This is a genomic window from Streptomyces sp. NPDC039424, assembly GCF_055639495.1.
Genome location: NZ_JBVKAI010000003.1, coordinates 487,724 through 542,643 on the forward strand (window position 1 = coordinate 487,724; position 54,920 = coordinate 542,643).

At 70.4% G+C, this 54,920-nt stretch carries 55 protein-coding genes and 1 tRNA gene (1 of these 56 cut by a window edge); 35 read left to right on the plus strand and 21 right to left on the minus strand.

Going from position 1 to position 54,920, the window contains the following annotated elements; translation table 11 throughout:
• Positions 1–67: 67 nt before the first annotated feature.
• Genes pgl through tkt form a run of 5 tightly spaced genes read right to left on the minus strand, consistent with a single transcriptional unit; the run spans position 68 to position 6,708 of the window.
• The gene (gene pgl / locus ACZ7L0_RS10455; RefSeq protein ID WP_471242025.1) at positions 68–850 is read right to left on the minus strand and encodes a 6-phosphogluconolactonase; all 783 of its coding nucleotides are present in this window, start codon (positions 848–850) and stop codon (positions 68–70) included.
• A complete protein-coding gene (gene opcA / locus ACZ7L0_RS10460; protein ID WP_471242026.1) occupies positions 847–1,932 on the minus strand; it encodes a glucose-6-phosphate dehydrogenase assembly protein OpcA in 1,086 nt (361 codons plus the stop codon). The genes pgl and opcA overlap by 4 nt, the downstream gene beginning before the upstream one ends.
• On the minus strand, positions 1,929–3,467 hold the full coding sequence (zwf, locus tag ACZ7L0_RS10465; RefSeq protein WP_471242027.1) for a glucose-6-phosphate dehydrogenase: 1,539 nt from the start codon (positions 3,465–3,467) through the stop codon (positions 1,929–1,931). The genes opcA and zwf overlap by 4 nt, the downstream gene beginning before the upstream one ends.
• A gap of 1 nt (position 3,468) precedes the next feature.
• Positions 3,469–4,587 carry a transaldolase gene (tal, locus tag ACZ7L0_RS10470; protein ID WP_471242028.1) on the minus strand — a complete coding sequence of 373 codons (1,119 nt, stop codon included), beginning with the start codon at positions 4,585–4,587 and terminating at the stop codon, positions 3,469–3,471.
• Between the two features lie 33 nt (positions 4,588–4,620).
• A complete protein-coding gene (tkt, locus tag ACZ7L0_RS10475) occupies positions 4,621–6,708 on the minus strand; it encodes a transketolase (RefSeq protein ID WP_471242029.1) in 2,088 nt (695 codons plus the stop codon).
• Positions 6,709–7,098: 390 nt separating this feature from the next.
• Here tkt and ACZ7L0_RS10480 point away from each other — a divergent pair, with 390 nt between their 5' ends.
• The 4 genes from ACZ7L0_RS10480 to ACZ7L0_RS10495 all read left to right on the plus strand — a co-directional run bounded on the left by ACZ7L0_RS10480 (position 7,099) and on the right by ACZ7L0_RS10495 (position 10,426).
• Positions 7,099–8,052 (plus strand): heme o synthase, encoded by a 954-nt coding sequence (locus ACZ7L0_RS10480; RefSeq protein WP_471242030.1) that lies wholly within the window; start codon positions 7,099–7,101, stop codon positions 8,050–8,052.
• Between the two features lie 111 nt (positions 8,053–8,163).
• On the plus strand, positions 8,164–8,496 hold the full coding sequence (locus tag ACZ7L0_RS10485; protein ID WP_471242031.1) for a hypothetical protein: 333 nt from the start codon (positions 8,164–8,166) through the stop codon (positions 8,494–8,496).
• 57 nt (positions 8,497–8,553) lie between these two features.
• Positions 8,554–9,660, plus strand: coding sequence for an amidohydrolase family protein (locus tag ACZ7L0_RS10490; protein WP_471242032.1), 1,107 nt, complete (start codon positions 8,554–8,556; stop codon positions 9,658–9,660).
• 28 nt (positions 9,661–9,688) lie between these two features.
• Entirely contained in the window at positions 9,689–10,426 is a 738-nt protein-coding gene (locus ACZ7L0_RS10495; protein WP_471242033.1) for a nucleotidyltransferase domain-containing protein, read from the plus strand.
• A gap of 1 nt (position 10,427) precedes the next feature.
• Here the strand turns inward: ACZ7L0_RS10495 and ACZ7L0_RS10500 are convergent, their stop codons facing one another.
• The 4 genes from ACZ7L0_RS10500 to ACZ7L0_RS10515 are packed head-to-tail and all read right to left on the minus strand — an operon-like array spanning position 10,428 to position 14,019.
• The gene (locus tag ACZ7L0_RS10500) at positions 10,428–11,429 is read right to left on the minus strand and encodes a COX15/CtaA family protein (RefSeq protein ID WP_471242034.1); all 1,002 of its coding nucleotides are present in this window, start codon (positions 11,427–11,429) and stop codon (positions 10,428–10,430) included.
• Between the two features lie 55 nt (positions 11,430–11,484).
• Entirely contained in the window at positions 11,485–12,240 is a 756-nt protein-coding gene (locus tag ACZ7L0_RS10505; RefSeq protein ID WP_471242209.1) for an ABC transporter permease, read from the minus strand.
• An 11-nt stretch (positions 12,241–12,251) separates the two neighbouring features.
• Entirely contained in the window at positions 12,252–13,175 is a 924-nt protein-coding gene (locus ACZ7L0_RS10510; RefSeq protein WP_471242035.1) for an ABC transporter ATP-binding protein, read from the minus strand.
• A 31-nt stretch (positions 13,176–13,206) separates the two neighbouring features.
• On the minus strand, positions 13,207–14,019 hold the full coding sequence (locus ACZ7L0_RS10515) for an AAC(3) family N-acetyltransferase (protein ID WP_471242036.1): 813 nt from the start codon (positions 14,017–14,019) through the stop codon (positions 13,207–13,209).
• 161 nt (positions 14,020–14,180) lie between these two features.
• On the opposite strand from ACZ7L0_RS10515, the gene ACZ7L0_RS10520 reads away from it, so the two are divergent.
• From ACZ7L0_RS10520 to ACZ7L0_RS10555, 8 genes are read left to right on the plus strand one after another with little or no spacing between them, the layout of a single operon-like run.
• Entirely contained in the window at positions 14,181–14,924 is a 744-nt protein-coding gene (locus ACZ7L0_RS10520) for a helix-turn-helix transcriptional regulator (RefSeq protein ID WP_471242037.1), read from the plus strand.
• The gene (sufB, locus tag ACZ7L0_RS10525; RefSeq protein ID WP_225828092.1) at positions 14,921–16,342 is read left to right on the plus strand and encodes a Fe-S cluster assembly protein SufB; all 1,422 of its coding nucleotides are present in this window, start codon (positions 14,921–14,923) and stop codon (positions 16,340–16,342) included. The genes ACZ7L0_RS10520 and sufB overlap by 4 nt, the downstream gene beginning before the upstream one ends.
• Positions 16,343–16,396: 54 nt before the next feature.
• Positions 16,397–17,581, plus strand: coding sequence for a Fe-S cluster assembly protein SufD (sufD, locus tag ACZ7L0_RS10530; RefSeq protein WP_471242038.1), 1,185 nt, complete (start codon positions 16,397–16,399; stop codon positions 17,579–17,581).
• Positions 17,578–17,901: a non-heme iron oxygenase ferredoxin subunit gene (locus ACZ7L0_RS10535; RefSeq protein WP_471242039.1), complete on the plus strand. Its 324-nt coding sequence runs from the start codon at positions 17,578–17,580 to the stop codon at positions 17,899–17,901. The genes sufD and ACZ7L0_RS10535 overlap by 4 nt, the downstream gene beginning before the upstream one ends.
• Positions 17,902–17,908: 7 nt before the next feature.
• A complete protein-coding gene (sufC, locus tag ACZ7L0_RS10540; RefSeq protein ID WP_471242040.1) occupies positions 17,909–18,673 on the plus strand; it encodes a Fe-S cluster assembly ATPase SufC in 765 nt (254 codons plus the stop codon).
• Positions 18,670–19,926: a cysteine desulfurase gene (locus ACZ7L0_RS10545; RefSeq protein WP_471242041.1), complete on the plus strand. Its 1,257-nt coding sequence runs from the start codon at positions 18,670–18,672 to the stop codon at positions 19,924–19,926. The genes sufC and ACZ7L0_RS10545 overlap by 4 nt, the downstream gene beginning before the upstream one ends.
• A gap of 16 nt (positions 19,927–19,942) precedes the next feature.
• Positions 19,943–20,410 (plus strand): Fe-S cluster assembly sulfur transfer protein SufU, encoded by a 468-nt coding sequence (gene sufU, locus ACZ7L0_RS10550; protein ID WP_471242042.1) that lies wholly within the window; start codon positions 19,943–19,945, stop codon positions 20,408–20,410.
• On the plus strand, positions 20,407–20,739 hold the full coding sequence (locus ACZ7L0_RS10555) for a metal-sulfur cluster assembly factor (protein ID WP_469013763.1): 333 nt from the start codon (positions 20,407–20,409) through the stop codon (positions 20,737–20,739). Before sufU ends, ACZ7L0_RS10555 begins: the two co-directional genes overlap by 4 nt.
• An 86-nt stretch (positions 20,740–20,825) precedes the next feature.
• Here the strand turns inward: ACZ7L0_RS10555 and ACZ7L0_RS10560 are convergent, their stop codons facing one another.
• On the minus strand, positions 20,826–21,695 hold the full coding sequence (locus tag ACZ7L0_RS10560; RefSeq protein WP_471242043.1) for an AbfB domain-containing protein: 870 nt from the start codon (positions 21,693–21,695) through the stop codon (positions 20,826–20,828).
• Positions 21,696–22,171: 476 nt separating this feature from the next.
• Between ACZ7L0_RS10560 and dapD the strand changes: the two genes are divergently transcribed.
• The 4 genes from dapD (at position 22,172) to ACZ7L0_RS10580 (ending at position 26,041) form a co-directional block, all read left to right on the plus strand.
• A complete protein-coding gene (gene dapD, locus ACZ7L0_RS10565) occupies positions 22,172–23,161 on the plus strand; it encodes a 2,3,4,5-tetrahydropyridine-2,6-dicarboxylate N-succinyltransferase (protein ID WP_471242044.1) in 990 nt (329 codons plus the stop codon).
• Between the two features lie 340 nt (positions 23,162–23,501).
• Positions 23,502–24,461 (plus strand): hypothetical protein, encoded by a 960-nt coding sequence (locus ACZ7L0_RS10570; RefSeq protein ID WP_471242045.1) that lies wholly within the window; start codon positions 23,502–23,504, stop codon positions 24,459–24,461.
• 27 nt (positions 24,462–24,488) lie between these two features.
• Positions 24,489–25,019 carry a hypothetical protein gene (locus tag ACZ7L0_RS10575; RefSeq protein ID WP_471242046.1) on the plus strand — a complete coding sequence of 177 codons (531 nt, stop codon included), beginning with the start codon at positions 24,489–24,491 and terminating at the stop codon, positions 25,017–25,019.
• A gap of 461 nt (positions 25,020–25,480) precedes the next feature.
• A complete protein-coding gene (locus ACZ7L0_RS10580) occupies positions 25,481–26,041 on the plus strand; it encodes an HD domain-containing protein (RefSeq protein ID WP_471242047.1) in 561 nt (186 codons plus the stop codon).
• Here ACZ7L0_RS10580 and ACZ7L0_RS10585 read toward each other — a convergent pair.
• Positions 26,029–26,499 carry an NUDIX hydrolase gene (locus ACZ7L0_RS10585; protein WP_471242048.1) on the minus strand — a complete coding sequence of 157 codons (471 nt, stop codon included), beginning with the start codon at positions 26,497–26,499 and terminating at the stop codon, positions 26,029–26,031. The two genes, ACZ7L0_RS10580 and ACZ7L0_RS10585, sit on opposite strands and share 13 nt — an antisense overlap.
• Positions 26,500–26,590: 91 nt before the next feature.
• Positions 26,591–27,322, minus strand: a complete 732-nt coding sequence (locus ACZ7L0_RS10590) for an XRE family transcriptional regulator (protein WP_471242049.1) — start codon at positions 27,320–27,322, stop codon at positions 26,591–26,593.
• Between the two features lie 158 nt (positions 27,323–27,480).
• Between ACZ7L0_RS10590 and ACZ7L0_RS10595 the strand changes: the two genes are divergently transcribed.
• From ACZ7L0_RS10595 to ACZ7L0_RS10645, 11 genes are all read left to right on the plus strand, one after another.
• Complete coding sequence (locus ACZ7L0_RS10595) at positions 27,481–27,837, plus strand: SCO3933 family regulatory protein (RefSeq protein ID WP_471242050.1); 357 nt, start codon at positions 27,481–27,483, stop codon at positions 27,835–27,837.
• 2 nt (positions 27,838–27,839) lie between these two features.
• Positions 27,840–29,198 (plus strand): FtsK/SpoIIIE domain-containing protein, encoded by a 1,359-nt coding sequence (locus ACZ7L0_RS10600; RefSeq protein WP_471242051.1) that lies wholly within the window; start codon positions 27,840–27,842, stop codon positions 29,196–29,198.
• Between the two features lie 83 nt (positions 29,199–29,281).
• Positions 29,282–29,488, plus strand: coding sequence for a hypothetical protein (locus ACZ7L0_RS10605; protein ID WP_390736150.1), 207 nt, complete (start codon positions 29,282–29,284; stop codon positions 29,486–29,488).
• Positions 29,488–30,159: a DUF2637 domain-containing protein gene (locus tag ACZ7L0_RS10610; RefSeq protein ID WP_471242052.1), complete on the plus strand. Its 672-nt coding sequence runs from the start codon at positions 29,488–29,490 to the stop codon at positions 30,157–30,159. Before ACZ7L0_RS10605 ends, ACZ7L0_RS10610 begins: the two co-directional genes overlap by 1 nt.
• A 13-nt stretch (positions 30,160–30,172) precedes the next feature.
• Positions 30,173–30,352 (plus strand): hypothetical protein, encoded by a 180-nt coding sequence (locus tag ACZ7L0_RS10615; RefSeq protein ID WP_471242053.1) that lies wholly within the window; start codon positions 30,173–30,175, stop codon positions 30,350–30,352.
• A gap of 4 nt (positions 30,353–30,356) precedes the next feature.
• Entirely contained in the window at positions 30,357–30,548 is a 192-nt protein-coding gene (locus ACZ7L0_RS10620; protein ID WP_390736152.1) for a mobile element transfer protein, read from the plus strand.
• 11 nt (positions 30,549–30,559) lie between these two features.
• On the plus strand, positions 30,560–30,715 hold the full coding sequence (locus ACZ7L0_RS10625) for a hypothetical protein (RefSeq protein WP_389140846.1): 156 nt from the start codon (positions 30,560–30,562) through the stop codon (positions 30,713–30,715).
• A 24-nt stretch (positions 30,716–30,739) separates the two neighbouring features.
• Complete coding sequence (locus ACZ7L0_RS10630; protein ID WP_471242054.1) at positions 30,740–31,054, plus strand: SpdD-like protein; 315 nt, start codon at positions 30,740–30,742, stop codon at positions 31,052–31,054.
• Positions 31,055–31,335: 281 nt separating this feature from the next.
• Complete coding sequence (repSA, locus tag ACZ7L0_RS10635) at positions 31,336–32,721, plus strand: replication initiator protein RepSA (protein ID WP_471242055.1); 1,386 nt, start codon at positions 31,336–31,338, stop codon at positions 32,719–32,721.
• 2 nt (positions 32,722–32,723) lie between these two features.
• The gene (locus ACZ7L0_RS10640; protein WP_471242056.1) at positions 32,724–32,930 is read left to right on the plus strand and encodes a helix-turn-helix transcriptional regulator; all 207 of its coding nucleotides are present in this window, start codon (positions 32,724–32,726) and stop codon (positions 32,928–32,930) included.
• Positions 32,930–34,171, plus strand: coding sequence for a tyrosine-type recombinase/integrase (locus tag ACZ7L0_RS10645; protein WP_471242057.1), 1,242 nt, complete (start codon positions 32,930–32,932; stop codon positions 34,169–34,171). Before ACZ7L0_RS10640 ends, ACZ7L0_RS10645 begins: the two co-directional genes overlap by 1 nt.
• Before the next feature lie 88 nt (positions 34,172–34,259).
• Here the strand turns inward: ACZ7L0_RS10645 and ACZ7L0_RS10650 are convergent, their stop codons facing one another.
• Positions 34,260–34,763 carry a hypothetical protein gene (locus tag ACZ7L0_RS10650; RefSeq protein WP_471242058.1) on the minus strand — a complete coding sequence of 168 codons (504 nt, stop codon included), beginning with the start codon at positions 34,761–34,763 and terminating at the stop codon, positions 34,260–34,262.
• Between the two features lie 141 nt (positions 34,764–34,904).
• On the opposite strand from ACZ7L0_RS10650, the gene ACZ7L0_RS10655 reads away from it, so the two are divergent.
• Together ACZ7L0_RS10655 and ACZ7L0_RS10660 are read left to right on the plus strand one after the other, a co-directional pair.
• Positions 34,905–35,462, plus strand: coding sequence for a SigE family RNA polymerase sigma factor (locus ACZ7L0_RS10655; RefSeq protein ID WP_471242059.1), 558 nt, complete (start codon positions 34,905–34,907; stop codon positions 35,460–35,462).
• Entirely contained in the window at positions 35,459–36,670 is a 1,212-nt protein-coding gene (locus ACZ7L0_RS10660) for a WD40 repeat domain-containing protein (RefSeq protein ID WP_471242060.1), read from the plus strand. The genes ACZ7L0_RS10655 and ACZ7L0_RS10660 overlap by 4 nt, the downstream gene beginning before the upstream one ends.
• On the opposite strand, the gene dapA is transcribed toward ACZ7L0_RS10660, so the two are convergent.
• Positions 36,657–37,553 carry a 4-hydroxy-tetrahydrodipicolinate synthase gene (gene dapA / locus ACZ7L0_RS10665; RefSeq protein ID WP_471242061.1) on the minus strand — a complete coding sequence of 299 codons (897 nt, stop codon included), beginning with the start codon at positions 37,551–37,553 and terminating at the stop codon, positions 36,657–36,659. The two genes, ACZ7L0_RS10660 and dapA, sit on opposite strands and share 14 nt — an antisense overlap.
• 199 nt (positions 37,554–37,752) lie before the next feature.
• On the opposite strand from dapA, the gene ACZ7L0_RS10670 reads away from it, so the two are divergent.
• On the plus strand, positions 37,753–38,172 hold the full coding sequence (locus tag ACZ7L0_RS10670; RefSeq protein ID WP_471242062.1) for a phage holin family protein: 420 nt from the start codon (positions 37,753–37,755) through the stop codon (positions 38,170–38,172).
• A complete protein-coding gene (locus tag ACZ7L0_RS10675) occupies positions 38,169–38,666 on the plus strand; it encodes a DUF3618 domain-containing protein (RefSeq protein ID WP_471242063.1) in 498 nt (165 codons plus the stop codon). The genes ACZ7L0_RS10670 and ACZ7L0_RS10675 overlap by 4 nt, the downstream gene beginning before the upstream one ends.
• A 75-nt stretch (positions 38,667–38,741) precedes the next feature.
• Here the strand turns inward: ACZ7L0_RS10675 and ACZ7L0_RS10680 are convergent, their stop codons facing one another.
• Positions 38,742–40,568: an endonuclease/exonuclease/phosphatase family protein gene (locus tag ACZ7L0_RS10680; protein ID WP_471242064.1), complete on the minus strand. Its 1,827-nt coding sequence runs from the start codon at positions 40,566–40,568 to the stop codon at positions 38,742–38,744.
• A 260-nt stretch (positions 40,569–40,828) separates the two neighbouring features.
• On the opposite strand from ACZ7L0_RS10680, the gene ACZ7L0_RS10685 reads away from it, so the two are divergent.
• The 4 genes from ACZ7L0_RS10685 to ACZ7L0_RS10700 all read left to right on the plus strand — a co-directional run bounded on the left by ACZ7L0_RS10685 (position 40,829) and on the right by ACZ7L0_RS10700 (position 46,072).
• Positions 40,829–42,265 (plus strand): hypothetical protein, encoded by a 1,437-nt coding sequence (locus tag ACZ7L0_RS10685; protein WP_471242065.1) that lies wholly within the window; start codon positions 40,829–40,831, stop codon positions 42,263–42,265.
• Between the two features lie 278 nt (positions 42,266–42,543).
• On the plus strand, positions 42,544–43,986 hold the full coding sequence (locus ACZ7L0_RS10690; protein WP_471242066.1) for an alkaline phosphatase PhoX: 1,443 nt from the start codon (positions 42,544–42,546) through the stop codon (positions 43,984–43,986).
• Between the two features lie 58 nt (positions 43,987–44,044).
• Positions 44,045–44,114, plus strand: a tRNA-Met gene (locus tag ACZ7L0_RS10695).
• A 359-nt stretch (positions 44,115–44,473) separates the two neighbouring features.
• The gene (locus tag ACZ7L0_RS10700; RefSeq protein ID WP_471242067.1) at positions 44,474–46,072 is read left to right on the plus strand and encodes a TROVE domain-containing protein; all 1,599 of its coding nucleotides are present in this window, start codon (positions 44,474–44,476) and stop codon (positions 46,070–46,072) included.
• A gap of 57 nt (positions 46,073–46,129) precedes the next feature.
• Here the strand turns inward: ACZ7L0_RS10700 and ACZ7L0_RS10705 are convergent, their stop codons facing one another.
• The 6 genes from ACZ7L0_RS10705 to ACZ7L0_RS10730 form a co-directional block, all read right to left on the minus strand.
• On the minus strand, positions 46,130–47,524 hold the full coding sequence (locus ACZ7L0_RS10705; RefSeq protein WP_471242068.1) for a TIR domain-containing protein: 1,395 nt from the start codon (positions 47,522–47,524) through the stop codon (positions 46,130–46,132).
• The gene (gene fxsT / locus ACZ7L0_RS10710) at positions 47,521–51,075 is read right to left on the minus strand and encodes an FxSxx-COOH system tetratricopeptide repeat protein (RefSeq protein ID WP_471242069.1); all 3,555 of its coding nucleotides are present in this window, start codon (positions 51,073–51,075) and stop codon (positions 47,521–47,523) included. Before fxsT ends, ACZ7L0_RS10705 begins: the two co-directional genes overlap by 4 nt.
• A 105-nt stretch (positions 51,076–51,180) precedes the next feature.
• Complete coding sequence (locus tag ACZ7L0_RS10715; RefSeq protein ID WP_471242070.1) at positions 51,181–52,362, minus strand: TerD family protein; 1,182 nt, start codon at positions 52,360–52,362, stop codon at positions 51,181–51,183.
• Positions 52,363–52,518: 156 nt separating this feature from the next.
• A complete protein-coding gene (locus ACZ7L0_RS10720) occupies positions 52,519–53,508 on the minus strand; it encodes a zinc-dependent alcohol dehydrogenase family protein (protein ID WP_471242071.1) in 990 nt (329 codons plus the stop codon).
• Positions 53,505–54,371, minus strand: a complete 867-nt coding sequence (locus tag ACZ7L0_RS10725; protein WP_471242072.1) for a carbohydrate ABC transporter permease — start codon at positions 54,369–54,371, stop codon at positions 53,505–53,507. The genes ACZ7L0_RS10720 and ACZ7L0_RS10725 overlap by 4 nt, the downstream gene beginning before the upstream one ends.
• Positions 54,368–54,920, minus strand: partial view of a carbohydrate ABC transporter permease gene (locus ACZ7L0_RS10730; protein ID WP_471242073.1) — the 3' portion only. Its footprint extends 395 nt past the window's final position; the window shows 553 of its 948 coding nt (coding positions 396–948); the start codon falls outside the window, past its right edge; its stop codon occupies positions 54,368–54,370. Before ACZ7L0_RS10730 ends, ACZ7L0_RS10725 begins: the two co-directional genes overlap by 4 nt.

Here is a 54,920-nt window from a genome sequence, read left to right on the forward strand (position 1 = left end):
GGGAGAGGGGGTGGGGAGTGCCGCGGGAACCCCCCCCCCCGCCCCTCGCTCCTTCAGTTCCCTCGGCTCACGGCGAGGCCGGTGGATACAGCGACCGGGGCAGTTGGGAGGCCGCCGCCGCGTCCAGCAGCCACAGGGTCCGGGACCGGCCGCGGGCACCCGCCGCCGGGGCCTGGATCTCGCCCGCGCCCGAGAGGGCGATCGCGACGGCCTGTGCCTTGTCCTCGCCGGCCGCCAGGAGCCAGACCTCGCGGGCCGCCCGGATCGCGGGCAGCGTCAGGGTGACCCGGGTCGGGGGCGGCTTGGGGGCGCCGTGCACGCCGACCACCGTGCGCTCGGTCTCCCGCACGGCCGGCAGCTCGGGGAAGAGCGAGGCCACATGGGTGTCCGGGCCGACGCCCAGCAGCAGGACGTCGAAGGAGGGGACATCACCGTGGTTCTCGGGCCCCGCGGCCTTCGCCAGCTCCGCCGCGTACGCCTCCGCCGCCGCGTCCACGTCGGTGCCGTAAGGGCCGTCCGAGGCGGGCATGGCGTGCACCCGGGCCGGGTCCAGCGGCACCGAGGCGAGCAGCGCCTCGCGGGCCTGGGTGATGTTGCGTTCCGGATCGCCCTCGGGGAGGAAACGCTCGTCGCCCCACCACAGGTCGAGCCGGCCCCAGTCGATGGCGTCCCGGGCGGGGGCCGAGGCCAGCGCGGCGAGCAGGCCGTTGCCGTTGCGGCCGCCGGTGAGCACCACCGACGCGGAGCCGCGCGAGGACTGCGCGTCCACGATCTTGGTGATCAGCCGGGCCGCCGCGGCCTGCGCCATCAGCTCCTTGTCGCGGTGCACGACCAGTTGCGGAGTGCTCACTTCGCCGCCGCCTTCTTCACCGGTGCCTGCGCCGTCGCTTCCTTCGCGGGAGCTTTCGCAGCGGCTTCGACAGGAGTCCTGACGGCGACCGCCTCTCCTTTGGGCGCCGCGTCCGGCGTCGGAGCGGCGGCCGGAGCCCGGTCGCCGCCGCCGTTGGAGGCGGCCAGCCGCTCCACCCCGTACCGCAGGGCCGACGCGTAGGTGTCGTCCGGGTCGAGCCGCCGCAGCTCCTCCGCGATCAGCTCGGCCGTGTCACGCCGCTTCAGCGCCACCGCGCGGTCCGGCTGGCCCTCGATGGACAGGGTGGCCAGCGAACCGTCCGCCCGGTCCAGCGCTATCGGGCCGTGGCTTGTGTCCATACGGACCGCCGTGAGCCCCGGGCCGGACGAGAGGGAGCGCTTGACGGGGACGTCCAGCCGGTCCGCGAGCCACATCGCCAGCAGCTCACAGCTCGGGTTGAACTCCTCGCCCTCCACCTCGACGGCCCTGACCTCGCACACGACCTGGTCCAGGGCCGCCGCCAGCATCGAGCGCCAGGGCGTGATCCGGGTCCAGGACAGGTCCGTGTCGCCGGGGGTGTAGGCGTCGGCGCGGGCGGACAGCTCCCGTACCGGCTGCTCGGCGGCGTAGGTGTCGGTGACCCGGCGCTGGGCGAGCGCGCCCAGCGGGTCCTTGGCCGGGTCGAGCGGCGCGTTGACCGGCCACCACACGACCACCGGGGCGTCCGGCAGCAGCAGCGGCAGCACCACGGAGTCGGCGTGGTCGGCCACCTCGCCGTACAGCCGCAGCACCACCGTCTCGCCGGTGCCCGCGTCCGCGCCCACCCGCACCTCGGCGTCCAGCCGGGACTGCGTGCGGTCGCGGGGCGAGCGGGAGACGCGCTTGATGACCACCAGCGTGCGCGAGGGATGCTCGCGCGAGGCGTCGTTGGCGGCCTTCAGCGCGTCGTAGGCGTTCTCCTCGTCGGTGACGATGACCAGGGTGAGCACCATGCCCACGGCGGGCGTGCCGATGGCCCGGCGGCCCTGCACCAGCGCCTTGTTGATCTTGCTGGCCGTGGTGTCCGTGAGGTCTATCTTCATGGCCGGCGCCAGCTCCGTCCGTCTCGTGCGAGCATCTCGTCGGCCTCCGCGGGACCCCACGTACCCGACGGGTACTGCGCGGGCCTGCCGTTCTTGTCCCAGTACTCCTCGATCGGGTCGAGGATCTTCCAGGACAGCTCGACCTCCTCGGTGCGCGGGAAGAGGTTGGCGTCACCCAGCAGCACGTCCAGGATCAGCCGCTCGTACGCCTCCGGGCTGGACTCGGTGAAGGACTCGCCGTAGGCGAAGTCCATCGACACGTCCCGGATCTCCATCGAGGTGCCCGGCACCTTGGAGCCGAAGCGCACCGTGATGCCCTCGTCGGGCTGGACGCGGATGACGACCGCGTTCGAGCCCAGCTCCTCCGTCGCCGTGTGGTCGAAGGGGGAGTGCGGGGCCCGCTGGAAGACGACCGCGATCTCCGTGACCCGGCGGCCCAGACGCTTGCCGGTGCGCAGATAGAAGGGGACGCCCGCCCAGCGGCGGTTGTCGACCTCCAGTTTGATCGCGGCGTAGGTGTCGGTCTTCGACTTGGCGTTGATGCCGTCCTCTTCGAGGTAGCCGATGACCTTCTCGCCGCCCTGCCAGCCCGACGCGTACTGTCCGCGCACGGTGGCGTTGCCCAGGTCCTTCGGCAGGCGTACCGCGCCGAGCACCTTGGTCTTCTCCGCGGCCAGCGCGTCCGCGTCGAAGGAGGCGGGCTCCTCCATGGCCGTGAGGGCCATGAGCTGGAGCAGATGGTTCTGGATGACGTCGCGGGCGGCGCCGATGCCGTCGTAGTAGCCGGCCCGGCCGCCGATACCGATGTCCTCGGCCATGGTGATCTGCACGTGGTCCACGAAGGACCGGTTCCAGATCGGCTCGAACATGGTGTTGGCGAAGCGCAGCGCCAGGATGTTCTGGACGGTCTCCTTGCCGAGGTAGTGGTCGATCCGGAACACCTGGTCCGGCTCGAACACCTCGTGCACGATCGCGTTGAGCTCCTCGGCCGACCTGAGGTCGTGGCCGAACGGCTTCTCGATGACCGCGCGCCGCCAGGAACCGCCCTCCTGGTCGGCCAGCCCGTGCTTCTTCAGCTGCTGGATCACCACGGGGAAGGACTTCGGCGGCACCGACAGATAGAAGGCGAAGTTGCCGCCCGTGCCCTGCGCCTTGTCGAGCTCCTCGATCGTGGCGCGCAGCCGGTCGAAGGCGTCGTCGTCGTCGAAGGTGCCCTGGACGAAACGCATCCCCTGGATGAGCTGCTGCCAGACCTCCTCGCGGAAGGGGGTCCGGGAGTGCTCCTTGACGGCGTCGTGGACCTCGGCGGCGAAGTCCTCGTGCGCCCACTCGCGGCGGGCGAAGCCGACCAGCGAGAAGCCCGGCGGCAGCAGACCCCGGTTGGCGAGGTCGTACACGGCCGGCATCAGCTTCTTGCGGGACAGGTCTCCGGTGACGCCGAAGATGACCAGGCCCGACGGCCCCGCGATACGCGGGAGCCGTCGGTCCGCGGGGTCACGAAGCGGGTTCGCTCCGGAACCGGAAGAGGGGGACAATTCAGCCCTCCGTGGGAGCGAGGCGCTGAAGCTCCGCCTCGGTCGACTTGAGCAGGTCGTTCCAGGACGCCTCGAACTTCTCGACGCCCTCGTCCTCCAGGACCTGGACCACGTCGTCGTACGCGATCCCGAGCTTCTCGACCGCGTCGAGGTCGGCGCGGGCCTGCTCGTAGGTGCCGGCGACGGCGTTGCCGGTGATCTCGCCGTGGTCCTCGGTGGCCTCCAGCGTGGCCTCCGGCATGGTGTTCACCGTGTTCGGCGCCACCAGCTCGGTGACGTACATGGTGTCCTGGTACGCCGGGTCCTTCACGCCGGTCGACGCCCACAGCGGACGCTGCTTGTTGGCGCCCGCGCTCTCCAGCGCGCTCCAGCGGTCGGAGGAGAAGACCTCCTCGTACGCCTGGTAGGCGAGCCGCGCGTTGGCGATGGCGGCCTTGCCGCGCAGCGCCTTGGCCTCGTCGGTGCCCAGCGCGTCGAGCCGCTTGTCGATCTCGGTGTCCACGCGGGACACGAAGAAGGACGCCACGGAGTGGATCTTGGAGAGGTCCAGGCCGCGCTCCTTGGCCTTCTCCAGGCCGGAGAGGTACGCGTCCATGACGGCCCGGTAGCGCTCCAGGGAGAAGATCAGCGTGACGTTGACGCTGATGCCGTGGCCGATCGTCTCGGTGATCGCCGGGATGCCCGCCCTGGTGGCCGGGATCTTGATCAGCGTGTTCGGGCGGTCGACCAGCCACGCCAGCTGCTTGGCCTCGGCGACCGTCGCCTTCTCGTTGTGCGCCAGCCGCGGGTCCACCTCGATGGAGACCCGGCCGTCCTGGCCGCCGGTGGCGTCGAAGACGGGGCGCAGGATGTCGGCGGCGTCGCGGACGTCCGCCGTGGTGATCATGCGGATGGCCTCTTCGACGGTGACCTTGCGGGCGGCGAGGTCCGACAGCTGCTGGTCGTAGCCGTCGCCCTGGGAGATCGCCTTCTGGAAGATCGTCGGGTTGGTGGTGACGCCCACGACGTGCTGCTGGTCGATCAGCTCGGCGAGGTTGCCGGACGTGATCCGCTTGCGCGACAGGTCGTCCAGCCAGATCGCGACGCCTTCTTCGGTGAGGCGCTTGAGTGCGTCTGTCATGGAATTACATCTCCTACGTGTCGTATATGGGCGTCAGCGCTGGGCGGCGGCGATGGATTCCCGGGCCTTGGCGGCCACGTTCTCGGCAGTGAAGCCGAACTCGCGGAAGAGGACCTTGCCGTCGGCGGAAGCACCGAAGTGCTCCAGGGAAACGATGCGGCCGGCGTCTCCGACGTACTTGTGCCAGGTGAGACCGATGCCGGCCTCCACCGCGACACGTGCCTTCAGCGACGGGGGCAGGACGCTGTCCCGGTACCCCTGGTCCTGCTGCTCGAACCACTCCACGGACGGCATCGAGACGACCCGGGTGGGGATCCCGTCGGCCTGCAGCTGCTCGCGGGCCTCGACGGCGACGTGCACCTCGGAGCCGGTGGCGATCAGGGCGACCTGCGCCTCGCCGCCGTCGGCCTCGAACAGGACGTAACCGCCGCGCGCGGCATCCTCGTTGGGCTCGTACACCGGTACGCCCTGGCGGGTGAGCGCCAGTCCGTGCGGCTGGCCCTTGCCGAACTCCTTCGTCCAGCGCTTGAGGATCTCGCGCCAGGCGATGGCGGTCTCGTTGGCGTCGGCCGGGCGGACCACGTTCAGGCCCGGGATGGCGCGCAGCGAGGCCAGGTGTTCGACCGGCTGGTGGGTGGGTCCGTCCTCGCCGAGGCCGATGGAGTCGTGCGTCCACACGTACGTCACCGGCAGGTGCATCAGGGCCGACAGGCGCACCGCGTTGCGCATGTAGTCGGAGAACACCAGGAAGGTGCCGCCGTAGACGCGGGTGTTGCCGTGCAGCGTGATGCCGTTCATCTCCGCGGCCATGGAGTGCTCGCGGATGCCGAAGTGGATGGTCCGGCCGTACGGGTTCGCCTCCGGCAGGGGGTTGCCCTCGGGGAGGAACGAGCTGTCCTTGTCGATCGTGGTGTTGTTCGACCCGGCGAGGTCGGCGGAGCCGCCCCACAGCTCGGGGATGACCGCGCCGAGCGCCTGCAGCACCTTGCCGGAGGCGGCGCGGGTGGCGACGCCCTTGCCGGGCTCGAAGACCGGGAGCTTCTCCTCCCAGCCGGTGGGCAGCTCGCCCGCGGCGATGCGGTCGAACTCGGCGGCGCGCTCGGCGTTGTTCTCACGCCACAGCTGGAACGACTTCTCCCACGCCGCCTTGGACTCGCGGCCCCGGTCGAGGGCCTGGCGGGTGTGGGCCAGCACCTCGTCGGCGACCTCGAAGCTCTGCTCCGGGTCGAAGCCGAGGACGCGCTTGGTGGCCGCGACCTCGTCGTCGCCGAGCGCCGAGCCGTGCGCGGCCTCGGTGTTCTGCGCGTTCGGGGCGGGCCAGGCGATGATGGAGCGCATCGCGATGAAGGACGGCCGGTCCGTGACCTGCTTCGCGGCCTCGATGGCGTTGTAGATGGCGTGCGGGTCGAGGTCGCCGTCCGGCTTCGGGGCGATCCGCTGCACATGCCAGCCGTAGGCCTCGTACCGCTTGGCGGTGTCCTCGGAGACGGCCGTCTCGGTGTCGCCCTCGATCGAGATGTGGTTGTCGTCCCACAGCAGGATCAGGTTGCCGAGCTTCTGGTGGCCGGCCAGCGAGGACGCCTCGGCGGAGATGCCCTCCTGGAGGCAGCCGTCACCGGCGATGCAGTAGATGAAGTGATCGAAGGGGGACTCACCCTGCGGGGCGTCCGGGTCGAACAGGCCACGCTCGTAGCGGGCGGCCATCGCCATGCCCACCGCGTTGGCGACGCCCTGGCCCAGCGGGCCGGTCGTCGTCTCCACGCCCTTGGTGTGGCCGTACTCCGGGTGGCCCGGGGTCTTCGAGCCCCAGGTGCGGAAGGACTGCAGGTCGTCCAGCTCCAGGCCGAAGCCGGCCAGGTAGAGCTGCGTGTAGAGAGTCAGGGACGAGTGGCCGGCGGACAGCACGAAGCGGTCGCGCGCCACCCAGTCGGGGTCGGCGGGGTCGTGCCGCATCACCTTCTGGAAGAGGGTGTAGGCGGCCGGCGCCAGGCTCATGGCCGTACCCGGATGGCCGTTGCCGACCTTCTGTACGGCGTCGGCGGCCAGGACGCGGGCGGTGTCGACGGCCCGCTGGTCCAATTCGGTCCACTCGAGGTCTGTGGTGGTCGGCTTGGTGCTCACCCTGAGTCAGGGCTCCTCTCCACATGATCGAATACCGGTCTTCTGGGCGCGCGCCCACCGGTTGCCGGTGCACTGGGTGCCCACCGGCCGCTGTCGAGCCTACCCCTGTAGGTACGTGCGTTTTTTCGAGCCATTCCAGACTGCCGGGCCTCTTCGGGATCCGCCTCCCGACTGGCCGGAATCGCATTCGGCACATGAATACGGAGCCGCTCATCTGACCGCTCAATCGAGCTTGGTGACTCCTCGGACGGGCGGCTCATCAACACGAGTCGACCCCCGCGAATGTCCGGGTCTGGGCAACGTCTAAAGTGGCGTGGTACGCGCGAGCCCCCACCGTCAGTCCACAGGGACTGTTCCCACGGACCGGCTCGCTGGGAGTCTCTGTCAGGGGTGTGCGTGACGGCCGTCGAATCCCGTCCAGCGGGGGTGCTCGGTGCGAGCGAGAGCCCGAGCCACCGGCCGTTCGGGGCCCGTGTCAAAGCTTTCGTGGCGCTGACCAAGCCGCGGATCATCGAGCTGCTGCTCATCACCACCGTTCCGGTGATGTTCCTGGCGCAGCAGGGGGTGCCGGACCTGGGTCTGGTGCTGCTGACCTGCGTCGGCGGCTACCTGTCCGCGGGCGGCGCCAACGCGCTGAACATGTACATCGACCGTGACATCGACGCGTTGATGGACCGCACCTCGCAGCGGCCGCTGGTCACCGGGATGGTCAGCCCGCGCGAGTGCCTCGCCTTCGGCATCGCGCTGGCGGTCGCCTCGACGCTGCTGTTCGGGCTCGCCGTCAACTGGCTGTCGGCCTGGCTGTCGCTCGGAGCGCTCCTCTTCTACGTCGTCGTCTACACGATGATCCTCAAGCGGCGCACCTCGCAGAACATCGTGTGGGGCGGCATCGCCGGCTGTATGCCGGTGCTGATCGGCTGGTCCTCCGTCACGAACTCCATGTCCTGGGCGCCGGTCATCCTCTTCCTCGTCATGTTCTTCTGGACGCCGCCGCACTACTGGCCGCTGTCCATGAAGGTCAGGGAGGACTACGCGCGCGTGGGCGTGCCGATGCTGCCGGTCGTCGCCTCCAACAAGGTCGTCGCCAAGCAGATCGTGCTCTACAGCTGGGTCATGGTCGTGGTCTCGCTGATGCTGACCCCGCTCGGCTACACGGGCTGGTTCTACACGGCGGTCGCGCTGGTCGCAGGCGGGTTCTGGCTGTGGGAGGCGCACGCGCTGCAGAACCGGGCCAAGGCCGAGGTGACGGGCGCGAAGCTCAAGGAGATGCGCCTGTTCCACTGGTCCATCACCTATGTGTCGATCCTGTTCGTGGCGGTCGCGGTGGACCCCTTCCTCCGCTAGCCCCGGTTTTCCCGGTTGGTCCCCTCGTACGCGGGTACGGGCGGGGTGCGTGGTCAAGGCCACGCACCCCGCCCGTCGCCGTTTGAACTACTCGTCGGTAGCATCCTGGCCATGGCAGACACGCAGCAGGTTGACCCGAAGGCCGAGCGCAAGGTCGCGCGGCTCGCCCGGCAGATCGACGCCTTCTCCGAGGCGCACGGCGGAGCCGAGGGCCAGGTGGCCCACATCGGCGAGCGCGGCGCCCGCATCGTGCTCGTCGGCGAGGACGGCGGCTGGGGCGACCTGGTGGCGCCCAGCCAGACCATCGCCGAACAGGCGGTGGCGAAGGCCGGCATCACCGTCCACGAGACCTTCGACGGGGAGTTCGCGGCCAAGGTGAAGACCGGCCCGTACGAATGGACGCGGATGGCCGGAATCCAGGTGGGCGGCCCGAGCAACACCTGACACCGGGTTCACCCGTTAGGACCTTGGAAGGGCGAGGTCCAGCGACGGGGAGTCCGGATGATCGAAACGCCGTCCCTGGTGGACCAGTACTGCCACGGCGTCCTGCGCACGGAGCTGGGCCTCGGCACGTTCGAGGCCCGGCTGGCCCGCACCGAGGGTCCGCCCGCCCCCGGCACCACGCTCTTCGACACGCAGACCGGTTTCGCCGTACGCCGCTGGTGCCCGCCGCTGCTCGGCCTGGAGCCGCACTGTTCTCCCGCGCGGTATCTGGCCCGGCGCCGTGAACTGGGCGTGGCGGAAGTGGGCCGCCGCCTGCTGCGCGGCAGCGGGATCACGACGTACCTGGTCGACACCGGACTGCCCGGCGACCTGACGGGCCCCGCCGAGATGGCGTCGGCGGGCGAGGCCGACGCCCGCGAGATCGTCCGCCTGGAACTCCTCGCCGAACAGGTCGCCGACACCTCCGGCACCGTCGAGTCGTTTCTCGCCAATCTCGCCGAGTCGGTGCACGGTGCCGCCGCGCACGCCGCCGCCTTCACCTCGGTCGCCGGCTTACGGCACGGACTGGCGCTGGCGCCCGAGCCGCCCGGACCGGGGGAGGTGCGGGGCGCGGCCGGCCGCTGGCTGGCCGGGCGGGCGGTCGGCGGAGAGCTGAGCGACCCGGTCCTGCTGCGGCACTTGCTGTGGATCGCGGTCGCCTCGGGCCGGCCGCTCCAGCTGCACGCCGGGCTCGGCGAACCGGGCGCGCGCCCCGACCGCACCGACCCGGTCCTGTTGACCGACTTCGTGCGGGCCACGGCGGGTCTCGGCACCGACCTGGTCCTGCTGCACGGCTACCCGTACCACCGCCACGCCGCCCACCTCGCCGGGGCCTTCGCGCACGTCCACACCGACTCGGGTGCCGCCCTGGTGCGCACCGGGGCCCGCGCCGCGACGATCCTCGCCGAGGTCCTGGAGCTGGCCCCCTTCGGCAAGGTCCTCTTCTCCAGCGGCGCCCATGGCCTGCCCGAGCTCCACGTCGTCGCGGCCCGTCTGTTCTCCGAGGCCCTCGGCCGGGTGCTGGGCACCTGGGTCGCCGAGGGGGCCTGGTCACTGGGGGACGCGCAACGGGTGGCCGGAATGATCGCCGCGGGCAACGCGCGCAGGGTGTACGGCCTGGACTGAGCCGTGGAGAGCCGCGGAGACTGGGCGGATGCCGACCGACGTCCTGCTCGATCGCTTCCTCGATGCCCTGACGGCTCTGGACCCCGTGGCCGTCTGGGCGCACGGTTCGCTCGCCGGGGGCGACTACCAGGAAGGCCGCAGCGACCTCGACCTGATCGCGGTGCTGCCGGGCCCGGTCCGGCTGGACACCGTACGCAAGACCGTCGTGCTGCACCGCCGTCTGCGCGCCGAGCCGCTCGCGGTCCGCCTGCACTGCAGCTATCTGACGCCGGACACGCTGGCCGACCCCGGGCGCTCGCACCTGACCTGGGCGCACGACCGTGTGACGCGGCGACCGGTCACCCCCGTCACCCGGCGCGAGCTGCACGCCTTCGGACGGATGCTGTACGGCGCGCCCCCGGCCGAACTGCTCCCACCCGTGCCGGACCGCGAGCTGAGCGAGTTCGTCGTCCGCGACCAGCGGGACTTCTGGCGGCCCGCGGTGGACAAGGCCCGCCTGTGGCGGCAGGACATCTGGGTCGACCTGGGCCTGCTGACCTTCGCCCGGGCGACCGACACGCTGCGCCGGGGCCGGCTGATCTCGAAGCGGGAGGCCCTGGACCTGCTCCCGGACCTCGGGGCACCGGTGGAGGTGGTGGAGGACATCGGACGGCGGCGCTACGAACGGCCCGCGCCGCCCACCAAGGGGTGGACGGCGCGCAGGAGCGATCTGACCAGGAGCTACCTGGGCCCGGCGATCGACCGGCTGGTCGCCGCGTACGGGTGACTCACGCGCGCGTGGCGACCGTCGCCTCGGCGGCCGGACCCGGCACGTCCGCCACGGCCTCCGCCCGCTCGCGCAACGACAGCAGCACCCGCAGCACCCCGATCCACACCAGGCACGAGCCGAGCATGTGCAGGCCCACCAGGACCTCGGGCAGGTGCGTGAAGTACTGGACGTACCCGATCACGCCCTGGGCCAGCAGCACCACGAACAGCTCCCGCGTCCGGTTCAGCGGCCCCTTGGGGGCGTCCACCGCCTTCAGGACGAACCACAGGGCGAAGGTCAGCGTCACCACGATCCAGGCGAGCACCGCGTGCAGCTTGGCGACGGTCTCCCAGTCGATGTGGATACGGTCGACCTCGCTGGAGTCACCCGCGTGCGGACCCGCCCCGGTCACCACCGTGCCGACCGCGATGAGCAGCACGGACGCGGCGACCAGGAACCACACCAGCTGCTGCACGGCCTTGCCGACCAGCGGACGCGGCGCCCCGTCGCCCTCGCGGGTGCGCTGCCACATCACCGTGGCGACGGTGATCAGTGCCGTCGACAGCAGGAAGTGGGCGGCGACCGTGTACGGGTTGAGGCCGACCAGGACGACGATGCCGCCGAGCACCGCGTTGCCCATGACCACCCAGAACTGCGCCCAGCCCAGCCGGGTCAGGCTCCGGCGCCACGGCTTGTGCGCCCGCGCCGCGATGATCGCCCAGCCGACGGCCGCGCACAGCACATACGTCAGCATGCGGTTGCCGAACTCGATGACGCCGTGGAAGCCCATCGCCCGGGTGGTGGTGAGCGAGTCGTCCGTGCAGGTGGGCCAGGTCGGGCAGCCCAGGCCCGAGCCGGTCAGCCGTACGGCACCGCCGGTGACCACGATCACCACCGACATCACGAGGGCGGCGAGCGCCGCCCGCCGGACCGTCCGGGGGTCGGGCGTCCAGCGCGCGGCGATGAACGACAGGGGGTTGCGCAGGGCCGCTTCGGCGTCGGCGGGGGTCAGCTTTGGCACGCCACCATCGTAGGCCGCCCGCTTGTGCACGCGTTCACGAGGGTCCCCCGGCGGGCTACTCCCAGCGGAAGAACCTCCCGGCCGCGGCCAGCCCCACGACCGCCCACACACCCAGGATCCCCAGGTCGCCCCAGGGCAGCCCGGCTCCGTCCCGCAGCACGTCCCGCAGCCCGTCCGACAGCGCCGAGACCGGCAGCAGCCCGAGCGCACTCTGGACGCCGGAGGGGAACTTGTCGAGCGGGACGATGACCCCGCCGCCCACCAGCAGCAGCAGGAAGACCAGGTTCGCGGCGGCCAGCGTGGCCTCCGCCTTCAGCGTGCCCGCCATCAGCAGGCCGAGCCCGGAGAAGGCGGCCGTGCCGAGGATCATCAGCAGCAGGACGGTGAGCGGGTTCCCGTGCGGCGACCAGCCCAGCGCGAAGGCGATCACCGTCAGCAGGATCACCTGGAGGATCTCCGTGACCAGGACCGACGCCGTCTTCGCGGCCATCAGTCCCCAGCGGGGCAGCGGGGAGGCGGCCAGGCGCTTGAGCACGCCGTAGCGCCGTTCGAAGCCCGTCGCGATGGCCTGCCCGGTGAACGCCGTCGACATCACGGCGAGGGCCAGGACGCCGGGGGCGAGGAAGTCGACCGCCTTGCCCGCGCCGGTGTCCACGATGTCCACCGAGCTGAACAGCACCAGCAGCAGCGTCGGGATCACCACCGTCAGCAGCAGCTGCTCGCCGTTGCGCAGCAGCATCTTCGTCTCCAGTGCCGCCTGGGCCGCGATCATGCGGGGGAGCGGGGCCGCCCCGGGCCTCGGGGTGTACATACCGGTGGCGGTCACGCGCGCAGCTCCTTGCCGGTCAGCTCCAGAAAGACGTCTTCGAGGGTGTGCCGCTCCACCGAGATCCGGTCCGGCATCACCCCGTGCTGGGCGCACCAGGAGGTCACCGTCGCGAGCAGCTGCGGGTCGACCTTGCCGACCACCCGGTAGGAGCCCGGGGTGAGCTCGGCGGCCGTGCAGTCGGCGGGGAGCGCCTTCAGCAGGGAGCCCACGTCGAGGCCGGGGCGGCCGGTGAAGCGCAGGGTGTTCTCGGCGCCGCCCTTGCACAGCTCCTCGGGGGAGCCCTGGGCGATGACCCGGCCGGCGTCGATGATCGCGACGTCGTCGGCGAGCTGCTCGGCCTCCTCCATGTAGTGGGTCGTGAGGATCACGGAGACGCCGTCGGCGCGCAGGTCCCGCACGAGCTCCCAGGTGGCCCGGCGGGCCTGCGGGTCGAGCCCGGCCGTCGGCTCGTCCAGGAACACCAGCTCGGGGCGTCCGACCACGGCCATGGCCAGCGCGAGCCGCTGCTGCTGCCCGCCGGACAGCCGCCGGTAGGCGGTACGCCCGCAGGAGCCGAGCCCGAGCCGCTCGATCAGCGCGTCCACGTCCAGCGGGTGCGCGTGCAGTCTGGCCACGTGGCGCAGCATCTCGTCCGCCCGCGCGCCCGAGTAGACGCCGCCGGACTGGAGCATCACGCCGATGCGGGGGCGCAGCTCGGCGGACTGTCCGACCGGGTCGAGGCCCAGGACGCGCACCGTTCCGGAATCCGGCTTCCGGTACCCCTCGCAGGTCTCGACCGTGGTCGTCTTGCCCGCCCCGTTGGGGCCGAGTACGGCGGTCACACCCGCCTGGGCCACCAGGTCGAGGCCGTCCACCGCGGTCTTCGTGCCGTACCGCTTCACCAAGGCCTGGACCTGGACCACGGGCTCACTTCGCATGGGTCCAGAGTCTAGGTAGCCGGGCCGGCCCTCAGGCGGGCGGGTACGGGATCTCCTCCTCACGGGGCCGGTGCACCGCCAGCCACCGCTCGGCGTAGGCCACCGCGTCCGCCACCGGGAACAGCCGTGCGTCGGCCGCGCCCACCTTCCCCCGGACGACGGGCCGGTCCCGTTCGAAGTCGTGCCCGAGCTCGTCGAACCGGTCGGAGGCGATGGACACCTCGGTCGGCGTCTCCCAGCCGCGGGGCCCTGGCCGCCCGTCCTCGACGACTGGCGCCGGGATCCGGTACTCGGCCAGGTGGAAGCTGGTGCAGGTGCCGTAACCCGCGCCGAGCAGCAGCACCCGGGCGCTCAGCTTCTCCAGCCGGGCCAGCGGGCTGCGCTCGCCGAGCCGGCAGTCGGGGGCGTGGCCGTCGACGATCTCCGCCGCGCGCGGGCCGAGGGCGGTGAAGGAGGTCTGCGGGTGGGCGCTGCGCAGGGCGCCGGGCCAGGTGCGTACGGTCTCCGGGATCACGCCCATGCCGCGCGAGGGCGTGATCAGCGGGTCGTACTCCGGCATCGTGGCCCGGATCCGCTCCCACCACTCCTCGGGTACCGGCGGATTGCCCCACCCGGCGGGATCCGACAGGTCGCCGGACTGGGTCGGGACGACCAGCGTGCCGTCCGGGCCGAGGGCGTCGAGCAGCCCCTGGACGACGGCGACGGCGCCTCCGTTGACCCAGCCGAGGGAGCTGAGCGAGGAGTGGACGAGGAGGATCTCGCCGGGCTCGACGCCCAGCGCCCGCAGCCCGGCGAAGACGGTCTCGCGGGTGACAAGAGGGCCGGTCGGAAGGGGTGTCGGCATGGTTCGGCAGTCTCTCGCGCGGGGCCCCGGGACGCCACCGGTTTGATCGATCAATGATCGTTTCCGCAGGTGGGATTAGGTATGCCTAAGTGACGCAGGGCACCGTCCGCCCGTCCGGACGCGGCTTGCCTGCCTCTGCCGAATTACGCAACAATGGCGTTGTGAAAAACGTCGGCGAGGCTCGGGAGACCCCCACGGGGACCCCCCAGGAGGAGCTCGCGACCGGGGAGCGGTCCACCCGCAACCGGGTCGCGCGGTCCATCCTGGACCACGGCCCGTCGACCGTCGCCGAGCTGGCCGGACGGCTGGGACTCACCCAGGCGGCCGTACGCCGTCACCTGGACGCGCTCGGCGCCGACGATGTCGTCGAGGCACGCGAGCAGCGGGTGTACGGAGCGCGGACCCGCGGCCGTCCCGCGAAGGTCTTCGCGCTCACCGACTGCGGCCGGGACGCCTTCGACCAGTCGTACGACAAGCTCGCCGCGGACGCGCTCCGCTGGATCGCCGATCGAGAGGGAGGGCAGGAGGCCATCACCGCCTTCGCCCGGGCCCGGATCGCCGCGCAGGCGAGGGCGTACCGCAAGGCGATCGAGAGCGTCACCCCGGACAAGCGCGCCGAAGCCCTGGCCAAGGCCCTGAGCGTGGACGGGTACGCTGCTACGGCGCGCAGCGCACCGGTCGGCGAGCAGCTCTGCCAGCACCACTGCCCGGTCGCCCATGTCGCGGAGCAGTTCCCCCAGCTGTGCGAGGCGGAGACGGAGATCTTCGCCGAGCTGCTCGGAACGCACGTCCAGCGACTGGCGACCATCGCCCACGGCGACGGCGTCTGCACGACGTTCATCCCCAAGATTTCCACTGACGCAACCGACGCATCCGCAAGCACGGCCGGGAGGAACCCCGCATGACTCTCCCCACGGAGACTGCTCACCCCGAACTCGAGGGCCTGGGCAAGTACGAATACGGCTGGGCCGACTCCGACGTCGCCGGTGCCTCTGCCAGGCGCGGTCTGAACGAGGACGTCGTCCGCGACATCTCGGGCAAGAAGTCCGAGCCGGAGTGGATGACCAAGCTGCGCCTCAAGGGCCTGAAGCTCTTCGAGAAGAAGCCCATGCCCAACTGGGGCTCGGACCTCTCGGGCATCGACTTCGACAACATCAAGTACTTCGTGCGCTCCACGGAGAAGCAGGCGGAGTCCTGGGAGGACCTGCCCGAGGACATCAAGAACACGTACGACAAGCTCGGCATCCCGGAGGCGGAGAAGCAGCGCCTCGTCGCCGGTGTCGCCGCCCAGTACGAGTCGGAGGTCGTCTACCACCAGATCCGCGAGGACCTGGAGGAGCAGGGCGTCATCTTCCTCGACACCGACACCGCGCTGAAGGAGCACCCGGAGCTCTTCAAGGAGTACTTCGGGACCGTCATCCCCGCCGGTGACAACAAGTTCGCGGCCCTGAACACCGCCGTGTGGTCGGGCGGCTCCTTCATCTACGTGCCGAAGGGCGTGCACGTGGAGATCCCGCTCCAGGCCTACTTCCGTATCAACACGGAGAACATGGGCCAGTTCGAGCGGACCCTGATCATCGTCGACGAGGGTGCCTACGTGCACTACGTCGAGGGTTGTACGGCCCCGATCTACAAGTCGGACTCGCTGCACAGCGCCGTGGTCGAGATCATCGTCAAGAAGAACGCCCGCTGCCGCTACACGACCATCCAGAACTGGTCGAACAACGTCTACAACCTGGTCACCAAGCGCGCCGTGGCGTACGAGGGCGCGACCATGGAGTGGATCGACGGCAACATCGGCTCCAAGGTGACGATGAAGTACCCGGCCGTCTACCTGATGGGCGAGCACGCCAAGGGCGAGACCCTCTCCATCGCCTTCGCGGGCGAGGGGCAGCATCAGGACGCCGGCTCCAAGATGGTCCACATGGCGCCGAACACGTCCTCCAACATCGTCTCCAAGTCGGTGGCGCGCGGCGGTGGCCGTACCTCGTACCGCGGTCTGGTCGAGATCGGCGAGGGCGCCGCCGGATCGAAGTCGAACGTGCTGTGCGACGCGCTGCTCGTCGACACCATCTCCCGCTCCGACACGTACCCCTACGTGGACGTCCGTGAGGACGACGTGTCCATGGGCCACGAGGCGACCGTCTCCAAGGTCTCCGAGGACCAGCTCTTCTACCTGATGAGCCGGGGTCTGAGCGAGTTCGAGGCGATGGCGATGATCGTGCGCGGCTTCGTCGAGCCGATCGCCAAGGAGCTGCCCATGGAGTACGCCCTCGAGCTCAACCGGCTGATCGAGCTGCAGATGGAAGGCGCGGTCGGCTAACCCGCCCCATCGGTCAGCACACGTCTTACTCACAGAGAGAGCACTACGACAGCCATGGCTGAGGCTCAGAACATCCCGGTGGGCTCCACCACCGCCGGCCAGATCGCGGTGGCCGCCGAGTCGACCGTCGCCACGCGCATGAGCGCGCCCCCGTCCTTCGACGTGGCGGACTTCCCCGTCCCCCACGGCCGCGAGGAGGAGTGGCGGTTCACGCCGCTGGAGCGGCTGCGCGGGCTGCACGACGGCACGGCGGTCGCGACCGGCGACGGCGTGAAGGTGGACGTCCAGGCCCCCGAGGGCGTGACCGTCGAGACCGTGGGCCGCGACGACGCGCGGCTGGGCAAGGCGGGCACCCCGGTGGACCGCGTCGCCGCCCAGGCGTACTCGGCGTTCGAGAAGGCCGGCGTGGTCACCGTCCCCAAGGAGACGGTACTCACCGAGCCGATCCGCATCGCCGTGCACGGCGAGGGCGGGGTCGCCTACGGCCACCAGGTCGTGGAGCTCGGAGCCTTCGCCGAGGCCGTCGTCGTCATCGACCACACCGGTGACGCCGTCCTCGCCGCCAACGTCGACTACATCCTGGGCGACGGCGCCAAGCTGACCGTCGTCTCCGTCCAGGACTGGGACGACAAGGCCGTCCACGTCGGCCAGCACAACGCGCTGATCGGCCGGGACGCCACCCTCAAGTCGTTCGTGGTCACCTTCGGCGGCGACCTCGTACGCCTGCACCCGCGCGTCGCCTACGCCGGCACCGGCGGCGAGGCCGAGCTCTTCGGCCTGTACTTCACCGACGCCGGCCAGCACCAGGAGCACCGCCTCCTGGTCGACCACAACACCCCGCACTGCAAGTCCAACGTGGCGTACAAGGGCGCGCTCCAGGGCGAGAACGCCCACGCGGTGTGGATCGGCGACGTACTCATCGAGGCCAAGGCCGAGGGCACCGACACCTACGAGATGAACCGCAACCTGGTCCTCACGGACGGTGCCCGGGTCGACTCGGTGCCGAACCTGGAGATCGAGACCGGCGAGATCGTCGGCGCCGGCCACGCGAGCGCCACCGGCCGCTTCGACGACGAGCAGCTCTTCTACCTGATGGCCCGGGGCATCCCGGAGTACGAGGCCCGCCGCCTCGTGGTCCGCGGCTTCTTCGCCGAGCTGGTCCAGCAGATCGGTGTCACGGACATCGAGGAGCGCCTGATCGCCAAGATCGAGGAAGAGCTGGAGGCGTCGGTCGCATGAGCGGCGCATTCGTACGCGCCTGTGCGCTGAGCGAGCTGGAGGAGGACACCCCGAAGCGGGTGGAACTCGACGGCACGCCGGTGTCCGTCGTGCGGACCTGCGGCGAGGTCTACGCGATCCACGACATCTGCTCGCACGCGAACGTCTCGCTCTCCGAGGGCGAGGTGGAGGACTGCCAGATCGAGTGCTGGCTGCACGGCTCCGCGTTCGACCTGCGCACCGGCAAGCCGTCCGGTCTCCCCGCGACGCGCCCCGTCCCCGTATACCCCGTAAAGATCGAAGGGGACGACGTTCTCGTCTCCGTCACCCAGGAGTCCTGAGGCACCCATGGCAACGCTTGAAATCCGAGACCTGCACGTCACCGTCGAGGCCGACAACGCCACGAAGGAGATCCTCAAGGGCGTCGACCTCACCGTGAAGCAGGGCGAGACGCACGCCATCATGGGCCCCAACGGCTCGGGCAAGTCGACTCTCGCCTACTCGCTCGCGGGTCACCCCAAGTACACGATCACCAGCGGCACCGTCACCCTCGACGGCGAGGACGTCCTGGAGATGTCCGTCGACGAGCGCGCCCGCGCGGGCCTGTTCCTCGCGATGCAGTACCCGGTCGAGGTCCCCGGCGTCTCGGTCTCCAACTTCCTGCGCACCTCCGCCACCGCGATCCGCGGCGAGGCCCCCAAGCTGCGCACCTGGGTGAAGGAGGTCAAGGAGGCCATGGAGCGCCTCAACATGGACCCCTCCTTCGCCGAGCGCAACGTCAACGAGGGCTTCTCCGGCGGTGAGAAGAAGCGCCACGAGATCCTCCAGCTCGAACTGCTCAAGCCGAAGGTCGCCATCCTCGACGAGACCGACTCCGGCCTGGACGTGGACGCGCTGCGCATCGTCTCCGAGGGCGTCAACCGCGTCCGTGAGACGGGCGAGGTCGGCACCCTGCTGATCACGCACTACACGCGCATCCTGCGCTACATCAAGCCCGACTACGTCCACGTCTTCTCCGCGGGCCGGATCGTGGAGTCCGGCGGCGCCGAGCTCGCCGACAAGCTGGAGGACGAGGGTTACGAGGCATACACGAAGGGTGGCGCATCCGCGTGACACAGCTGCCGGGCCTCCTCGACACCGAGGCGATCCGTAAGGACTTCCCCATCCTGGACCGGCAGGTCCACGACGGTAAGAAGCTCGTGTACCTGGACAACGCGGCGACCTCGCAGAAGCCGCGCCAGGTGCTGGACGCTCTCAGCGATTACTACGAGCGCTACAACGCCAACGTCCACCGCGGTGTGCATGTGCTCGCCGAGGAGGCCACGGCGCTGTACGAGGGTGCGCGCGACAAAGTCGCCGCGTTCGTCAACGCGCCGAGCCGCGACGAGGTGATCTTCACCAAGAACGCCTCCGAGTCGCTCAACCTCGTGGCCAACATGCTCGGCTGGGCCGACGAGCCCTACCGGGTCGACCACGAGACCGAGATCGTCATCACGGAGATGGAGCACCACTCCAACATCGTGCCGTGGCAGCTGCTCGCGCAGCGCACGGGCGCGAAGCTGAAGTGGTTCGGCCTGACCGACGACGGCCGCCTGGACCTGTCCAACATCGACGAGATCATCACCGAGAAGACGAAGATCGTCTCCTTCGTGCTGGTGTCGAACATCCTGGGCACCGTGAACCCGGTCGAGGCGATAGTCCGCCGCGCCCAGGAGGTCGGCGCGCTGGTCTGCGTCGACGCCTCCCAGGCCGCGCCGCACATGCCGCTGGACGTGCAGGCCCTCCAGGCCGACTTCGTGGCCTTCACCGGCCACAAGATGTGCGGCCCGACGGGTATCGGCGTGCTGTGGGGCCGCCAGGAGCTGCTGGAGGACCTGCCTCCGTTCCTCGGCGGCGGCGAGATGATCGAGACGGTGTCGATGCACTCCTCGACGTACGCCCCGGCGCCGCACAAGTTCGAGGCGGGCACCCCGCCGATCGCGCAGGCGGTCGGTCTGGGCGCGGCGATCGACTACCTGTCGTCGATCGGCATGGACAAGATCCTCGCCCACGAGCACGCGCTCACCGAGTACGCGGTGCGCAAGCTGGCGGAGGTCCCCGACCTCAGGATCATCGGCCCGACCACGGCCGAGGAGCGCGGCGCGGCGATCTCCTTCACACTGGGTGACATCCACCCGCACGACGTGGGCCAGGTCCTCGACGAGCAGGGCATCGCGGTCCGCGTCGGCCATCACTGCGCGCGGCCCGTCTGCCTTCGCTACGGAATTCCCGCGACCACGCGAGCGTCGTTCTATCTGTACTCCACGCCGGCCGAGATCGACGCTCTGGTCGACGGCCTGGAGCACGTACGGAACTTCTTCGGCTGAAGGGCGTGCTGAAACCGTGAAGCTGGACTCGATGTACCAGGAAGTCATCCTGGACCACTACAAGAACCCGCACGGGCGGGGCTTGCGGGATGGCGACGCCGAGGTACACCACGTGAACCCGACGTGCGGCGACGAGATCACCCTCCGCGTGAAGTACGACGGCACGACGATCGAGGACGTCAGTTACGAGGGCCAGGGCTGCTCCATCAGCCAGGCCTCGGCCTCGGTGCTGAACGAACTCCTCGTCGGCAAGGACCTGGCCGACGCGCGGAAGATCCAGGAGACCTTCCTGGAGCTGATGCAGTCCAAGGGCAAGCTCGAGCCCGATGACGCGATGGAGGAGGTCCTGGAGGACGCGGTCGCGTTCGCCGGGGTCTCCAAGTACCCGGCGCGGGTGAAGTGCGCCCTCCTGAGCTGGATGGCGTGGAAGGACGCGACGGCCCAGGCCCTGGGCGGAGCCGACGCCGAAAGGAAGACGGCATGACCGACACCGCTGAGATGAAGCCGGCCTCGGAGGAGGAGCTCCGCGAGGCCCTGATGGACGTCGTCGACCCCGAACTGGGCATCGACGTCGTCAACCTGGGTCTGATCTACGGCATCCACGTCGACGACGCGAACATCGCCACCGTCGACATGACCCTGACCTCGGCGGCCTGCCCGCTGACGGACGTCATCGAGGACCAGGCCAAGTCCGCCACGGACGGTCTGGTCAGCGAGTTGCGCATCAACTGGGTCTGGATGCCGCCGTGGGGCCCCGACAAGATCACGGACGACGGTCGCGAGCAGCTGCGGGCGCTCGGCTTCAACGTCTGAGATCCCCGGAGCCAGATCTCCCCAGCACGTGAAAGCGGCGGCACCCGACAGGTGCCGCCGCTTTCGTGTGCTCAGGTTCCGTGTGCTCAGGCCAGCCCGTCCACCAGCCGGAACGTGGAGTCCGCCCAGTAGAGGTCGCTGTTCTGGTAGGGGTCCAGCCTGAGCTGGAAGTTCTGGTGGCGCAGGTACCGGCCGGGGTAGTTGGCCGATTCCAGCATGATCGCGCCGGAGTACGCCGCCCGGGGGCAGAAGGTGGCGTCCTGCTTGAACAGGTACGACCCGTCGTCGCGCTCGGAGCGGAGGACGAAGCTGCGGTGGCGCAGATAGGTGCCGTCGGCCGTGGCGAAGGAGTAACAGGAGGCGTCGGCCAGGCCCGTGACCACCTTGAAGGTGGCGTCACGGCGCGCGGAGGCGGAGCCGACCTGATCGAGCTTCACGTAGTCGCCGTTCACGTGCCAGTAGCGGTCCGGGTAGTTGAGCGAGCGGACCGACTTCCACGCCGAGGAGGTCTCCGAGCCGTGCGAGTCGCCGTGCGAGCCGCCGTGCGAGTCCGATGAGCCGGAAGACCCCGACGAACCCGACGACTTCGACGGCTTGGCGGAGGTCTTGGACCCCGCCTTGTCGTCGGTCGGGGCCGTGGTCGAGGCCGTGGCCGTAGGGCTCGCCGAGGACGGAAGGCTCTTGGTCCCGGGCGCGGCCTTCGTGCTCGCCGAGGGCGAGGCGAAGGAGAGCAGGCCGGGGCCGCCGTCGTTGGGGGACGCCGCCTTCGCCTGCGGTGACGGCTCGTCAGCGGCCTGGCGGTTGACGGCGATCGCCGTCACGCAGGCGGCGATCGTGGCTATGGCCAGCCCACCGGCCAGCCAGAGTCTTCGGGTTCCCGGTGCCCGGGAGGTGTCGGGGGCCCAGCCGTTCTCCCACGGTTGGTTCTGCGGGGGCTGGGGCGAGGTGTCTTGCATGCGCTGTTCCTCCAGCGGCGCGCGGGGCGGCGGCCGGGGGTGTGAGGGTGGGGTAAGTGAGTGGTGAAACACTAGTGGAGCCGAGGGACTGCCGGGAGACGTTTGGGCGAGCGGTTTCCATGAAAATGAAACAACCTCAGGTTCGGCGCACCAGTTCACACTCTTTCCCCACTCCCTCCCCGCCCTCCTGCCGCAACTCCCCCCGGGGAAAACCGTTTCCGCACGCCGGACCCGCCGGTGACGACTGACGCCCGACCAGATCCCACTGCGAAGCGCTTCCTGGGCGAGCGACGGGTCCGGCGCGGTCGTGAACTCGGCGGAACGGTTCGGTTCGGCTGGGCGCCGTGGTCACCGTTTCGGTGGGGGCGGTCACGGGGTGTGCTGGTGGGGTGGGGCGGCGTGGTCCGGCTCGTTCGGTGGACCGGCACGTGAGACACGGTTCGCCCCCGGGGCCCCGGCCACGTTAGGTTGCCCTCATGACCGACAAGAACGCTCCCCGCACCACCGGTGCCGTCGCCGCGGGCCTCGCCACGATCGCCGCCGACGGGACCGTCCTCGACACCTGGTTCCCCGCCCCCGAGCTGACCGCCGAGCCGGGCCCCTCCGGCACCGAGCGGCTCTCCGCGGAGCAGGCCGCGCAGCTGCTCGGCGGCGGCGCGACCGCGGCGATCGGCCCGGACGCCCGCCGGGGCGTCGAGGTGGTCGCGGTCCGTACGGTCATCGCCTCGCTGGACGACAAGCCGATCGACGCGCACGACGTCTACCTGCGCCTGCATCTGCTCTCGCACCGCCTGGTCAAGCCGCACGGCCAGAGCCTGGACGGCATGTTCGCCCACCTCGCCAACGTCGCCTGGACCTCACTGGGCCCGGTCGCCGTGGACGACATCGAGAAGGTGCGCCTGAACGCCCGCGCCGAGGGCCTGCACCTCCAGGTGACCTCGATCGACAAGTTCCCGCGCATGACGGACTACGTCGTCCCGAAGGGCGTCCGCATCGCCGACGCCGACCGGGTTCGCCTGGGCGCGCACCTGGCCGAGGGCACCACGGTCATGCACGAGGGCTTCGTCAACTTCAACGCGGGCACCCTCGGCACATCCATGGTCGAGGGCCGTATCTCCGCGGGCGTCGTGGTCGGCGACGGCTCGGACATCGGCGGCGGCGCCTCCACCATGGGCACGCTGTCCGGCGGCGGCAACGTCCGCATCACCATCGGCGAGCGCTGCCTGGTCGGCGCCGAGGCGGGCGTGGGCATCGCGCTCGGCGACGAGTGCGTGGTCGAGGCCGGCCTCTACGTCACCGCGGGCACCCGCGTCACCATGCCCGACGGCCAGATCGTCAAGGCCCGCGAACTCTCCGGCGCCTCCAACATCCTCTTCCGCCGCAACTCGGTCACCGGCGCGGTCGAGGCCCGCCCGAACAACGCGGTGTGGGGCGGCCTGAACGAGATCCTGCACAGCCACAACTGATCACGGGCGGCCGTGACCTGCGGCCGCCTAACCGATCACCGCTCTGACCTGCTGCCGAGCTGTCGGCACCTGTCGACGTTGGTCAGCATTGAGCGCCCTTCCACGGCCCCAGAACGGCCCCGGGAGGGCGCTCACGCGTTGGGTGACAGTGTCAGGTAGGCCCGGTGTGATGAAGGGTGACGCGCCCGCTGAAGGCCGCATTCGGCACGTGACTGCCGCATGGTGGCTGCACCTACCGATGTGGGCACGGTTGACGAACCATCACCTTGCGCCGTCATACTTCATCGTTAAGCAGCAACTGACGGCTGTACATGACTGTCGCACGCCCGGGGGGGCCGAGTTGAGCACACAGCGGAAGAAGACCGTCGCTTTCTACGAGATTGTTCGGGCCAAGGAAGCCGGTAACCTCCGCTTTGATCACATCAACTGGGGTGAAGTTCTCGATAATCTCTCCGGTCTTTCCGTTCATGAGCGTCACATGATTCACGATGACGACGTATATGTCGGGGAACCGATTGAACTAGGGCACACAAAGCATCTAGTGCTCGCCCGACTCCGTGACGGCGACTTGCAACAGATTGACTATGAGGCGCAGAAGATTGATGCTCTACGCCTAGATGGGAATCGTAGCGTCGTAGATACTACGATCATCTGCTTCTTGCCCTACAAAAACGTAATTGGCGTCCTGCAAGGAAGCGCTTCAGCTCCCCGCCCGACAGCATTGCAGCGCTGGCTAAACGCTATGCGGTCTGGCATCGAAGAAGATCTGGCCATCATTCCTCTCATCGGGAAGAATGCTTGGGAGAAACTCAAGGCGGCCGAGTCAGTTAACCTCTTTGAGATGCGCCTACGTCCTGCCTCTTCGTCCATGTTCCCTACCGCGGTTGAGGGGCTAGGCGATTTCGCGCGACACGCGCACAAGCAGAACCCTGACGCGTTGATTACACTCACAATAAAAATCCCAAAGGGTCGCGGGCTTTCCAGGAGTTCCGCACGGGCGCGGGGGGAACGCCGCCTACATTCAAGTGTTCAGGAGTTCCTCTCGGATTTCGGCAGCCTGGTTGGCCCTCATGGCGTTATCGATAGAGCCATAGCCGATGTGATGCTATCGGCGTCAGACGGAAGCATTGTCGAAGACAAGATTAATTTCGTCAATGATCACATCACGGCGTCTAAGCAAGTTACGCTGCCTCGCGGATCTGGTGCCGGGCCTTGGTTCGAGGCGGCGGTCCAGGCCGTGATGCAGGCCGCTGCAGAACATGATCAGGACCTCAGGGCCGCTGTCAGTGCCATGCCCTAGGCTCAACGTGAGCTGAAGGGGGTGCGCATGGGCGCAGTACGCACTGCATGGAGTCGCGTCTATAACCGGTGGAGCCACCACCCCACTGCTGACTACGCCATGACTGGCTTAGTGGTTGCTATGCTGGCGGTGATGCAGAGGCATCATTTCCTGACAGATCACGATGCAGATCAACGCATGAACATTTATGCAACTGTCTCCTCGGTAGCAGCTATTGTTGGCGGTTTCGGAACCGCCGCCATCAGTCAGTACGCGACCAGCTCCGGTCAGAGAATGGCAGTGCTGCGACAGATGTTTGGCGTTCATTTGCGTCGAAATTGGGTTGGCCTTCTGACTTCGATGTTGCTGGTTTCTGGGGGATGCCTGGCCGTCATGATCTCCGACACTCAAAAGAATATCGGGTGGGGTGGCTGGGTTGCGGAATATCTGATCTTTTTTGGGGCCTTTAGGTCGCTTCGCCTGGTGTGGCTCTTTAGGTTGTTGATTGACGTTTCCGATCACGATGCCGAAAATAGCGATACCAATTCACCTGTGCGAGTAACTCGAGTGAACAGGTGACGTGCTGGAGAGTGGCTTACCCCCCATCGCAAGCACATGTACCACTGTTTGGCGGGGGATTAGCGCGCGGTTGGCGGAACGGCTTTGGGCTGGAGCTGCTTTGGGGCGAGTGATCATGGCCCCGTAAGCTTCCGGCGAGTCGGGCAGTCTGTGGACCTGCCCGTTAAAGCACGACGTTGGGGCCATGATCTTAGAGGCTCGCCCCAAAGTGGCTGCCTAAAGCCGTGGAGCCGACCGCCCCAGCCACAGCGGGTTCTTCCTACCTCTGCCCGCATGCACGCAGCGCGCCGCCGGGCGGGGCCGCCGCTGGCGAAGACAGGGCGGCGGCCCGCCGAAAAGGCGGCGCGCGCCCGCGCCGTGCGCGGGCCTTGATGAGGTAGGGAAAGTCTGTCCGCGCGTGATCTTGGGGCGTGTCGTCCCGGGCTGTCGGCGACCTGGTCATCTGGGCTACGGTGCGATCTATGCCCTCTCGATTGGACACGCCCGAAGGTGCGGCCGAGCTGGCCGAGTCGCTGTTGCCTCCGCTCGGGAATCGCTGGCTGCACACTCAGGCCGTGGCGGCGCGTGCGCAGGAAGCATCGGTGGCCGTGTCCGAAGAGGACCGTGATCTGCTTGTCGCCGCCGCATGGCTGCACGACATCGGCTACGCCCCGGAACTGCGGGACACGGGGTTCCACCCCCTCGACGGTGCGCGGCATCTGGAGTCCCTCGGGGCCCCCTCCCGCCTCGTGCGGTTGGTCGCCCACCACTCCGGCGCCGTGTACGAAGCTGAACAGCGCGGGCTGAGCGCCGAGCTGGCCGTGTACGAGCGGGAGGACTCCCCGGTCCTGGACGCCTTGATCTATGCCGACATGACGACCGGCCCGGCCGGGCAGTCCTTCGACTTCGACCGGCGTATCGACGAGATCCTGGAGCGGTACGAGCCGGGTAGCGAGGTGCACAACGCGATCAGCAAGGCGCGCCCGTATCTCGGTGCTGCCGTCGAGCGGACGCGCACTCGCCTCGGGGATCAGCCGACGTAGGGCTCCTGCCGGTTGGCCAGGCCGTGGTCGATCCGCATCCGCATCGAGGGGTGGATGTTTAGGCTGTCCAGCCGACTGGGGTGCACGAAGGCCACTTCCTTGCTCTCGCTGCTCGTACGCAGCTCCCCGCCGGTGATCCGCGCGTGGAAGCAGATGGAGAACTGCTGGCGTACCTCGCCGTCGTCGTAGGCCATGACGTGAGCCGGGTTGGTGTAGATGCCGACCAGGCCGGTCACCTCGACGTCGAAGCCGGTCTCTTCCTTGGTCTCACGGACGGCGGCATCGGGGGCCGACTCGCCGACATCGATACCGCCGCCGGGCAGGGCCCAGAGGTCGTTGTCCGTCTTGTGGATTAGCAGGACTTCACCGGCATCGTTCAGAGCCACCGCGGTTACGGACGGGACGATGCTGTTTGCCTTGGGGGCGTTCGGATCGTTGAAGTAGTCGACTCGGGCCATGCCCCCAGCCTCGCATGTCGAGCTGCTGAACCTCGTCGGCCGGGGACGAGTGCCGGTTCTGCCGGCGCCCGCCCCTGGCCTCCGGCTCTCGTCACGCGGGCCGACCGCGCTCCCAGGTGTAGTCGAAGCTGCGCATGTAGTGCCGGAAAGTACGGGCGCCTGGGATGTAGCGGAAGTGCAGTACCGGGTTCTGTCCGGCGGGTGCTCCAAGCACGTGCGGGTTCACCAACACGTCGTCATCGAACCGGTAGATCGAGTTGTACAGGATCGTGTCGTGGAGTCGGACGTCAACGCCGGGCGTAGTCATGGCAGGTTCGAGGTAGCGGCGCGTTATCCGAGCGCGTGCGGCCAGATCGCCGCCGATGCCCTCCTCCTCGCCGCGCTGGCGGACCATCTCAGAGTCGGGGTCGCCCAGCAGGACGCGAACCTGCGCTCCGGCCTTCGCCTTGTCGGCCAACTCGTCCGGAAGGTCGGGGTGGTTGTCGAAGAGGAACAGTCCTGCGTACACGAGGATGTCGACCTGATCCTTCGCCTTCTCGATCAGCGATGACCACAGCGCCGCCGGGACCGCGCCCCGGTGCGGGTAGTACGTGATCAGCTCGGAAGTGCTTGCCGACTCGGCCTGCTTCTCGACGGTGGGCCAGATGTAGACCTCATCGACGCCGAGGAAGCTCGCGGCCTTCCATCGGTGTCCCCGGTGTGGTGTGCGGTTGGTTGTGATCCAGCGTTCCACGCTCTTGGGGTCGACTCCGACGTGCTGAGCCACGGACTGGATCGTCTCGCCCTTCGCCGAAATCGCCGCGCGCAGACGCTCGTTCGCCATGACATGCCCTCCTGGGACGTCTCGGGGACGTTTTGACGATAGCTCAGACGTCCCTAAACGTCCATGCGGACCGTGATACGTCCATCACCTTTCGCGGTCTCCTGATCTCACCGACGAACGGTCGGTCCGAAACTCTCCCTGAATCAGGAGAACAGACGATGCGTCAGATCCCTGTCGACACGTCCGCCGCGACCGTGATGGTCGCCAAGAACCCTCAGCCCAAGGTGAAGGACCGCCGTACCGGCGAGATCGCCACGGATGCCGAGACCGGCGCGAAGTTGATGACCGTGGACGTGATGTTCGCGGCGAACGACGAGGTCGAGATCCTGTCTATCACCGTCCCGGAGCCGGGCATTTCCGGTGAGCTGGCCATGGGCACGCCGGTCGCGCTCACGGGCTTGATCGCCCGTCCGTGGGAGAACGAGTTCAACGGCCAGCGGCGCCACGGCATCGCGTTCCGTGCGGTCGCGGTGACCTCGCTGGTGGAGGCTGCCGCGAAGCCGAAGGTGGCCTGATCATGACCGGGCTCACGGTCGCTGTGGTGCTGGTCGTCGCTGCTGCGGGTCTCCTGCGGTGGTGGCGCCCTGCCTGGTACTGGATGACCTTCGGGGTCACCTTCGCCGCTGTGCGCGTCCGCTTCCGGTACGCCTCGGTCATGGAAGCCTGCGGGCTGACGGTCCCGCCCTCGCGCTGGCGCCTGGCCTTAGCCCGGGCCACCAACCGGCCCGTCCCCGAGTCCCGTCCGCCGCGCATCCTGCGCCTGCGACCGACCCGGACCGGCCTGGTTCTGCGGCTCAAGCTCCGCCCCGGACAGGACGCATTCGACGTCGCCGCCTCATGCGACCGGCTGCGGCACTCCTTCGGGATGTACGGCGTCACCTCGCGTGAGCTGCGCTCCGGCGTCGTCGAGGTGCGGATGACCGGCTATGACGTGCTGAAGCGGGTGCAGATGCCCGCCAAGACCGACACCACCCGGCCGATGCGGATCCCGGTCGCTCTGCGGGAGGACGGCGGCGTGCACTACCGCGACTACCGGGCCGTCCCGCACGCGCTGACCCTCGGCGCCACCGAGTCCGGGAAGTCGGTGTATCAGCGCAACCTGGTTGCCGGGCTGGCTCCGCATGATGTCGCCCTGGCCGGCATCGACTGTAAGCAAGGCGTGGAACTCTTCCCGCTCGCCCGCCGGTTCTCCGCCCTCGCCGACAACCCCGACACCGCCCTGGAACTCCTGGAGGCGCTCGTGGCGCACATGGAGGGCGTGTATCAGCTCATCCGGGCCGAGCAGCGCATCAGTGTCGCCGTGCCGGATGCGGAGATCGCCGCCGACATCTGGGACCTGCCCGCCAAGCTACGCCCGGTGCCGGTCGTGGTCCTGGTCGACGAGGTCGCCGAACTCGCCCTCTACGCCAGCAAGGACGAGGAGAAGCGCCGCGACCGGATCATCACCGCCCTGGTCCGCCTCGCCCAGCTCGGCCGCGCCGCCGGCATCTACCTCGAAGTGTGCGGGCAGCGCTTCGGCTCCGAACTCGGCAAGGGCATCACGATGCTCCGCGCCCAGCTCACCGGCCGCACCGCCCACCGCGTCAACGACGAAACCTCCGCGAACATGGCCTTCGGCGACATCTCCCCGGACGCCGTCCTCGCCGCCATCCAGATCCCGACCGACACCCCCGGCGTCGCCGTCACCGGTGACTCGACCGGCGGCTGGTCCCGGATCCGCGCACCGCACACCTCGCTGCGCGAGGCCGTGAACATCTGCAACCGGCACGCCGACCGCACCCCGGACCTGCCCGCCCTCGCGGCCTTCCGTTCGGCCCTCGTCCCGGTGCCCTCGGCCCGTGTGCCGCTGTCCAAGACAGCTCCTGCGACCGCCTGAGTCTCTGCTGCTCCTCCGGTCGCGTGACCGTCTTCGCGCCAGGTCCCTACCCCCGCCATGCCTCATGAAGGGAGAACCCCGCCATGTGCCCCAGCTGCGAGGACTTCGCCCGTACCGTGCTCATGCTCGGCCAGCTCGCCCTCTACGGCGACAGTGCCGGAGCCGACCAGGACTTCATCGAGATCGTCGGCACGTCGCTGGCCGCCTCACTGCCCGAGCCGCCGCCCGGGACGTTCCCGCCCGGCTACGACCCCAACAGCGGCCCGCCCTACCCGGGCGAGGGGTCCTGATGGCCCGCCCCGCCCTCCGTGTCGACGCGGTCCTGGTCCAGGCCGTCATCGCCGGAGCCCTGTCCTTCGCCCACCTGCACGACCTGGCCGCCGCTGCCGGACAGGACGGGTGGAAGGCCTGGGCCTACCCGGTCTCGGTCGACCTGCTTCTGGTCGCCGCCTGGCGACGCCTCCGCAGTGAGGGGCCGTCCCGGCTGGCCTGGTGCTGGTTCCTGGTCGCTCTGGTCGCTTCGCTCGGCGCCAATGTCGCGACCGCCGGATTCCTGAACCTGGCCGACCCGCCCGCCATGCTCCGCCTGGGCATCGCCGGATGGCCTGCCCTCGCCTTCCTCGGCGGCACCCTCCTCGCCCACTCCGCCGACCACCGGGCGCCGGATCCGCCGGCATCCCCGGTCCCGGCTCCCGAACCCGAGACAGAACCCGAACCTGCTCCGGCTCCGGAGCGGGAGGCCGTCACGGCGGACGACGACACCCCGGCTCTGGCGGTCGCTGCTCCGGCGAATGTCCCGGCTCCGACCATGCCGGTCCCGGCTGCCCTGGTCGACCACGCACGCAAGGTCGCCGAAGCCCACCGGGCCCGCACTGGATCGCCCATCGACACCGACACCCTGCGCGCCCGGCTCGGTGTCCCGCCCCAGCTCGCCGACGCCATCGCCGCCCAACTCACCTGACCGGGAGGACTCCATGCGTCCGCACATCCGCGCCGCCTTGAAGAGGTCCGCCGAACTCACCCGCAACAACCGGCTGGTCGAAGCCATGCAGGTAGGAGAAGCGGCCATCAACCAGGCCACCGACGACGAACACCCCGAGATCCGGCAATGGCTCACCGACCACGCCAACGACTTCACCGGAGAGGACAGCTGACCCCATGCCTGCCCGCGACCACTTCCACTCCGTGATGAGCATCGGCCCGGTGCAGATCGGCACCCACCGCGACCGACACGGCCGGACCAAGCACGCGGCCGTGTGCACCGCCGACCGGTGCGGCTGGTCCGCCGACTACACCAGCCAGTCCGCCGCCCAGCTCGCCGCCCGCACCCACCGCTGCCGAGTCCGCTAGGAGCCACCGCCATGCAGGTCCCGCTCTGGTTCGCCCTCCTGGTCGTCGGCTGGCTCGGCGTCAAGCTCATCCGCCCGCCCTGGTGGCTCGTCGCCGTGCTCCTCCTCGGCGGCTACCTCCTCGCCGACAGCCTCTTCGCCCCCGTCATCGACACCGCCGTCAAGTAACCACCCGCTGAAGGGAGACCGACCATGCTCCGGCCCAAGATCCCGACCATGCCCACGGCCACCGGCCTCACCCACCCGCCCGCCACCGTCACCGAGCAGACGGCCACGGTCCACCAGCCCGCGGCAACCGTCCCGGCCGCGCCCGCGCCGTCCCGCCCGACCGTTCAGCTCACGCCCGGCAGCGTCCTCGCCCTCATCGGCGGCGGTACCGCCGTGGTCCTGGTCGTCGGCGCCGTCCTCGTCTCCATGCTCCTCGCGGTCGCCATCACCGGCGTCTCGGTCGCCATCTGTGCCCTGGTGATCCGCTCCCTCGTCAACGCCGAGACGAAGCGCCGCTGACCGGCCCCCGGGCGGCCTGACACGGCCAAGCATCCGCCGCCCGGGCGCCGTCCCTATCCGATCCCTCAACCGGAAGGAACCTCCATGATGACCGGCCCAATCCCGGCCCCGACCCGTTCACTGAGGATCTGCCCGAACTGCGACGGCTTCGCATCCGCCGCAGTATCCTCCGGCAGCCGCGACGCTCGTGGTCACCTCCCCACGATCACCATCGACTGCCCCGTCTGCGACGGTCACGGCACGGTGTTGGCCCGCGCCGCACAGCTCGTCGGGGGCCGCGCATGACCAACCCCGCGACCTTCGCCGGCCTGGACCCGGTCACCCTCGCCGACGCGCTCAGGGTGGCCGGGCTTCCTGGCTTCGACCGCTGGCAGGACCAGATCCGCCGCACTGGTGGCTGCGCCGACCCCATCCACCTGACCGGCTGGACCCTCCACAAGGACAAGACCACCGGCGAGACCCTGCACCACTACACCACCGAGAACGAGCCCGGCGGACGCCTCCGCGTCGCCTGCGGCAACCGCCGCGCCTCCCGCTGCCCGTCCTGCGCCTGGACCTACGCGGGCGACACCTACCACCTCATACGTGCAGGGCTCGCCGGGGACCCGGGCAAAAACATCCCGGCTACCGTCCGGGAACACCCCCGCGTATTCGCCACCCTCACCGCCCCGTCCTTCGGCCCGGTCCACAACCGGCCCGATCATGGAGCCTGCCGCTGCGGCATCTCGCATGCCCCAGACGATTCCGCCCTGGGCACGGCCCTCGACCCGGTGACGTACGACTACGCAGGCGCCGTACTCTTCAACAATCACGCGGGCGACCTGTGGCACCGCTTCGTCAACCGCCTACGCCGTGAGATCGCCGCCCGCGCCGGGCTGACGCAGCGCGAACTCTCCGAGACCTGCCGCATCTCCTACGGCAAGGTGGCCGAGTTCCAAAAGCGCGGTGCTATCCACTTCCATGCCGTGATCCGCCTCGACGGCCCAGACGGCCCGGAGACTCCACCGCCGTCCTGGGCCACGGTCACGCTCCTGGCGGACGCCATTCGGGCCGCCACTCGACACGGCTACACGAGCGTGAGCGTCCCGGCCTCGGGCGATCAACCGTCCCGCACCTTCCGTTGGGGCCGACAGCTCGACGTCCGGCCTGTGAAGGCCTTCGGCGACGGCTCCGACATCACCGAACAGGCCGTTGCCTCGTACGTCGCCAAGTACGCCACGAAGGCCGCCGAGAACACGGGCACCCTCGACCGCCGTATCGGCGAACTCGCCGAGCTCGACCGACACGGCGTGCCCGAGCACACCCGCTGCCTCATCAAGGCCTGCAAGGAACTCGACCCGCTCTACCCGGACCGACGCCTCTGGGCCTGGGCTCACATGCTCGGCTTCCGAGGCCACTTCTCCTCGAAGTCCCGCCGGTACTCCACCACGCTCGGCGCTCTCCGCCAGGTCCGTGCCGACTACCGCGCCGCCCAGGAGCGCGAGGCCCTCGGTCTGGAGGAGACCGAGCCGGGCACCGTGCTCGTCCTCGCCGACTGGCAGTACGCCGGACACGGCCACACCCCCGGCGAATCCGCCCTCGCCGCCACGATCGCCCGGAACCTCCAGCTCAACCGCGAAACCGCCCGCGAAGCGCTCGCCGCACTGCCAGACGAGAGGGAGTGGTGACCATGCCGATCCGACTGCCCGACCGTTATCTGACGCCTGAGGACCTGGTGGAGCTGTTCGAGCTGCCCAGCGTCGAGACGGTCTACCAGTGGAGGCGGAAGCGAATAGGTCCCCGCGGATTCCGGGTCGGCCGGCATCTCCGGTTCGATCCCGAGGACGTACGCGCCTGGGTCAAGTCCCGCATGGCAATGGAAAGGGCAGCCGCCTGATGGCCGGACACATCCAAGACCGCTGGTATAAGGCCATCCCCGGGCCGGACGGCAAGACGATCAGGGTCAAGACCGATCGCTATGGCGTCGGGTATCGCTACCGGGCCCGGTACATCGCGCCGGACGGCTCCGAGAAGTCCAAGAGCTTCCCGGACAAGCAGAAGCGCAAGGCCGAAGCCTGGCTGTCCAACATCGAGGCGGACATGTCGCAGGGTCGGTACATCGACCCGGCCGCGGGCTCGGTCACCTTCGGCCAGTACGCCAAGGACTGGATGGCGGGGCTCACCATCGACCCGGTGACCCGCGAGAGCGTCGAGATCCGGCTGCGGGTCCATGCCCTTCCGTACCTCGGTGATCGCCCGATGGCGTCGTTCCGGCCCTCGCACCTGCGGGCGTGGATGCGGCAGCTGGAGGAGACCGGACGCGCGGCTTCATACCGGCGATCCATCTTCGCCAACGTGTCGGCCGTGTTCACCGCTGCCGTGGAAGACCGGATCATCGCCGAGAACCCTTGCCGGGCTCGCTCGGTCCGGGCGCCGTCCCTCGACGGACGCAAGGTCAACCCGTGGTCCGTCGACCGCGTCATGGCCATGCATGAGGCGGTGCCGGACGCCTATCAAGAGATGGTCTCCCTGGGGGCGGGTTGCGGCCTACGGCAGGGCGAGATCTTCGGCCTGGCCGTGGAGGACATCGACTTTCTCGGCGGTACGGTGCGCGTCGTCCGGCAGGTCAAGCTCATCCGAGGCGTACAGGCGATCTTCGGTCCGCCCAAGGGCGGCAAAGAGCGTCACGTGCCGCTCCCCGAGACCGTCTCTTTCGCGCTGGCGGCCCACATCACGAAGCACCCGCCGGTAGAGGTCACCCTGCCCTGGAAGAGCCCGGACGGCCCGCCCGTCACGGCCTCGCTGCTGTTCGTCAACGCCCGGAGTCAGTCTCTCCACCGGATCCGCTTCAATCGGTTCGTGTGGCGCCCCGCCCTCACTTCCGCCGGCGTACCTCTCGGCCGCGAGAACGGCATGCACGCCCTCCGCCACTTCTACGCCTCCGTGCTCCTGGACGCGGGGGAGAGCATCAAGGCCCTGAGTGAGTACCTGGGTCACCATGACCCGAGCTTCACGCTCCGGACGTACACGCACCTCATGCCGAACAGCGAGGCACGCACTCGGGCCGCCGTCGACCGGGTCTTCCGGGACCCGGAGAGCACCGTAGACGGCCCCGATACGGCCCACGGGGCAAGTTGACCCCCTGACCTGCACCGCAATCAGAACAGCCACAACTGACACCAGCAATCCCGCAGCGCCCTTCCGCCCCGTGCGGGAGGGCGCTCGCTCATGTCGGGTGGGACGCGGCGAACTCGGCCAGTGCCGTGAAGTCGTCCGGGCGCAGACCGATGCGGGGATCGACGTGGTGCAGCAGTGCGGGGCCCCGGTGGTGGGCTGCCACGTACCGCATGTCGGCCGGGCTCTGTTCGTCGTCCACCCAGGCGAAGGGGCGGCCCTCGGCGTACGCCACGATGGCCGCCGTCTTCCAGTGGACGCCGTCGGGGCGGAAGGCGAAGAGGCCGGCGCCGAAGTCGACGTACGGCAGCTCGGGGAGGCCGACGACGGGGGCGATCCAGCGGTTGGCCGCGTCCATCCAGGTGGTGGCCCAGCACAGGTCGTAGCCGAGGTCCAGCAGGGCCGGGCCGTGGCCGGGGTTCAGCCAGACCCGCAGGGCGCGGCCGGGGCGCAGGGCCACCTGGATCGTCGTGTACCCCTCGGGCCGCCGCTCCGGCTTCGCCGCGTAGGGGTTGAGGGGGCCGTCGACGTCCAGGAACAGCAGGGGGCGGCTCACGGGGACAACGTACGGCACCAAAGTGGTCGCGGACCGCGGGATTTTTTCCGCGTCCCACTGGCATAGCGGCAGGCCGCCGCACGCGTCAGAAGGGATACAGGGGCCGGGCACACGGTCCGCCCGGGGAAAGAGAAGGTGACGATGGATGCCGAAGCGCAGGAGAGCTTCCGGGAGTTCGTGGCCAGCCGGTCGTCCGCGCTGCTGAAGACGGCCGTCCTGCTGGCCGGCGGGGACCGGCACGCCGCCGAGGACCTGTTGCAGAACGCGCTGGTCAAGGCGGCGGGACGGTGGCAGCGGATCGACGAGCCCGAGGCCTACGTACGGCAGATCCTGTACCGGCAGCAGATCAGCCGCTGGCGGCTGAAGTGGCGCCGGCGCGAACTCAGCGTCGCCGAACCGCCGGAGACCCGCGCGGCCCCGGACGCCTCCGGCGCCACCGAGCTGCGCCTCGTGCTGCGCGCGGCCCTGGCCCGGCTCACCGCCCGCCAGCGCACCGTGCTGGTGCTGCGCTACTTCGAGGACCTGCCGGAGGCGGACGTGGCCCGTCTGCTGGGCTGCTCCGTGGGCACCGTACGGTCCACCACCCACCGCTCCCTGGCCCGGCTGCGCGCCCTCGCGCCCGAGCTGGCCGCGCTCGGTCCCGCCGACGTCGAGCAGCTGCCGTCCCGTGACTTCTCGCCCGTGGAGGTGCGTCCGTGAACGTCGAGGAACTCGTGCGCGACTCCCTGCGTGAGATGGCGGGGGAGACGCAGCCGCCGTCCGGCTCCCTGGCCGACCGCGTGCTGGTGCTGCGCCGGCGCCGCCGGACCCGTACGATCGCGGCCGTCGCCGCGTCCGCCGCGACCGTGATCGTCGTGGCCGTGGGGGTGCCACTGCTCGACGGCGGCGGGCGGGACGTGCACCCGGCGAGCGTGACCGACGGCGGGGTGGTGGCCCACAGCGACCAGTCGCCGCCGCGGGACCTGATCGCGGCCGGGGACTCCGTCCTCGCCGCCTACAGCACCCAGAAGCGGGTCGAGCAGCCCAACAAGGACGAGATCATCACGCGGACGTACAGGCTGCTGGACCCCGACACCAAGACCTACCGGAAGGACAGCCGCTGGTCGTTCGTGGCCGTCGCTCCCGGTCTGCGGATGGCCGCCGTGCTGGAGCGCCCGCTGCCCGCCACCCGCGTCGGGCTGCTCGACCTGGCCTCGGGCGAGGTCAAGCGCTGGATCCCGGTGCCGCAGGGCGTGGGCGGCGTGCACTTCTCGCCCGACGGGACCAAGCTCGTCGCCACCACCTACGCCAAGAACCCCGACCGTGCCTTCTGGAGCGCCAAGGTCCAGGTCAACGACGCGCTGGAGCCGCAGGCGGTGCCCAGCCGGACCGGGTTCGCCCTGATCGACGTCTCTTCGGGCACGGCGCGGTGGCACAAGCTGCCGTACTGGAAGGACAAGTACGGCATGGCGATGAACGCCCGCACCGACCTCGCGTTCAGCCATGACGGCAAGCTGCTCTGGGAGCCCCTGCACATGGAGCCCGGCACCCTGTACCACGACCTCGACGGCACCGAGGTGGCCACGCCCGCCGCCGAGCGGCACCTGGACCTCTTCGTCGATGCGGGCCTCTCGCCCGACGGAAAGTACGCGGCGGGCGGCTTCGCCGGCCGGGGCAAGGAGATCGCGTCGGCGATCAACGACCCGAGGACCGGCAAGCTCATCACCAAGGTGCCCGGTCAGCAGCTCCTCGCCTGGGCGGACGGCAAGCGTCTCATCGCCTGGGGCATCGGGGGCGACGGCAACGAGTACCACCAGCGGCTGGTCCTGGTCACCGTCGGCAGCAAGAAGGTCGTACCGCTCAGCGGCTTCCGCTCGCCCAAGGACGACACCGGCGGGCGCTGGGAACCCCAGTTCACGACCCGCTGACGAAGTCCTCGTACACCGCGCGCAGTCTGTCGACCGTCTCACGGTCCGCGGGCCGCAGCGGCGGCCGGACCGGGCCCGCGGGCAGGCCCAGGGCGTCGAGCAGGCCCTTGGCGGTGACGGTGCCGGGAAGGCCGGACGCCATCATCAGCTCGATGAGCGGCGTGGCGCGTTGCTGGAGGCGGGCGGACACGGGGGTGTCGCCCGCCTCGAACGCGTCGAAGACCGCCCGGACCCCGGCCGGGACGACGTTGGCGATCGTGCTGACGCAGCCCGCGGCGCCGACCGCGTACAGCGCGAGGTTGTGCTCGTCGCAGCCCGCGTAGTACGCCAGCCCGGTCCGCGCCAGCACCTTTTGGGTGCCGAGGAAGTCGTACGAGCAGTCCTTCACGGCCACGATCCGGGGGTGGTCGGCGAGCCGGATCATCGTCTCCGGCTCGATGCGGGTGCCGGTGCGGCCGGGGATGTCGTACAGCATCACCGGCAGGCCGCTCGCGTCGGCGACCTCCCGGAAGTGCGCCTCGACGGCGTCCTGCGGCGGTCTGCTGTAGTACGGCGTCACCACCAGCACCCCGTCCGCGCCCGCCTTCTCGGCCGCCAGGGCCAGCTCCACGGTGTGCCGGGTGTCGGAGGTGCCGACGCCCGCCACGACCGACGCCCGGTCGCCGACCGCCTCCCGGACGGCCGTGACCAGCGCCGCCTTCTCGGCGTCGGTCGTGGTCGGCGACTCGCCCGTCGTGCCGCTCAGCACCAGACCGTCGCAGCCCTGCGCCACCAGCCGCTCGGCCAGCCGCTGGGCGCCGTCGAGGTCGAGCGCCCCGGTTTCCGTGAAGGGGGTGATCATCGCGCAGAGCGTGCGGCCGAAGGGGCGCGGGGTGGTCGTCATGGGAGTAGTCTCGGCGCGAGGACAGTGAAGCTCTACTTAATTTTTCTACGATGTATAGGTAAGCATTGCTGAAACAGGGCTGAGGTGACCGCCGACGCCGGAGGGACCCGGCGTGCGCGAACTGGTCGTGCGGGCGGCCCCCTTAACGGCCACCGGCCGGGGTACCCGGATGTTCCGGACCGAGAGGAGGCGGAACACCGTGACCGGGACCATGAACGCGAGGCCCGCAGCCGACGAGCACACTTCGGTGGGCGAACTCGTCGGCCGGGCCACTGAACAACTCTCCCAGCTCGTGCGGCAGGAAGTGGCCCTCGCCAAGGAGGAGTTGCACGAGAAGGGCCGGCGGGCCGGGCGCGGCGGCGGACTGCTGGGCGCGGCGGGCGCCGTCGCCTACGCCGGCCTGCTGGGCCTGGCCGCCACGGCCGTCGCCGCCCTCTCGCTGACGCTGCCCGTGTGGGCCGCGGCGATCATCGTCACGGCGGTGCTCTTCGCCGTCGCCGCCGTGCTCGCCGCGACCGGCCGCGCCCAGCTGCGGCGCGCCGCCCCGCCCACACCCGAGGAGACCCTGGGCAGCGTCAAGGCAGACGTCGACGAGATCAGGGAAAGGGCGCACCGATGACGAACAGGAGCGGACCCGGCGGGGCCAGTGCCAAGGGCCCCGACGAGCTGCGACGGCAGATCAAGCAGACCAGAAGCCAACTGGGCAGCACTGTCGAGGAGTTGGCGGCCAGGGCGGACGTGAAGGGCCGCGCCCGGGCCCGGGCCGCCGACCTCAGGGACAAGGCGGGCGCGATGACCGTGCAGCTGCGCAGCACCGCCGCGCAGGCCGGTCACACCGTCCAGGAACGGGCGGCCAAGGCCGGCCACACCGTGCAGGAGCGGGCGCTCAGGGCGGGCCACACCGTGCAGGAGCGGGCGGGTCAGGCCGGTCACGCCGTCCAGGACTCCGCCGGGCACGCCGGGCACGCCGTCGAGCGGCGTGTGCCGGGCCAGGCGCGCACCTTCGTCAAGGCGGGAGCGCGGCACCCGGTGCCGACGCTGATCGTCGGCGCGGCGGGCGCGGCACTCGTCGTGGCGGGCATCTGGTGGCGTCAGCGCCACGCGCACCGCTGAACGCGGACGACGGCCCAAGGGGCCGCGGGATCCTCATCGGGTCCCGCGGCCCCTTCGCCGCCGCGTCCGCGGGTCCTACGGGCGGAACCGCAGCACCTGCGGGTCGTGGTCGCTGATCTGGTCGTTGAACTCCGAGTTGATGTGCACGCTGTCGTAGTCCAGGTCGCAGCCGCGCCGAATGGTGGGGCTGACCAGGATCTGGTCCAGGACCTGCTCGTTGCCCTGGTAGTCGTACGTGTAGCGCTCGCTCTTCGGCAGCGACTTGATCGCCGACCACAGCTCGCCGTCGCCCTCGAGGATCTTGGCGGTGCCGGAGAACTCGAAGTCGTTGATGTCGCCGAGGGCGATGACATCGGCGTTCTTCTGGATGGACAGGATGTCCTTGACGAAGGCGTTCACCGCCGTCGCCTGCGCGTGCCGCTGGACCTCGGAGCTGCGCACCGGCGGCTGGTACTGCGAGGCCAGGCCCTGGTCGCCGCCCTTGGAGTTGAGGTGGTTGGCGATCACGATGACCGTCCGGCCGCGGAAGACGAACTCGCCGGCCAGCGGCTTGCGGCTGGACTTCCAGGCGTCATTGGCCGGGTCGATGCGGCCCGGCGAGACGGTCAGGGCCGCCTTGCCGTGCGACTTGGTGACGCCGACCGCGGTGGTGGAGTCGCCGCCCGCGCGGTCGGTGAAGGACACCCGCTCGGGGTTGAAGAGGAACACCTGGCGGATGTTGCCGCCGGGCTCGCCGCCGTCCTGGTCGTTGACCGGGTCGATGGAGCGCCAGTCGTACTTCGGGCCGCCCGCCGCGACGATCGCGTCGATCAGCTTGTTCACGGTCACGCTCGCGTCGACCGTGCCGTCGTCCGTGGCGCCGTTGTTGTCCTGGATCTCCTCCAGGGACACGATGTCCGGGGACTGGAGGTTGTTCACGATCGCGGAGGCGTGCTTGTCGAAGGTGGCGTCGGACGGGTCGAGGTTCTCGACGTTGTAGGTGGCCACCGCGAGCTCGCCGCGGGACTGCTTGCGGGTCGTCTCCCGCTCCAGGCCCGCGCTCTTCAGCGTGCCCAGCCGGCTCGCCACCAGCGTGTAGCCGCCGAACTGGTTGAAGTCCAGCGGGCCGGTGGTGGCGCCGGTGAGCGTGTCGCCGACGTTCGCCTTCGGGAAGTCGGCGGTGGAGCCCAGCGACTGGATCTGCAGGCGGCCGGTGTTCTGGGAGTCGTAGGAGCCGTAGACCGTGCCACCGCGGCGGTTCGCGTTCTCGCGCGGCTTCACCGTGACCCACAGCTCGCTGTAGGGGTCGGTGGCGGTGACCACGCGGGCGTCGGCGACCTGGACGTTCGTGCCCTCCAGGGACTCGTAGTAGTCCAGGGCGTACTTCGCCGGGGCCAGGGTCAGCCCGTTGACCGACCCGCTCGCGGCGGTGTCGCCGGCCGGGGCGTACGCGGCCGGCACCGACTTGGCGTCGATCACCGTGGCGGCCGGGACCGCGTTGCCGCTGGTGAGGACGGTGACCGTCGGCTTGGTGATCTCGGTCAGCGACTGGTTGCCGGTCGAGGTGCCGCCGGGCACGTACTCCGAGACCGTGCCGGTGACCGTGACCGAGTCGCCGACCGCGACCTTCGGGGTGGAACTGGTGAAGACGAACACGCCCTCGCTGGTCGCCGGGTTGTCGTCCGGGGCGGTGTCCTGGATCCAGAAGCCGCGGGAGGAGCCGTAGGTGCGCACGGCCGTGACGACACCGGGTACGTCCGTCACCTTCTGGCCGGCGTACGGGGAGATACGGGTGGTGCCCTGGATGTCGTGGATGCGCACGGAGTCCGCGTGCGCGGGCGACGTGAGGACGACGATGGACGCCGCGGAACAGACGGCGGCGACGGTGAGCGCGGCGAGGCGCGCGGAAGACCTGCTCGGCAAGGGATCCCTCCGGGGACATGCGTGAGCGCCGGGACGAGGGTGGGACAGCGTGCCCTGAATGGAGCGTGCATGACACGCGTAGAAGTGAGTGAACAGTTGTCCCCCCGCTTCTACGCGCGTCAATCTCCTGCGTCTTCAGGTCAGTTGTCAAGGTTTCGGCCATGTACGGCCGCCGACGGGGAGATGAACCGGGCGGCATGGGTGGAAACCCGTCTAGGCTGAGCGGCTGAGCCCTTTCCAGGTCCGAGGAGTACCCGCCGATGTCAGACAGCTCCCCCCTGCCGCCGGTGCGGCTGCACCCCGAAGCGGAGCTGGCGCGCGACGCGCTGTCCACGCCGTTGCTCTCCCGGGCCGCCCGGCTCGCCCGCTGGGCCGGGCCCGAGACCCGTGTGGACCCCACCGGCGGGCTGGTCGACGAGCAGCTCCCCGCCGCGGCCGAGGCGCTCGGACTGAGCGGGGACGACGCCGCCGCGTTCGCCAGTGAGGCCTGGCGGGTCGCCGTGGACGCCGGTCTGGTCGGGATCGCCGACGAGGAGACCGGGACCGTGGCCGCGGGGGACGAACTCGCGCGTCTCACCGGCGGCTCCCCGCACGACGTGCTCGCGGTCTGGCTCGCCGCCCTGGAGACCGTGCTCGCCGACGCGAGCGTGCCCGACCTCGACGACCTGGTCGACGCGATGGACGCCGGCGGCGAGGTCGATCTCTCGTCGCTCGACTGGGACCCGGAGGCGGAGGCCGCGTTCCTCGACGGCATCCTCGGCAACCTGTACCTGCTCACCGTCAGCGAGGACGGCGCCGGCGACACCCCCGTCCCGCTGCCCGCGCTGGCCGCCTCGATGATCGTGCCCAGCGACATGGGGGAGCCCACCAACGACATGCTGGAGCAGGTCTCCGACGCGATGATGCGGCTGGACGACCAGTTCCGGGTCCTGGAGCCGATCGGGCTCGTGGAGTACCAGCCGGTCGACGAGACCCTGATGACGGACGCCGACGGCACCGCCGAGGAGCCGTCCGGGCCGGTCGACGACACCGATGTCACCCGCTACGGCATGGTCCGGCTGACCCCGCTCGGCGTCTACGGGCTGCGGGCCCGCCTGCTGGAGGCCGGGTTCCAGGCGCCGGCCGTCGGCGACCTCGCGGACAAGGGCGCGGACGTCCTGCTCGACGGCACGTCCACCCACCCGCCGACCGCCGCCCAGGCCGAGACCGAGCAGTGGCTCGCCCGCCGCGAACCCCTCGCCGCCGCCCGCGAGTTGCTGGCCGCCGCACGTGGCGGTGACCCCGGGGCGCCGCTGCGCCGGCTGCGCTGCCAGCAGGCGCTGTCCCTGGTCGGCGCGGAGGCCGAACCGGCGCTGCGCGAGGTGCTCGACGACGCCGAACTCGGCGGGCTGGCCCGGGTGTGGCTGAGCGAGCACGGCGCGGCCGACGTACCACCGCCCTCCCAGGAGCTGGTGTTCTGGCTGACCATCGACACGGTCGCCGCCCAGCTCCAGGCCGAGGGCAACTCCGAGGAACTCCAGGCCCTCGTGGAGGGCCTCGCCCGGCAGCACAGTGGCTTTTTCTCGGCGGCCTGGCGGGTGGAACACCCGGCGACGGCCGACGTGCTGGAGGCCATGGGACGGCTGCACCCCGACAAGCGGATCGCCAAGGAGGCCCGCAAGGCCGCGTTCAAGGCGCGGTCGCAGCAGGGAGGCTGAGGTCTCGGGCGGCGGCTTCGGCGGGGGTCTCGGGCGGGCGGCGCACGGACGCGGCCCGGGCCGGGCCGGGTCGAAAGAGTGCCGAAGGAGTGAAGTCCCCGGCAACGGCTGGAAGTCGACGGGACTTTTGGCGCCCGTGGGTGAGTAATTACGGATTCATGGAAGCGGGCCCGGTGAAGTCGCCCGGCGTTCAACTCCCGTTCACAGGCGAGCGGGACTGTTTCGCCGACCCGAGGTCCGCCACCCTCCACGGCACGCCCACCGTCACAGGAGACACCATGTCGCTCACCCGCAGGGACTTCGCCGCAAAATCCGCCCTCACCGGTGCCGGAGTCGCACTGGCGGGCAGCGTCGGCGCCCTCGCCACCGCCCCGGGCGCCCTCGCGTCCACGGAAACCGAGGGCGAGGGAACGGAATCGGCCGCCGCGCACGGCGGAGTCGGCTACGGTCCGCTGCTCCCCGACCCCGAGGGCCTCCTCGCGCTGCCCGCCGGCTTCAAGTACCGGGTCATCACCTACAGCGGGAAGACCACGCTGGACTCGGGTGAGTCCACCCCGTCCAACCATGACGGCACCGCCACCTTCTGCGGCCCGCGCGGCGCCACCCTCCTGGTCAACAACCACGAGCTCAAGGGCCCCCGCGCCAACTGGAAGTACCCGGTGCCGCTCACCGAGGGCCTCGTCTACGACCCCGCCGCCGCCGGTGGCTGCACGGTCGTCGAGGTCCGCCGCGACCACGTCGCCGAGTGGGTCGGCATCGCCGGTACCTCCACCAACTGCGCGGGCGGCAGCACCCCCTGGGACACCTGGCTGACCTGCGAGGAGACCGAGGACAAGGTCGGCCAGAACGGCATGACCAAGGACCACGGGTACGTCTTCGAGGTCGACCCGGAGGACCGCCGCGCCAACCGCGGCCCCAAGCCCATCAAGGCGCTCGGCCGCTACGCCCACGAGGCCGTCGTCGTCGACCCCAAGCGCGGCCACCTCTACCTCACCGAGGACGCCTCCGGCCCCAACGGCCTGCTCTACCGCTGGACCCCGCCGCAGGGCTTCCACCACGGCCGCGGCAGGCTGCGCACCCTCGCCGACGACGCGGGCGTGCTCCAGGCCTTCAAGTGCTTCGACTCCGGCGGCAAGTTCGTCGACGACCTCTCCCGGGCGACGAAGACCGGCACGGTCTACGGCGTGGACTGGGTGGACGTCCCGGACCGCGACGCCAAGGCCGTCTCCATCCGCAAGCAGTTCACCGACGGCCAGATCACCCGCGCCCGCAAGCTCGAGGGCATGTGGTGGGGCGACGGCGGCGCCTACATCGTGTCCTCCTTCGCCCGCGAGGAAAGCCCCGTCCAGCACGACGGCCAGGTCTGGTTCTACGACCCCAAGCGCCGCACGCTGACCCTGAAGGTCCTCCTCGGCGTGAACCCGGACCCGTCCGCCGACGGCGCCTTCGACGGCCCTGACAACATCACCGTCTCCCCCTACGGCGGCCTGGTCATCGCCGAGGACGGCGAGGGCGTCCAGCACCTGTTCGGCGCGACCGACAGCGGACGCACCTACCCCATCGCCCGCAACGAGCTCAACATCGGCACCGCGGAGAAGCCGGAATACAGCGAGTTCACCGGCGTCACCTTCTCGCCCGACGGCAGCACGCTGTTCGCCAACATCCAGGACCCCGGCATCATGCTCGCCATCACGGGGCCCTGGAAGCGCCAGCGCCGCTGACACCGCGCCGGAATTAATTCGCTCGCTCGACCCGCGGCCGTCCTCCTAAAGTGATGCACGTCCAGGTGCGAAGGCAGGACCTACTTCCACTCATAATGGGGCGGCCGCGGGTTCGAGTCCCGCCACCGGCACAACAGGCCGGTGTAGCTCAGGGGTTAGAGCACCATCGTCGGTTCCGCCGATCTCGATCTCTGGACACCGAAAACTTCATGCACCTCCCGGTGCGCAGGCTGCGGTTACTTCTTTTGCAACAAGAATCCACGCCGCCGCCGACTCGATCTCGGGAGGCGCAGCTCATGGTGGGTGCCCGGTGCGCAGGCAACGGGTACTTCGGGATCAGGTATGTTGCGGGTTCGAATCCCGTCGCCGGCCCAGGGCCGGTGTGGCGGAAATGGAAGACGCGCCTGATTATGTGCCGTCGCCGAACTCTGTCCTCGGGTGCCCTCCATTTGCTGCGCCTCTCCCCATGAATTCGGGGGAATTCATCATGGCGCGATTCAACACCAGGGCGGCCAAGGCGCAGCCGGTCTCGCGCGTCACCTCGACGGGACGCGTCCTGCGTACGTACGAGGGCGGTCGCGGCCGTGAGCGCGACGCACGCTCCGAGCTCTTTCTGCTCTCGGTATCCAACTTCGTCTCCCAGAACACCTTTTACGAGACCGCTGCCGACCGCGACGACCGGTTCGCCACGCTGGTGCGCGAGCTCGCCGTCACCGACCCGTCCTGGACGGCCGGCCTGCTCGGCTGGCTGCGCGGCGAGGGCAACATGCGCACCGCTTCGATCGTCGGTGCCGCCGAGTACGTGAAGGCGCGGCTGGCGGCGGGCGCGACCGACGGCCCGTCGAACCGTCAGGTCGTCGCCTCCGTACTCCAGCGCCCGGACGAGCCCGGCGAACTGCTCGCCTACTGGACCGCGGCCTACGGCCGTGCCCTTCCCAAGCCGGTCAAGCGCGGCGTCGCCGACGCCGTACGCCGCCTGTACCACGGCAAGTCGCTGCTGAAGTACGACACCGCCGCCAAGGGCTACCGCTTCGGCGACATCCTCAACCTGGTGCACGCGGCGCCGGACCCGGACAAGCCGTGGCAGGGCGAGCTGTTCGAGTACGCCCTCGACCGCCGGCACCACCCGGACACCGCCGTGCCGCCCCTGTCGAGCCCCGTACTCACCGCGCACCGCGAGCTGATGGCGCTGCCGGTCGAGCGGCGGCGGGCGGTCGTCACGGCACCCGACGGCGCCGAGCGGCTGGCGGCGGCGGGCCTGACCTGGGAGGCGCTGGCCGGCTGGCTCCAGGGCCCGATGGACAAGGCGGCCTGGGAGGCCGTGATCCCGTCCATGGGATCGATGGCGCTCGTGCGCAACCTGCGCAACTTCGACCAGGCCGGGGTCTCGGACGAGGTCGCGGCCCGGGTCGCGGCGAAGATCGCCGACCCGGCGGAGGTCGCGCGCTCGCGGCAGTTCCCCTCCCGGTACCTGGCCGCGTACCGGCACGCGCCCTCGCTGCGCTGGTCCTACCCGCTGGAGCGGGCGCTCGGCCACTCGCTGGCCAACGTGCCCGCGCTGCCCGGCCGGACGCTGGTGCTCGTGGACCGCTCGGGCTCGATGTTCTACTCCCGGGTGTCCGACCGCTCGCAGCTCACCCGGGCCGACGCGGCGGCGGTCTTCGGCACGGCGCTCGCGCTGCGGGCGGCGGACGCCGACCTCGTCGAGTTCGGGACCACCAGCCGGCGCGTGAGGTTCACCGAGGGCGAGTCGGTGCTGAAGATCCTGGGCCGCTTCGGCAACCTGGGCGGCACCGACACCACCGCGGCGGTACGCGCGCACTACCGCAAGCACGACCGGGTGCTGATCGTCACCGACGAGCAGTACGCCTACAACCACCACGGCGACCCGACCGAGCAGGTCCCGGCCCACATCCCGGTCTACACCTGGAACCTGGAGGGCTACCGGGCCGGCCACGGCCCGTCGGGCAAGGCGAACCGGCACACCTTCGGCGGGCTTTCGGACGCGGCGTTCCGGATGGTCTCGTTGCTCGAGCGCGGTCGTGACGGACTCTGGCCATGGCTCGAGCGCACGGGCACGAGCTGACCAACAGGTCGCAGCGGCAACGCATGCCGTGAGGCCCGGAGCCGGTGGGCTCGGGGCTCATTCCTCCGGCCGGGGTTTGAGATCGTCGACGAGCCGGCGCACCTGAACGGCCTCGGGGCTGCCCGCGTCGAGGGCTTCCAGGGCCAGGGCGAGGCGTTCGTAGCCGTCGTCGGGCAGCTTGCGGCAGGCGCGTACGACGGCGAGGGCCCAGGGGTGCGTGGGCAGTGTGGGGGTCGGCTCGTGGGCGGGGTCCAGGCCGGTGAGCTCGAACCAGTAGCTGCGGACGTCGCGGTCGCGCACGGGCGACGCGAGGGAGAGGTTGAAGGCCAGCTCGGTCTCGAAGGGGCTGACGGCGTTGGAGGGGAACGGGACCTTCTTCTGCGGGACGGCCGCGGGCGCAGGCGCCGGTGACTCGACGGCGCTCAGAAGGGTCTCCCGCAGGCTGCTCGCGTCGACGCGGGGGTCGAGCACCTTGCCGGTGCTCGGGAGCAGCACGGCTGGGAGGGCATCGTCGACCTCGTCGAGGAACAGGGGCACGAGCCGTGACAGGTCGGCAGCGAGATCCGGATCCGCGTACGCGGCTTCGAGGGTGGCCCGGTCGAGGTTGCCGGAGGCGAGACTGCTCCGGGATACCAGCACCACGACCCGGTGCGCCCGGCGCAGGGCGACTCTCAGGCGCTCGACGCGGCCGCTGTCCGCGCCGCCCGGCGGGAAGACGTCGACGCTGCCGAGCGGGCTCAGATGCGTGTACACCCAGTCGCCCCACTGCTCGTCCTTCTGGTCGTACGCGATCACGTAACGGACCGGGAGATCGGACTCCGGGCCGAACGGCGGGCGCAGCCGTGTGGTCTCGCCGACCTCGATGGGCGCGAGGGGGGCCTTGCGGGCCTTGGCGATGATGCCGGCGACTTCCCGGACGATGCCGCGGTACTCCGCCGACTCGGGTTCCTCGGACCGGCGGGGCACCAACTCCACGAGGCCGTGCTTCTCGTAGGTGGTGTCCGGGCCGCGCCGCACGTACTGGAAGGCGTTGACCACGTCCGGCCAGTTCTCGTCGTCGTCGCCCGTCTGCCAGAGCACCCCGACGAGGCAGGGGATCTCACCGCCGTCCTTGCGGTAGCGCTTGACACGCTCGGCGAACACGGTCCACTCGCGGGCGCACCAGTGGCTCCTGAAATAGCTCGGGGAGTACAGGACCAGCATGGCCCTGGTCGTGCATACGCCGTTGCGGACGACGCGGTCCTCCCAGAGCTCCCCGGGCCTGATGCTGGCTATGTCCAGGAAGCCGTCACCCGGGATCTGCTTCCCCATGATCCCTTTGACCTTCAGCTCCACCGCCTTGTGGAAGCGCTTGATCAGCTCGAAGTTGGCCTCGTCGTCCGAGTAGCCGGTGAAGAACAGGGGCGGCAGGTTCGGCGCGCCCGCCGCGGCAGGTGGCGGAGGAACGCTCATCGTGTCTCCTGGCGGCCCTCGATCTGGCCCACCAGGCGGCGGACTTCCGCCACCGCGAAGCTGTCCGGCTCCAACATTTCCAGGGCCTGCGCGAGCCGGGCCAGCCCTTCCGGTCTGGATCTCACGACGCGTACCGCCTCGTACAGCGTCGTACGCAGCGACATCCCGCTCTGAGCGAGACGCGGCGGCACGTCGATCAGTTGGAGCCAGTGATGCAGGCCGTCCCTGGGCTGCAGGGAGACCGAACGCTCCAAGGCGTTGACCAGGCGGCGGATCAGCAGGTCCTCGCCGCCGGCCGACACGGAAGCTCCGGGGAAGGCGGGGCCGAGGCTCTCGGGGGACGGACCGGCGAGGACGAAGTGCAGCAGGTCGCGGGCCGCGTCGGCGTCGAGGTCGCTCAGAGCCGGGGTCACCGACTCACGCAGCGCGCGCGGCAGCCGGCCGGACTCGACGGGCTCCACGAACAACGGGACGAAGCGCCCGCCGAGCGTCTCGTCCTTCGCCAGTGCCGCCCATTCCGACGAGATCCTCGACCTGGCGGCCATCGCGTCGAGGTAGGCGGGAGAGACCAGGACGAGAACGAGGTCGCACTCCGGCCAGGTGGTACGTCCGAGGGGGCCGTCCGTCACCAGTGTCACGTCATGGCCCAGCTCCTGGAGCTCGTAGCGCACCCAGTCGGCCCAGCGGCGGTCCCGTCCCGCATGGCTGATGAGTACGTTCCTTCGGCCCGAGGTGGAGTCCGGGGCCCGTCCCGCGAGTGGCTCGGCCGCCCGGCTCGGGGGGAAGCGGCGGGGCAGCTCCGGCTCGGGGTCGTCGGTGGTCGTCGCGGTGCGGGCGTCGAGGAGCCGCGCGAGGATCCCGTCCTCGTCGAGCGCGGGGACCACACCGGGCGGGAGGAGGTCCAGGTACCGCTGCGCCATGGCCTCCTGACCGGTGCGCAGCAGGCAGGAGGCCAGCAGCAGCATGGTGTTCACGGTGTCGGCGTGGCCGGGCCCGAGCACCGCCCGCTGCAGGGCCCCGACGGCCGTCGCCCGGCTCAGCGCGGCTTCGTAGTCGTGCAGACCGAAGTACAGACCGGCCAGGAGCGCGGCGGTCCGCAGGGTCGCGGGCTCGCCCGCCCCGAGGGTGCGCTGCTGCCAGGAGAGGAGCTGCTCGGCGAGCGGCGCGGCCTGTTCCGGCCGGCCCAGCCCGGTCAGTACCGCGACCAGCTCCGCGAGGGTTCGCATGGTGTCGGCGTGGTCCGGACCGAGGATCCGCCGCTGGCGTTCGAGCAGTTCCCGCAACAGGACAAGGGCCTCATCGCGGCGTCCGGTCCGGTTCAGCAGCGCGGCCAGCGGGAGGACCGCCCGCAAAGCGGCCGGATCGTCCGGGCCGAGGCTGCGGCTGAGCCGGAACACGAGGTCTTCGCGCAGGTCCCTGGCGCGTTCCAGGTCGCCGACTGCCACGTACAGGTCGGCCAGGCGCGCGACGGTGCGCAGCGTGCCCGAGTGCTCCACGCCGATGACGCGTCGCTGCCGGTCGAGGGTGTCCTCGCCCAGCGCGCAACCTTCCTCCGGTCTGCCCTGGGTGCGCAGCACCGGGAGCAGGTCGGCGGAGAGCGCCAGCGTGCTCGGATGGTCCGGGCCGAGGACCTTCCGGAGCCGGGCCCGGGTGGACATGCCGAGTTCGAGGGCCTCCCGCGGTTCGCCCGACGCGGCGAGCAGCACCGCGAGTCGGGCGGCCGTCCCCAGTGCCAGCGGATCGTCTTCGCCGAAGGTGCGACGTTCCCAGTCGAGGAGCGTTTCGGTGAGCGACCGGGCGGCCGCGGAGTCTCCGGTCACCCGCAGGCCCTCGGCCAGCAACGCCGTCACCTGCATCGTGCCCGGACTGTCCGGACCGAGCCGGGTGATGGAGGCCGCGCGCAGCTCGGTGAGCCGGGCTACGGCGGTGGTCGCCGATTCGCCGTTCTCCAGGAGGCGCGCGCACCCCGTACAGGCCGCCTCGATGCCTTCCCGCCGGGTCAGGTCCTGCGGTGCGACGGCCAGCAGGTGGGTCTGCAGGTGGGCCTCGTCCTCCGGCGTCGGCGGGGACGCGAGGGCCGACACCAGCAGGGCCTGGGCACCGAGCGCGGCCGTCGCGCGCTCCTTCCTGGAGAGCTGGGCACGCAGCGCGGAGTGGACGGCGGGATGGATGCGCAGGGTGCCGTCGAGGGTCTCGGCGAGGCTGTGCTCACCGATGGCCCGCAGGGCGGACGCTCTCACCTCGGGCTCGCGCAGCAGCCGGGCCATGGCCCGCGGGGTCCAGTCGGGAGCGATCACACAGCTGCGCAGGGGGAACGGCCGCGGCGCGAGCAGGCTACAGGCCGTCAACAGCGCGGCGGCTTCGGGCCGTTGCTCGGCCAACCGGTCGAGGGCGAGGCGGAGGGTGTGCTCCAGGGCGTCGGACGAGCCTTCGTGGGTGCCCTGCGCGGAGATCGCTCCGCGGTAGGCGTTGACGTTGACCCCGCTGCTGATGGCGCCGGCCGCCTGGACCATGGCCAGGGGCATCTCTCCCAGGTCGGCGGCCACTTCGGCGGCGTCGGACGCGCTGAGCGAGGGCGCCAGCGAGCGCAGCAGCGCGGACGACTCGTCGCGGCTGAGCGGGCCGACCTCGATCGGTTCCGCGTAGTGGAGCCAGCCGGGGTGGCGGGAGGTGGCCAGGATCTGACCGGAGTCGATGTCCCGCAGCGCTTGGGGGAGCGACTCCTCCGGATCGGTGGCGTCGTCGAAGACCAGCAGCCAGCGGCCGCGCGTGCGCAGCTCGGCGGCGAGGGCCCGGACCGCCTCCGCCGGACGCGGGTCGGGGCCGACGGCGCCCGTGCGGACCGCGAGCTCGGCGAGCTGGGCGGTCACGGGGCCACGGGTCGGCCCGACCCACCAGACCAGTTCGTACTCGCCGGCGAAACGGTGGGCGTACTCGACGGCCAGCTGTGTCTTTCCCATCCCGCCGGCACCGGTGAGGACCACGCCGGAGCGCTCGGTGAGTGCCGACCGCATCTGCCTCAGCAGATCGACTCGGCCGATGAAATGGTCGTAACGCTCGGGCACGTTCCAGACCCGGGGCAGGCTGCCCGGGAGCCGGGGGCTGGTCGCTCCCAGGCGGCGCAGCCGGCCGCCGACCGGCGGACGCCTCGGGGCGACGGCGCGCAGGAGCGCGTCGCGCGCGGCCTGTTCGTCGAGGCCGGTGAGGCGTACGGCCCGGCGCTCGCGGAGGTCGCCGAGTGTGTCCGGGAACGGGCCGTCGTCGATGAGGACGGGCAGGAGGACGGCTTCCGCGGCCTGGGCGGCCTCCCGCTCCAGCCGGGCGTACCGGCTGTCCCCGTAGGCCGGCGAGACGAGCGCCAGCATCTGCCGGGTGGCGCGCGCGGCGGCGGTGATCTCGGCCGCCCAGTCGCCGCCCGGGGTGAGGTCCCAGACGTCCAGCCACGCCTCGTGACCGGCGTCCCGCAGCTGCCAGGCCACCCACTCCGCCCAGGGCTGGTCGGATCTCGCGTAGCTGATGAACCACTGGCACGCCTCGCCGTCAACGGCCATACGCCCGCCCCCCGTTCACGTTCTGGACAGGAGGTTACGGCGTCCGGGGCGCCTGTGGAACACACTTCGACGGTGATGGCGCCCCGGTACCCGGCGGGCCCCGCCCTACAGCGCCCCGGCGCCCGGCTGCACCATGTTCCGTACCGTCCGGGCCTTGACGAAGTCGCCCAGGGCGGTCATGTCCCACTCGCCGGAGAACTGGCGGACGAGCTTGGCCATCATCACGCCGGTCTGGGGTTCGGCGCTGGTGAGGTCGAAGCGGACCAGCTCCTCGCCGGTCGTGGCGTCCAGGAGGCGGCAGTAGGCCTTGGCGACCTCGGTGAACTTCTGGCCGGAGAAGGAGTTCACGGTGAAGACCAGACCGGTGACCTCCTGGGGGAGGCGGCCGAGGTCGACGGTGATCACCTCGTCGTCGCCGCCGCCCTCGCCGGTGAGGTTGTCGCCGGAGTGCTTCACGGCGCCGCCGAGGATCTTGAGCTTGCCGAAGTAGCAGCTGTCGATGTGGTTGCGCTGCGGGCCGTAGGCGATGACCGACGCGTCCAGGTCGATGTCCTTGCCGCGGAACGCCGGTTCCCAGCCGAGGCCCATCTTGACCTGCGACAGCAGCGGGCTGCCGCCCTTGACGAGGGACACGGTCTGGTTCTTCTGCAGGCTGACCCGGCCCTTGTCGAGGTTGACCTTCCCGGCGCCGGGGGCGGGCGGCGCGGGCGGAGCCGGGGGAGCGGCGGGCATCGGGGGAGCGGTGACCGGCGCGGCGGGAGGGGCGGCCGGCTGCGCGGCTGGTGCCGGGGCCGGTTCCTCCACCGTCACGCCGAAGTCGGTGGCGATGCCCGCGAGCCCGTTGGCGTACCCCTGGCCGACCGCGCGGGCCTTCCACTGGCCGCCCCGCAGATAGATCTCCACGACCACCAGCGCCGTCTCGGTGCCCAGCTGCGGCGGCGTGAAGGTGGCCAGGGCGGAGCCGTCGTCCGCGTCGCGGATGGTCGCCGTGGGTTCGATGCCCTGGAAGGTCTGCCCGGCGGCGTCCGGGCTCGCCGTGACGACGATCTTCTCGATGCCGGGCGGCACGGCGGCGGTGTCGACGATGATCGCGTCGGGTGCCGCGCCACCGCCCGACCGGTAGGTCACGCCCGGTCCGCTGGGCTGGTTGTAGAAGATGAAGTCGTCGTCGGAGCGCACCTTGCCGTCAGCGGTCAGCAGCAGGCCCGACACGTCGAGCCGCACCGGCGCGGCGACGTCCACCGCCACGCGGGAGGCGGACAGAGGGATGTTCGAGCCAGGGGTCATAGCTGTCATGCCGGGTGAACGAGCGAGGGCGCTTTACCGTTCCCTTACCCGACGCCCGTACGGGGGGAGGGGGTCCGCAGAGGGCCGTCGGGCCGACGGGTCTCGCCCCCCCCCCCCGCGGCCCCGTCGCCCCCGCGGCTCCCGCCGCCCCCGCGCCTACGGCACCACCACGATCTTCCGCCCCACCCCCGCCGCGAACTGCTCCAGCGCCTGCGGGTAGCGCTCCAGCGGGATCCGGTCGCTGATGAAGACCTCCGGGTCCAGTACCCCGTTCGCGAACAGCTCGGCCGCGCGTTCGAAGCTGTGCAGGACGGCCATGGAGCCGGTGATGGTGATCTCCTGGTTGTAGATCCGGTACGGGTCGATGGTCACCCGCGTCGCGTAGTCGGCCACCCCGAACTGCAGGAACGTCCCCGCCTTCGCCACCCGGTCCAGGCCGTCCTGGATCGCCGCCGCGTTGCCGGTCGCGTCGACGACCAGGTCCCAGCCCCGGGGGCGGTCGAGTTCGTCGGCGTTCCCGGCGGTCGCCGACACCCCCAGCCGCCGCGCCGTCTCCAGCCGCGCCGGGTTGACGTCCACCACGTCCACGCTCGCCGCGCCCGTGCGCTTGGCGAGCTCCAGCATCATCAGGCCCATGGTTCCGGAGCCGTAGATCAGCACATGGGCGCCCAGGCGCGACCGCAGTACGTCGTAGCCGCGCACCGCGCAGGACAGGGGCTCCACCAGGGCCGCGTCCTGGGTGCGGATGTGCTCGGGGAGCTTCACGCAGTTGGCCACCGGTGCCACCGCGTACTGCGCTGCCCCGCCCGCCGTGGTCACGCCGATAGCGGCCCACCGCTCGCAGAGGTTGTTGTGGCCGGTGCGGCAGTACCGGCACTCGTGGCAGTACAGGGAGGGGTCCACCGCCACCCGGTCGCCGACCGCCAGCTCCGTGACCTGAGTGCCCACCCCGACCACCTCGCCCGCGAACTCGTGCCCGGGGACGATGGGGAGTTTGGGCGCGAACTCGCCCTGGAGGATGTGCAGGTCGGTGCCGCACAGCCCGCAGGCGGCGACCTCGACGACGACCTCGCGGGGGCCGGGCGTGGGGTCCGGGACCTCGGTGACGACGGCGCGGCCCACGGACTCGATGACGGCGGCCTTCATTTCACGGCTCCCAACGACAGGCCCTGGACCAGCTTGTCCTGGGCGGCGAACCCCGCGGCGAGCACCGGCAGGGAGATGACGAGCGAGGCGGCGCACACCTTGGCCAGGAACAGGCCCTGGCTGGTGATGAAGCCGGTCAGGAAGACGGGGGCGGTCTCGGCCACCACGCCGGTGAGCACCCGGGCGAAGAGCAGTTCGTTCCAGCTGAAGATGAAGCAGATCAGGGCTGTCGCGGCGATGCCGGGCAGCGCGATGGGGGCGACCACGCGCCCCAGGATCGTCGGCAGTCTCGCGCCGTCGATCTGAGCCGCCTCGATGATCGCGACCGGCACCTCGGAGAGGAAGGACTGCATCATCCACACCGCGATCGGCAGGTTCATGGCCGTGTAGAGGATGACCAGCGCCCAGATGTTGTCGAGCAGACCGGAGTTCTTGGCGAACAGGTAGATCGGCAGCAGCCCCGCCACCAGCGGCAGCATCTTGGTCGACAGGAAGAAGAACAGGACGTCGGTCCACTTCCGCACCGGCCGGATGGACAACGCGTACGCGGCGGGCAGCGCGAGCAGCAGCGTCAGCAGGGTGGAGGCCACCGAGGCCGTCGTCGAGTTGATCAGCGCGGGCCAGGGGGAGGCGCCCCCGCCCAGGCCGAAGAACTCGCGGTAGCTGTCCAGAGTGAGCGAGGCGGCGAGGGAGGGCGGGTTGGTCGCCGCGTCCGCCTCCGAGTGGAAGGAGGTCAGGACCATCCAGAGGATGGGCAGGACGAACAGCAGGCCGGCCAGCCAGGCGGCGACCGCCAGGGCGGCCCCCCGGAGCCGGCCGCCGGAGCGGATCCGCCGCGGGGCGGGGGTGGTGGTCGTGGTCATCCGCGGGACACCTCCTCACGGAACAGGGACGAGACGACGCGCAGGGCGAAGGTCGCCAGGACGATCGAGCCGATGACGACGACGACCCCGGCCGCGGAGGCGAGTCCGTTCTCATGCGCCTGGTAGAAGGTCTGGTAGATGGTGTAGGGCAGGTTCGCGGTCCCCAGGCCGCCGGAGGTGATGGTGTACACCGCGTCGAAGTTCTGCACGACGTAGATCGAGCCGAGCAGCACGCCCAGTTCGAGGTAGCGGCGCATGTGCGGCAGCGTGATGTGCACGAACACCTGCCAGTCGCCGGCGCCGTCCATGCGGGCCGCCTCGACCAGTTCCGGGTCGCGGCTCTGCAGCCCGGCCAGCAGGATCAGCATCATGAACGGGGTCCACTGCCAGATCAGTGATGCCTCGACCGCCGTCAGCGGCATCTCGGAGATCCAGTCCGGCTGGGGCGCCCCGTCCCCTCCGATCCAGTGCAGGACGCCGTTGAACAGGCCGTACTCGGGGTTGAACAGCACGTGCTTCCACAGCAGCGCGGCGGCGATCGGCACCAGC

Excerpts from the sequence above, each read along its gene's own strand:
- opcA (WP_471242026.1), bottom strand. The coding sequence starts at position 1,932 with ATGAAGATAGACCTCACGGACACCACGGCCAGCAAGATCAACAAGGCG.
- tal (WP_471242028.1), bottom strand. The coding sequence starts at position 4,587 with ATGACAGACGCACTCAAGCGCCTCACCGAAGAAGGCGTCGCGATCTGG.
- ACZ7L0_RS10485 (WP_471242031.1), top strand. The coding sequence starts at position 8,164 with ATGGCAGACACGCAGCAGGTTGACCCGAAGGCCGAGCGCAAGGTCGCG.
- ACZ7L0_RS10490 (WP_471242032.1), top strand. The coding sequence starts at position 8,554 with ATGATCGAAACGCCGTCCCTGGTGGACCAGTACTGCCACGGCGTCCTG.
- ACZ7L0_RS10495 (WP_471242033.1), top strand. The coding sequence starts at position 9,689 with ATGCCGACCGACGTCCTGCTCGATCGCTTCCTCGATGCCCTGACGGCT.
- ACZ7L0_RS10505 (WP_471242209.1), bottom strand. The coding sequence starts at position 12,240 with ATGTACACCCCGAGGCCCGGGGCGGCCCCGCTCCCCCGCATGATCGCG.
- ACZ7L0_RS10510 (WP_471242035.1), bottom strand. The coding sequence starts at position 13,175 with ATGCGAAGTGAGCCCGTGGTCCAGGTCCAGGCCTTGGTGAAGCGGTAC.
- ACZ7L0_RS10515 (WP_471242036.1), bottom strand. The coding sequence starts at position 14,019 with ATGCCGACACCCCTTCCGACCGGCCCTCTTGTCACCCGCGAGACCGTC.
- sufB (WP_225828092.1), top strand. The coding sequence starts at position 14,921 with ATGACTCTCCCCACGGAGACTGCTCACCCCGAACTCGAGGGCCTGGGC.
- sufD (WP_471242038.1), top strand. The coding sequence starts at position 16,397 with ATGGCTGAGGCTCAGAACATCCCGGTGGGCTCCACCACCGCCGGCCAG.
- ACZ7L0_RS10535 (WP_471242039.1), top strand. The coding sequence starts at position 17,578 with ATGAGCGGCGCATTCGTACGCGCCTGTGCGCTGAGCGAGCTGGAGGAG.
- sufC (WP_471242040.1), top strand. The coding sequence starts at position 17,909 with ATGGCAACGCTTGAAATCCGAGACCTGCACGTCACCGTCGAGGCCGAC.
- ACZ7L0_RS10555 (WP_469013763.1), top strand. The coding sequence starts at position 20,407 with ATGACCGACACCGCTGAGATGAAGCCGGCCTCGGAGGAGGAGCTCCGC.
- ACZ7L0_RS10560 (WP_471242043.1), bottom strand. The coding sequence starts at position 21,695 with ATGCAAGACACCTCGCCCCAGCCCCCGCAGAACCAACCGTGGGAGAAC.
- dapD (WP_471242044.1), top strand. The coding sequence starts at position 22,172 with ATGACCGACAAGAACGCTCCCCGCACCACCGGTGCCGTCGCCGCGGGC.
- ACZ7L0_RS10575 (WP_471242046.1), top strand. The coding sequence starts at position 24,489 with ATGGGCGCAGTACGCACTGCATGGAGTCGCGTCTATAACCGGTGGAGC.
- ACZ7L0_RS10580 (WP_471242047.1), top strand. The coding sequence starts at position 25,481 with ATGCCCTCTCGATTGGACACGCCCGAAGGTGCGGCCGAGCTGGCCGAG.
- ACZ7L0_RS10585 (WP_471242048.1), bottom strand. The coding sequence starts at position 26,499 with ATGGCCCGAGTCGACTACTTCAACGATCCGAACGCCCCCAAGGCAAAC.
- ACZ7L0_RS10590 (WP_471242049.1), bottom strand. The coding sequence starts at position 27,322 with ATGGCGAACGAGCGTCTGCGCGCGGCGATTTCGGCGAAGGGCGAGACG.
- ACZ7L0_RS10595 (WP_471242050.1), top strand. The coding sequence starts at position 27,481 with ATGCGTCAGATCCCTGTCGACACGTCCGCCGCGACCGTGATGGTCGCC.
- ACZ7L0_RS10600 (WP_471242051.1), top strand. The coding sequence starts at position 27,840 with ATGACCGGGCTCACGGTCGCTGTGGTGCTGGTCGTCGCTGCTGCGGGT.
- ACZ7L0_RS10605 (WP_390736150.1), top strand. The coding sequence starts at position 29,282 with ATGTGCCCCAGCTGCGAGGACTTCGCCCGTACCGTGCTCATGCTCGGC.
- ACZ7L0_RS10610 (WP_471242052.1), top strand. The coding sequence starts at position 29,488 with ATGGCCCGCCCCGCCCTCCGTGTCGACGCGGTCCTGGTCCAGGCCGTC.
- ACZ7L0_RS10615 (WP_471242053.1), top strand. The coding sequence starts at position 30,173 with ATGCGTCCGCACATCCGCGCCGCCTTGAAGAGGTCCGCCGAACTCACC.
- ACZ7L0_RS10620 (WP_390736152.1), top strand. The coding sequence starts at position 30,357 with ATGCCTGCCCGCGACCACTTCCACTCCGTGATGAGCATCGGCCCGGTG.
- ACZ7L0_RS10625 (WP_389140846.1), top strand. The coding sequence starts at position 30,560 with ATGCAGGTCCCGCTCTGGTTCGCCCTCCTGGTCGTCGGCTGGCTCGGC.
- ACZ7L0_RS10630 (WP_471242054.1), top strand. The coding sequence starts at position 30,740 with ATGCTCCGGCCCAAGATCCCGACCATGCCCACGGCCACCGGCCTCACC.
- repSA (WP_471242055.1), top strand. The coding sequence starts at position 31,336 with ATGACCAACCCCGCGACCTTCGCCGGCCTGGACCCGGTCACCCTCGCC.
- ACZ7L0_RS10640 (WP_471242056.1), top strand. The coding sequence starts at position 32,724 with ATGCCGATCCGACTGCCCGACCGTTATCTGACGCCTGAGGACCTGGTG.
- ACZ7L0_RS10645 (WP_471242057.1), top strand. The coding sequence starts at position 32,930 with ATGGCCGGACACATCCAAGACCGCTGGTATAAGGCCATCCCCGGGCCG.
- ACZ7L0_RS10655 (WP_471242059.1), top strand. The coding sequence starts at position 34,905 with ATGGATGCCGAAGCGCAGGAGAGCTTCCGGGAGTTCGTGGCCAGCCGG.
- dapA (WP_471242061.1), bottom strand. The coding sequence starts at position 37,553 with ATGACGACCACCCCGCGCCCCTTCGGCCGCACGCTCTGCGCGATGATC.
- ACZ7L0_RS10675 (WP_471242063.1), top strand. The coding sequence starts at position 38,169 with ATGACGAACAGGAGCGGACCCGGCGGGGCCAGTGCCAAGGGCCCCGAC.
- ACZ7L0_RS10685 (WP_471242065.1), top strand. The coding sequence starts at position 40,829 with ATGTCAGACAGCTCCCCCCTGCCGCCGGTGCGGCTGCACCCCGAAGCG.
- ACZ7L0_RS10690 (WP_471242066.1), top strand. The coding sequence starts at position 42,544 with ATGTCGCTCACCCGCAGGGACTTCGCCGCAAAATCCGCCCTCACCGGT.
- ACZ7L0_RS10700 (WP_471242067.1), top strand. The coding sequence starts at position 44,474 with ATGGCGCGATTCAACACCAGGGCGGCCAAGGCGCAGCCGGTCTCGCGC.
- ACZ7L0_RS10705 (WP_471242068.1), bottom strand. The coding sequence starts at position 47,524 with ATGAGCGTTCCTCCGCCACCTGCCGCGGCGGGCGCGCCGAACCTGCCG.
- fxsT (WP_471242069.1), bottom strand. The coding sequence starts at position 51,075 with ATGGCCGTTGACGGCGAGGCGTGCCAGTGGTTCATCAGCTACGCGAGA.
- ACZ7L0_RS10715 (WP_471242070.1), bottom strand. The coding sequence starts at position 52,362 with ATGACCCCTGGCTCGAACATCCCTCTGTCCGCCTCCCGCGTGGCGGTG.
- ACZ7L0_RS10720 (WP_471242071.1), bottom strand. The coding sequence starts at position 53,508 with ATGAAGGCCGCCGTCATCGAGTCCGTGGGCCGCGCCGTCGTCACCGAG.
- ACZ7L0_RS10725 (WP_471242072.1), bottom strand. The coding sequence starts at position 54,371 with ATGACCACGACCACCACCCCCGCCCCGCGGCGGATCCGCTCCGGCGGC.